Source organism: Coleofasciculus sp. H7-2 (assembly GCF_042747725.1).
Taxonomy (GTDB): domain Bacteria; phylum Cyanobacteriota; class Cyanobacteriia; order Cyanobacteriales; family FACHB-T130; genus FACHB-T130.
In genome coordinates, this window is sequence record NZ_JBHZGO010000101.1 from 114,007 (window position 1) to 171,677 (window position 57,671).

A 57,671-nucleotide genomic window follows, 5' to 3' on the forward strand; every position below is an offset into this window, starting at 1 on the left:
TGGCAATTCATTGGCTAATTGTAGTGGGCTGGCTACTTTTATTGGGAGGATATAAGAAATTGAATCCTTAACATCTTCGTCTTGAACATTTATCAACGACAACATCCAATTTGCAACAAATTTAAAGGCTCCCTTTCTGATTCCCCATTACCCTTACTAGCCCCAAAAAGTATATAAATTAAATGGGCGACAGCTTATGATAATGCTGTTGGTTAATCTTGGGTTAGTTTATTTAATCTTTTAAGATTGTTTGTTCCTAGGGATATCAAAATTATTGTTGCTAGTATCTGGACCTTAACGGAATTTTTATGATATAATGAGTTTGATAAGGAAGAACTAGGTAGTAATAATTTATTGGAAAAATTTGTATTATTTAAGTAAATCCCGAACAGCGCCAACCTTTAGTCACTAAAACCTAATTTAGATAAAAAAATGAGTGTACAACCTTGACATGAGGCTTTTTTTCAGCATGATAGAACAAGTCTCACACCCTGAAGGGTAGGGCTTGCGCGTGCAAAGCCTGCCTACACAGCCTGAAGAATTTTAGCCTGCTTCCGGCGCAAGTTTATGTAGCCCCAAGCTTCAAGAAAGTGCGGGCGTGTATTTGCAATTTCACGGGATGCTTCCGTAAGGAAATCTAGTCTGCCTGCGGTACTCCGGTTAGAGTTGTCGTAACTTAGAAGATGAAAAGAAGCTAAAGGGTGTTCTGCTTGTCACAAAGGTATCGCTAGAAACAGTAGGAGAGATTCGATGAATCTGCAAGACTCCAGTGTAGATAGGCGTACTATTCGCCAGTCAATTGCAAAAAGTCTAGCAAAAGTTATTCAGATGCTGAATAAGCAGACGATTCTGGTTTTGACACTCCTATTGTGTGCTGGAGTAGCGGGAGCTTTGTGGAATATGTCTCATCTCTCGTCAAACCTAATTAAATCACAAGCACTTCAGAATGCAGCCTTGTATGCCCAAGCGATCGCAGAGGCACGCACCCTCTACAGCTCGGAGGTTCTCAATCGTATAGACGCAGTTCCTGAAATTACGATTACCGACAACTACACCGCTAAAGAGAAGGCAATCCCCGTACCAGCGACATTTTTGATAGAACTCAGTCAGCGCCTCGTTCAAAAAAACCCTGGGATGTCAGTCCGACTGTATAGTGAGTATCCCTTTCGCCAGCGGCAAGCTACAGGTGGTCCTAAAGACAATTTTGAGTGGGAAGCGCTTCGCTCATTGAGGCAAAATCCCGATAGACCCTTTGTGCGCTTGGAGAATTTTCAAGGACGCCTGTCATTGCGATATGCACAAGCCGATCTCATGAAAGCTAGCTGCGTTGCTTGTCACAACACTCACGTTGATAGTCCCAAAAAAGACTGGAAAGTGGGGGATGTCCGAGGGGTTTTGGAAATCTCCAGTCCTCTGGATGAGTTCATGGCAAAGACTCATGCAGGACTGCGAGGAACTTTCGTAATGTTAGCGCTACTGTCTCTATTGGGGCTATTAGGAATTGCCCTCGTGATCGGCAGACTGCGCCAAACTTCCAAGGAGCTAGAGTTGCGCGTCATTGAACGCACGGCGCAATTGCGGGAGGCAAATCAGCAACTAATGGTGGAACAGGAAAAGTCTGAAAACCTGTTACTTAATATCTTGCCAGAGCCGATTGCCAGACAACTCAAAGACGGGCAAAGTAACATTGCCGATGGATTTCCTGAAGTGACGATTTTATTTGCCGATTTGGTTAACTTCACTCAGCTTTCAGAAAAGATATCGCCTAAAGAACTTGTCTGGTTGCTTAACGAAATTTTCTCCAGCTTCGATCGCCTCACCGAACAGCATAACTTGGAGAAAATCAAGACAATTGGCGATGCCTATATGGTAGTAGGAGGTCTTCCCAAACCCCAACCCGACCATGCAGAAGCGATCGCCCAAATGGCAATCGATATGCAAAAAGAAATTGCCCAATTCAATACCAAACATCACCAAGCACTCAGCATCCGCATTGGCATTAATACTGGCCCGGTGGTCGCTGGAGTCATCGGCACTAAAAAGTTCATCTATGACCTCTGGGGGGATACGGTGAACATCGCCAGCCGGATGCAATCCCACGGGTTGCCAGGTGAAATTCAAGTAACGGTTACAACTTACGAATGCTTACGTAGTCGATATGCGTTAGAGCCAAGAGGCTCGATTCACGTCAAAGGCAAAGGGGAAATGGTAACTTACCTTCTGAAGGGCAGAAAGCGTGAGGTTTCCCTTACTTAAAAACTTGCCGTTTTTGAATCACCGCTTGCCGAAATCCCAGCACAATCAAAATATTAGAAAGCGTCAGAAAAACCTCTGCGCCACCGTGCAGCCAATCGACATTTGCTAAGGACTCACCATAGGCAACTTTGGCATAAATTCCAGCCGGAATCGTAACGCCGACAAAAACCAAGGTCATGTAAAAACCAATCAAGGCTAAACGCGGCATCTGCCCACTTCGAGTCAGAAACCAGAGAAAGCCTAAATAGGGGAATAGAGAGAGTGCAAAAAGGGTTTCTTTAGAAATCATTACCGTGATTTAGAAGAGACAATTGGCGCATCGTCTTTTTGATCGGCAACGGGCGATGAACGCCAAATCCACCAAGCAGCTGCCAAAAGGGTGAAGTTACCCAGCAAAGTCATCGCCGCCTGAAGCGTAACCAGCCATTCTAAAGATTCTGGGTTGTCAAAATAGTGCCAAGTGCAGGCACACATGGCGCTGACTAATGCCGGTAGCATGGCGAAGGATAACGCCCACCAAGCCCGGTTGCGAGTCACTTCGCCGTAGATCCAGATCAACCAAATGGCGGCAATCCACTCGATGACGCTGGAAACGTGAATAATCCAGGTAGGAATTGAGAGTGCGTGCATAAAGAAGTTTTTGAGGGTTGAAGAATGAAGTTTTGAATTAGAAGTCTTAACTCAACCCTCAAAATTCAAAACTGATCGCTCTTTTTCTTATAGTACCGCTCGGTTTTGCTGGTAAAGTTTGAGCATGGGACAGATTCGAGCAGTTTTGTGCGGATATTATGGGCAAGGCAATGCAGGTGATGAGGCATTGCTAGCATCGCTGCTGCAAATGTTACCGGCTTATGTGACGCCGATTGTGCTTTCTGGGAACCCCAAAAAAACGCGCGATCGCTATGGCGTTGAAAGTTGTTCGCGCAAAGCTTTCTTGCCAGTGCAGCAAGCACTCCGCAAATCGGATGTTTTCATCTGGGGCGGCGGGAGTCTGATGCAAGACGCCACCAGTGCCCTAAGTCCCCTCTATTACGCAGGATTGATGGGATTAGCCCAGCAGCGAGGATTGAAAACTATTGCCTGGGCGCAGGGAATTGGCCCTTTGAACCGCAATTTGACTCGCTGGATAACGCGAAAAGCGATCGCCGGTTGCCATGCCGTCAGCGTCCGCGATCGCGCCTCTGCTGCCCTGCTAATGAAGTGGAAAATCCCCTATATCCAAGCCCCAGACCCGGTTTGGGCGTTAGACTCGAAGCCAGTGAAGGGACTGTGGGATTTACCGGCACCCAGAGTCGCCGTCACCTTGCGATCGCATCCCCAACTGACTCCCGCGCGACTTGCCAACTTAACTCGCGCCTTGATTGACTTTCAAAAAGCCACTCAGACCTGCATTTTACTGGTGCCATTTCAAGCGAGTCAGGATCTAGCGATCGCTCAGTCAATTCAACCGCAATTACCGGGTGCCAGCCATATTTTTTCTCTCAAAGACCCTAGAGAATTGAAAGGATTATTTCAGGGCGTCGAAATGGCAATCGGGATGCGCTACCACAGCTTAATTATGGCGGCGGCTCAAGAATGTCGCTGTTTCGCCCTCAGCTACGACCCCAAAGTTAGCTTGCTGATGGAAGAACTCAATATGCCAGGGTGGGACTTAACTCAATTGCCTGACGACCCCAACTCGATTAGTCAAACTTGGTTAGAACACTACGTCAACGGCGACCCCCTCTCACCCCATCAAATACAGTCTTTAGTTGACCGGGCATTGATGCATCAAGATTTGTTGAGTGACGCTTTAGCGAAGGAATAACCCCTTCAGGCGGACTGTATTTGTGTAGCCCCATTCAGAATTTTGTTAGTGAATTCCACCGAAGCCATTACCGAAGGGAGGTGCGGCAAGAATCAACCAAGGCATATACTTCTTCTGCGTGTCGCACCTCAAGTAATTTGAGTTCGATTTCCTCGTCGATGCGAAATTTGAAAATGGTAGAGTGACTCCGAGAGCGTCGTGGAATAATCTTATTAGAATTATTGCCATCTAGGCGCAAATAAAGCTGTGAATTGATAAAGCTACAGCAAGTCCATTCCAAGCACCCATGACCTTCTCTTAAATCAGAGCAATGAGTGAAGCTGACACCCCCCAAGAAGCTAACCAGTCCCAGTCCTTCCCCGAATCAACCGATCCTCCAATGGACGATCCTTTGCAGGATGAAACAGATTCTGACCTTCATCCTGCACAGGAGGAGCCTCTCGTGCAAGCAGAAGTCGTCAGCTTAGTGCATCGCCCGCCTGCGCTAGTGGGCAATGAGGCTGGTGCAGTAAAGACAACTGATGATGGGGTGCATCGGGAAAAGTCTGAGCCGCTTTCGTCGCCAGCAGAGGCGGGAAATTTGTTTCCACTCATGGCTGAGTTGCGTCAGCGCAATCGGGACTTGCTCAAGCGAGTGAATCACCTAGAGAAAACACTGGGGGATTGTCAGGAGGCGTTGCAATTGCAAAGACAGCGATCGCAAGCTCAAGAAACTATCCTCACCTCTACAACCCAGGAACTCAATGGGACTCAAGAACAAGTTACCCGTCTGTTCCGAGAACTGGAATCGTCTCATCAAGCAGCCCAGCGCCAACAAATCTTAATTGAAACCGTAACAGAACAGCTGGAAAGCAGCCAAGAACGCATCGCCCAGCTTGAACGGGAATGTGCCTTCACCCAGCAACGCTACAACGAACAATCTCATGCTCTGTTGCAAAGCGAAAATACAATCCGCGAACTCCGCACCCGCTTGCAACGCCAGCAGCGCCAAACCCTGCAATTCAAGTCGGCGCTAGAAAAGTGTCTGGAAATGCCTCCCCCCACCCAAATCAATCCAGATACCAGACCTTCCTCTACCTGGGCGCACCGCCATCTCAAAAACGCCCACGATTCCCAATCTCTCCTCCCCAAAGCGCCGCCGATTCAACCTTGGTCAGCGCAACCGGCATTTCTGGAAGACCCTGCCCAGAGTGAGGAAAACTGGGAGATTTCAGTACCGTCTCCTGCTTATTCACCGATTACAGACGCAACCGCCTTCGTTTCGACGGAATGGGAGCCGTTAGAAGAAATACCCGCCTCTGAAAGCCTCGGAGCCACCGATGAAGAGGAGATATGGCAATGGGGAATGCTAGAACCAGACTCCGATCCGGTCATGGATGATTTTCTCATGCCCCCTGAGCTGGAAAGTTCTGGCAATGACGATTTCACCGATGAATTAGCGATCGCTTCTGCCCAGGAAAGTATCGCAATTGAGAACGAATTGGAAGAACTGCTGCTGGCTGTAAGTTTCGATCCAGATGAGAACGATGAACCTGGAACGATGTATGCCCCAGAAGATGCCGAATCAACTTCTCCATCCTCTTTCATCTTTGAGCCTTCTGAACCAGAGTCTCTCTCAGAGGATGCCAGTGCGAACAACGCTGAACAAGAGGAGGTATCCCGCCGAGAATTTCCGGCTGCTGTGCCCGCCCAGCGCCCTGATGCCATCCTCTCTCAACCCAACTGGCCCTCACCCCTGCTTTATCCAATGCGTCCCCCCAAAGGGCGGAAATCGTTGGCGTCGATAGAATTGCCAACGTTTCCTAGAAAAACGGGCGCGTAGAAATTAAAAATTAAAAATGCTTGCATTAAAAAAGAACAATTTTTAATTTTGCATTTTTAATTTTTAATTGAGGACGCCCCATCCCAGCAGTGAGAGCATAGCTCTGAGTCAGCAGCCACAACCACAAAGCGGGATAGCGTTCTTCCAGCGAGGGTTGTAGACGCCGGATAGCACCCGGAAACCAACCCCCCAGCAACCAAACAAATAGGGCATGGCGTGTAAAGTTGAAATAGCTGCCCAGCCAGCGGAGGATATCTTTAGCACCCGCGAGTTCCCAAATCCATAGCAGCAAAGCTGGATTGATCCAAGCGGCTTTCAACGCCAGCCGATTGAAGGTTAGCCAATTCACTCGGTCTTTAATAAACGTGTCTGCCACCTCTGGGGGTTCTGTCGCCAAAAGCCCAAAAAAGGTATTCAGCATTGAGTTAATTCGCTGCGGCGGTAAGTAGGTGCCAGTGGGAACCATCATGCCTTTAGAAAATAGCCAGGTAACGGAGACATTGCTTTGATAAGCGCGAATTTGGTTTAAATGATGGGCTTGGAGCAAGTCATGTTTGAGGGCAGTATCTAGAAGGTTGGTTAAACGGGAGAGATTGCGAACCAGGGAACCAAAGCCGGTAAAGACGAGGGGAGATTGGAGAGAGGCAGCATCGCCAATGCCAATCAGCCGATCGAAGGCGACAGTGCGATCGCGACTTCCAACACTAAAGTGACCCGGAATATACCCAAATGTAGGCTTTTTCCACACCAGCTTCTCCATATCGCAGCGGCGATACTCCGGCAAAATGTTGAAAAAATCTTCATACATTTCTAACAATGAGCCGGGGTTATCGGGATGCACTTGATGATAGTGGAACAAGTAGAAGGTAACTTCTTCACCTTCGGCGGGGAATAACTCCCAAATCAGCTGCCGCCCCCGCGAAATATCGCCGTGACTGTTCAGCACATCCCCGTATTGGGAATCCCACACTCCCGGCTCAAACCCGCTGGCAATCACAGCCCCGACGGTTGGGCAAACACTATCAAAAGTGCGATCCCCATTCAACTGCCATGCAATTGGCGAAGCGGTTCCCATCGCATCTACCAGCAGGCGTCCGCTGGCTTGGCGTTGAGCTTGGCTGGGCAGATGCTTGGCTTGCACGGTAACTTGCTCTTGCCCAATATCAGCCCGGATAAACTCCGTCTCATCCCAAATTTCCCCACCCGCTTTGGTGAGCTTTTCCCCACACAGACGCAGCAGTTTCTCGGCGTCCAATCCCACATTCAGCACCGTTGGCGTATGCAATACCTGTGCTTTTAGCTTGGGCGGATTATTGGCATCGAAGAATTTGTGAAACCCATCTACATACTCCGCTGCAATAATGCTTTCAAACTCCGCTGGGGTAAATAAGCCCAAATCAATCAAGCTTTGAAATTCATCGCGGGAAATATTCCATTCCCGGTTCATGCGCCCGAAAGGTAGCCGTTCCAGCAATAGCACCCGGTAGCCGAGTTGAGCCATGACGGCGGCGTGGATGACGCCCAAGGCACCGCCCACATAGATAAGGTCGTAGGATTGAGGACTGAGGACTGAGGGCTGAGGGCTGAGGGCTGAGGACTGAGGACTGAGGACTGAGGGCTGAGGATTGAGGACTGAGGGCTGAGGATTGAGGACTGAGGACTGAGGGCTGAGGGCTGAGGGCTGAGGGCTGAGGGCTGAGGACTGAGGGCTGAGGGCTGAGGGCTGAGGGCTGAGGGCTGAGGGCTGAGGATTGAGGATTGAGGACTGAGGGCTGAGGACTGTAGGCGCTTCGCCTTCCCGAAGGGTGGATTGAGGACTGTAAGCGTTGCGGTGCGAAGCACGGACTGAGGACTCAGTGAAGGATTCGTCTCCCTTTTTATTACCTATCTCTTTCTCTGCTAGGAACACAACCTGCCTTGGCTGCTTCGGATTGCGGACACTCTCGCGCCAACGTTGCTCCCACCAATAGACGCGATTGAGGTCATATTCCCCGTTTGGCATTTTTTGAAAGAAGCGGACTGTTTCCGGGTAATCGAGAGTCAAAGCTTCAAAGATAGATTGCTTTGACAAATCAATCGCCGGTGGTTCTGGATATTGTTGGGGAAATCGGCTTCTCAGACTGGAGCTGAGTTGTTTGAGGATTTTTCTTTCACCGGGGACAGCCTTCTGTGTCCAACGGAAGACCTTCAGATACGTGGTTCGCTGCACCGACCAAATAAAAATCGAGAGTTCGGGTTGCGGAATCGCGGGATTTTGGGTTGTATCCGTTTTCCTAAGGTTCCCAGGAGCGGGAAATTGCAGCCTGATGCCGTCGGGCGTGAGCATTTTCTCCCCTGAGCCTGGATCGTACTCCTCGTGCAACCAGGCGAGGACGGCGACTATATCCGAGGTAGGAACTTCTAAGTAAAGTATTTCTCTCATATTGGCGATCTGCATTAGGGAACCTATTCCTGACAAAGACAGAGTGAACCGTGGTCAAAGTACGCTAAACTTCCGGATACGAATTGCTTAGAATTGATTAAAAAACTTTACACAATTCTCATTTTCTGAATGTACAGGGGTGCAACTGTTGGACGGGCGGGGAACCGCTCACGACGAAAGCCCTGAGCGATGAATCCTTTAAACCCGCCCATAGGCTATGACCTACGCCATGAATTATCCCATCCCAGCCAGTCCTCAAGAAATTGTCGCCCTGCGGCAAAAGCCCGTTGATGAAGAATTAGTCGCGGCAGCGATCGCTGGAGTCGTTCAAATTGCCCGTCGAGAGGGGCAGTCTTTAGACGAATTAACCGCCCAAGTGCTAGAAGAAGATAGTCTGCTGGATCAGGCACAAAGACACTGGCTTAGCGACATCGTTGCCCAAGCTTGGGCTAGCCTCTAGGAAGTTAGAACCACCAGATCATGCGCGAAATTGCCAAGCGAATTATCTCCGCGTTGCCGCAGTGGTGGCGATCGCACCTGTTGCCCCTGTTATTTACGATTCGAGCGGCGGGTCTATTACTTGCCGCCCTAGGGCTGTGGGGATTTGCCCAAATTGCTGACGAAGTCTTAGAAAAAGAAACCCAAGCCATTGATACGGCAATTTTACTGGGTATCAGAAGCCTGCACGCGCCGCTGCTCGATCGGATAATGCTGGGATTCACATTTGTGGGAGAACCGACGGTGTTGCTGGTCATTTGCTTGGGCTTCGGGTTTTGGCTGTACCAACGCGGTCAGCGATCGCAAGCCATGACACTCGCGATCGCTGGAGTGGGTGCGATGGGCTTAAACTATTTACTCAAAGTGCTATTTGGTCGCGCCCGTCCAGCACTCTGGGATCGGGTCGTTGATGTGGGTCAATACAGCTTCCCCAGCGGTCATGCGATGATTTCGATGGTGGTTTACGGCACGATTGGCTATTTGTTGGTCAAGCACTTGGGTAGATGGCGGATAGCGATCGCCAGCGGGACACTGCTATTGGTTACGGGTATTGGTCTGAGTCGGCTTTATCTCGGCGTCCATTGGCCTACGGATGTCGTCGCTGGATATGCAGCAGGGATTGTGTGGTTGATGACCTGTATCCTCAGCCTGGAAATTTGGCAAGAATATCGCCAGCCAGCCAGTCGAAAAACGCCCATTCCTAACGATGAAAAATCCAATATTACTAACCGCAGGTAAGGGGATAACACACCTAATTCACGCGGTGTAGAACTTTCTGTATTTCTCCCCCAATTCATCGGGCGGTTCATACGGCAAACCTAAATCAGTGTGTGTAGAAATGAAATTAATGAGCAGCACAGTTTCTGACATCGCAGTGAAAACTATCAACGGTGAAGATAAGCAACTTTCCGAGTATGGCGGAAACGTAATTTTAATCATGAATGTGGCTTCCCAGTGCGGCTACACACCTCAATACAAAGGATTGGAGCAGTTAAACCAATAAGTATCGGGATAAGTGATTGCACCTACGGGAAATGTTTCTTGTTTTGAGAAATTCTTAGCCAGCAAGCAAGGTGAAGTAGTGGCTCGATTTAATAGCAGCGTGAAGCCAGATTCACTAGAATTGATTGCAGCTATTGAGCGGGAATTAGCCAAGTAAGGCAAGAAATTTATGTCTATCCAAAATTCGTCAAATTTAACTGTTCAACAAGCGCATAAAATTCTCAAAACTTTCGACTGCCTGAAGATAAATTCAAGTGAGAATGCACCAAATAAAGATTCAATTCGTCAAGCGCTACTTTTGGTAACTGAGCTTTCTGATAACCAAATACTAGGAATTTGTGCCGATACAGCAGAGCAAGGCATTGGAGTTTTAAAAACCTATGCAACTGCTTTGGGTTATGAAGTTAATCAGGATTTAGCTACTATTGATGGCTCTGTTTATATCAAATTTAACCCCAAAACTAACTTGTGTTATCTCGATTCTTACATAGGAGAACATCGCGGAGTTTTGGTGTCCTGCCAGTCTGCGGATGAAGACGGAATTAACGAGATGTACGGTCATTTGCCCCTAGATTTATTTACATCGGAATCTTCATGAACGTTGCAATTATTGGCTGTGGTTATGTGGGTAAGGCAGTTGCCCAATATTGGCGTCAAGAGTTGGGATTTACTGTCGCCGCAACCACAACTTCTCCCGAACGAATTTCAGAATTAGAAGCAGTTGCCCAACGAGTCGTAGTCGTAAAAGGCGACGATTTCGCAAGTCTACAATCGGTGCTGGAAAATCAGGATACTGTACTGCTGAGTATTGGAGCAAAAAATGCCCATGTTTACGAACAAACTTATTTAAAGATTGCCCATAACTTAGTCTCAGTCTTGAAACAAACTCCTTCGGTGCGACAGCTAATCTACACAGGGAGTTATGCTGTCTATGGCGATAAAAATGGGGAGTGGGTGGATGAAGAATCACCCGTTGCACCTGCTAACCAAAATGGTCATATCCTCTGCGATACCGAGCAAGTATTGCTATCAGCATCCACTGAAAAGCTAGGCGTTTGTATCCTCCGTTTAGGCGGGATTCATGGGTCAGGTCGTGAATTATCTAAAATATTTAGTCGAGTTGTCGGTACAACTCGTCCTGGAAACGGCGAGGACACAACAAATTGGATTCACCTGGATGACATTGTTGCTGCTATCGAGTTTGTCCGCAAGCACCAATTGCAAGGCATTTACAACTTAGTGGATGATGCACATTTGACCTATCGGGAACTTCTTGACCGAGTGTGCGAACAACATAAGCTACCCAAAGTTTTTTGGGATGAATCCCAGAAAAGTGTTCGACCTTACAATGCGCGAGTGTCAAATCAGAAGCTAAAAGCAGCCGGGTTTGAATTAAGTCATCCGGAAACGATATGAATGGAAAGTTGGTGATTGATGCTATGTGAAACTTTCCGGGTTCCCTCCTTTTAAACTGGATTAGGTGGATTTAAGTTTGTGTAATTGACATTTTGATCCCTCCAACCCTCCTTTTTAAGAGGGATCAGAAAAACGTAATTATCGAATTTTGAATACTATGCAATATGCACAATAAACCCTAAATGATGAGTTTTTTATGCTTACTGAATCTTCTCGGATGCAGGCGGTACAGTCGCCAATTATTCCCGTTATTGGAGAATTGATTCGTAGCTGTCCGGGAACGATTTCCCTGGGACAAGGCGTTGCTTATTATAGTCCGCCGCCAGAAGCGATCGCGCAACTGTCCCATTTCCTGGCAGATCCGGAGAATCACAAGTACAAACCCGTGCAAGGTATCTCGCCGTTGCTGGAGGCGATCGCTCAAAAATTAAAATTTGAGAACGCTATTGACATAAATGCTGAGAACTGCATTGTGGTCACGGCTGGTAGTAACATGGCGTTCATAAATGTGGTGTTAGCGATCGCAAATCCTGGCGATGAGATTATTCTCCAAACGCCTTATTACTTCAACCAGGAGATGGCAATTACAATGGCGAGTTGTCGTCCGGTTCTTGTAGCGACGGATGAGAATTATCAACTACGTCCGGAGGCGATTCGGCAAGCAATTACCGAAAAAACGCGGGCAGTTGTGACAATTTCACCCAATAATCCCACAGGAGCCGTGTATTCGGAAGCAGCATTGCGGGAAGTGAATCAAATTTGCCGCGATCGCGGCATCTATCACATCAGCGATGAAGCGTATGAATACTTTACTTACAACGGCGTGCAGCATTTTTCGCCAGCAGCAATCCGAGACAGCAACCTCCATACAATTTCCCTCTTCTCGCTGTCTAAAGCTTACGGTTTTGCATCCTGGCGCATCGGGTATATGGTCATCCCAGAACACCTTCTCATCGCCGTCAAGAAGATTCAGGATACGATTTTGATTTGTCCGCCGGTTATTTCCCAGTATGCCGCATTAGGGGCATTGCAGGCGGGAGTGAGCTACTGCAAGGAAAAGTTGGAAGCGATCGCCTCTGTGCGAGAAATTGTCCTCAACGAATGCGATCGCATCCCACATTTATGCACCATTCCCCCAGCAGATGGAGCTTTTTATTTTCTGCTGAGAGTTTATACAAAATTGCCCGCAATGGACTTGGTAGAACGACTCATCCGCGAACATGGCGTCGCTGTCATTCCAGGTACAACCTTTGGCATGGAAGACGGGTGCTATCTGCGCGTTGCCTATGGTGCCCTGCAAAAAGAAACCGCATCCGAGGGAATTGGGCGATTCGTGAGGGGTTTGCAGGCGATTTTAGGCGCATAATCGTCAAGGGGGCATTTAGCGAAGAATTACACCTTGCTCACGGCGGCTGGCAACCTGTCTTAGACAGGACTTACGCAACATCACCAGGTCTGCCACCGCAACCACAGGGGGATTGAACCCGAAAAAACGCTATATGTATAAGCTTTGCGTAAGTCCTGTTAAGAGATGCTAGACACGTTGACCCAAGTAGCGAAATATGAGAAAACAATTTCTCAGGTGGCTTTAAACTGGGTTAAGCAATACCAGGCTGTTGCTGCTGTCATCTCAAGCTTTACTCAAGATCGTCAGCAGATTCAAAAGAACGTAGAAGCTTTAAGTTTCCAACTAGACAAGGAGGATCTGCAACTGCTTTCAGATCGTTCATCTACTCTATTCAAGCAACCTGGAGATATTTATTCTTACGAGCGATAGATGAGCTGAGCTTTGCCAGGAGGCACTGTTAAGTTAACTCAAAATTTAGCTCATCAACCCAAAAAATGAGCAGAGTGCATCCCATTTTTCTAAATATAAGCCTACAAGCTGAAACCGGCTCTCGTCAGGCTTCGTTTGTATAGCCGCAACTTTAGTCGTCAGGCGTTTTTAGTCTCATTGGGATGCTCCTAACCTTAATTTCTTTCTGGATAACTATGCAACCCTTATCTTCAACTCAAAATTCACCAACTTCTGAAACTGAAACCGTAACTACCCCGCAGTTTTACACTTGGAAAAACTATCGCTGCGCCTACGAAGTTCATAGTGCAATTAATCTGAATACAAATGACGGTACTCCCCTATTATTGATTCATCCCATTGGTGTAGGATTATCCCGGAAATTTTGGCAGCGATTCTGTCGAGAATGGTATGAAGCGGGTCGCCGGAATCCAATTTACAATCCAGACTTACTAGGATGTGGTGAGAGTGATATGCCTCATGTAGGTTATACTCCCCTTGATTGGGCACAACAATTGCAACATTTTTTGCAGACTGTAGTACAAAAACCTGTAATTGTAGTAGTGCAAGGTGCTTTGCTGCCGGTAGCAATTGAGTTAGTTCGTCTACAAACTAATTCTAATTTTATTCGAGCCTTGGTGCTGGCTGGTCCTCCCGCTTTGGCGTTGATAAGTAAACCTAGAGCAAATTGGCGGCAAAAATTTACCTGGAATCTGTTAAACTCTCCTTTTGGGAGTGCCTTTTATCGCTATGCGCGGCGCGAACAGTTCTTACGTTCTTTCTCAACTAAACAACTCTTTGAAAAGGCTGATTCAGTCGATCGGGAGTGGCTGAAAACTCTGGAGAAAGGTGCGACAGATCCAGAGACTCGCCATGCTGTTTTTTCTTTTCTAGCGGGGTTTTGGCGGCAAGATTATCAAGACGCGATCGCATCTATCTCTCAACCCACTCTGGTAGTCGTAGGCGAGACGGCATCAAGCATTAGTCAAGCTGGCAAAGGCGAAACTCCCGATGAACGCTTGGCTGACTATCAGAAGTCTTTACCCAATGCTGAGGGAATCAAAATGTTAGGTCGTAATGTTTTACCCTATGAATCAACGGTTGAATTTGTCAATGTAGTTACCAATTTTGTCGCTAAACATTCTTAATTAATTACATCAGAGGATGCTATCTAATGTCCGATGCAATAACGTCTGAAATAAGCGATCGCATTTGCGCTCACATGAACGACGATCATGCTACTGCTGTCGTTCTTTACGCCCAAACTTATGGCAATTCTCCCGATGCAGCAAAGGCAGAAATGGTTTCAGTAGATCCAGAAGGCATGAATCTCATGGCACAAGTCAAAGGTTCGGATGTGCCGATACGCATTCACTTCGATCATATTCTCAAAGATGCCGAAGATGCTCACCATACGCTCATTGCAATGGTGAAACAAGCGCGTTCTAATTCAAAATAAAACCAAAATAGAACATTGAGTAGGGTGGGCATTGTCCACCTTACTTCTATCCCCGTACAATTTAAACTTGTTGATTAATCTGTGACTTATCTAGTCCCTCTTTGATCCAGTTAATACACTCTTGTTCACTTTCAAAGATTTTTGGCGCGGCAACATTATTCAAATTCTCCGGTTTATAATGATCGTAAAAATATTTACTTGCTAATTGATAAACAATAATTAAATTATCTTGATAAATATATCTATTTTTAAAATAATCGTTTTGGCTGACAACATCTGAATTCTCCTCAAGATGTTCTTTTGCAACCTCAATAATCGTCTCAATATAACTTGAATAAATACAAGCCGGATTTTCCAATTTATGAAATTTACCTTTATGTCCTAACTCAGAAAGTAAACTATAAGAGTAAATATTTTGCCCATCCGCCATTCCAAAAATAAATGGGACGATCAGATATCCTTTATATGAAACTGAATTTTCGTAGAGTAACCGACTCATTTTTATCCTCCGTACTGACTATTTCACGCTTCATTTCTTCAAAACGGTGTTTTCCTTCTTAATGGGATTGTATCATTCGGCTTTTTCATATACGTCAGCGCGATCGCACTAAAGACTCTTGTAGTGGCAAGTTTAACCATGCCACCTAAAGACATGGCAAAAAAACCGTCCGTCCGTACCTTTAGCTAAAACTGACTGATTGCTAGTGCCGAAATATTGCAACTTTTAGCACAAAAATTATTCAGACTTAGCTGTATCTGGCTGAAAGTAAAGAGCCGATTTATACAAATCTTGTTCTTGGTGGGTTAGCAGCGTGCAATCCGACAGCGGATAAGCCACACAGGTAACAGTGTATCCAGCCTCTAGTTCTTTTGAACGTAGAAACTTTTGTTCGCCTTGATCGACTTCACCACTCACCAGCTTGGCGATACAAGCCGAACATTCCCCTTGTTTACACCCAGAAGGTAATCGAATGCCCGCGTCTTCAGCCATATCTAGAATATACTGATCGTCTGGCACTGAGATGGTACGGTCAAGCGCGATCGCTGGATTCACCAGCCGGACTTGATAAACTGCCATTAAAACGACTCCTTTAAAATTCGTATCTTCTGCCAAGCCAATAGTCCCAGTCTGCTATTGCTTCCAAGTGTTCTTCGTCGTTATAGGCATCGACGATTATCTCCATTGCAATGCGATTCTCTCGGCTTTCGTCTTCCTCAACATTAGGCATAAGACATTGGCTCAGTATAATTAAACTTTGAATATAATAAATCTTTTGAGCGATCGCGTTCTCAATTCTTCTCAAACATTGTCGTCACGATGCTCTATTTGCTGTCTTACCCAAGCGCGAAAAGACCGAATCATAGGGATTTCCCCAATTCTTAAGCTTTCTTCCAAAAAGTGTGGAATTTCTGTTGTTAAGGGTAGATTTGCAAAAGTATAAGAAACAGCGCCAGGAACATACACTCCATCTCGCAATTGATAAATTTGCATCACTGGTTCGTCATAACGCCAAACCTCCGGAACACCCAAAGCAAGATAAATTGAGAGTCTGTCAACCGAAGCGCTAGTGTAGTCCACCTCTATTGCTAAGTCAGGAGGTGGGTCAATCGTTAAGTCAATATCCCTTTTCTGTCTGATTAGCGGTTCATTCTGGATGTAAAAGCAAGAATCCGGTTCAACACCCCGCTGTAAGTCTGGACGCTTACAAGTGAGAGATCCAGCGCTTCTGAGGTTGAGGTGAAGTTCCTCAGCTAAAGCATCAATCATCTTCTCTACCAATCTTTTATTGCTCTCATGTGGCATTAAAGGGGTCATAATTTCCAGCATTCCGCGATCGTAAGCCAGTCGAGTGTTACGATCTTCCCCCATCTCTGTAAGTATTGTTTCAAAAGTTTGCCAACTGATGTTTCTAAGTACACCCCGCCCTTGAGTAGTTTTCGCTGTCGTCACCATAGAACTTAACCCCGCGTTTTCTACCACGATATCAAGTTGAGTGGGTAATGTGGATGCGTGAAGCGAAGCGGCTGTCTTCAGCGTCGCATTAATGAGGAGAGAGCGATCGCATTTTTTAGCTACAAGCTTGCACCTCTACCATTGATACAGTTGCAGGTTTAATTCCTTGCTTACGTCCCCTTGCTTACGTCCTCAGAATAGAAAAGACTTCTTGCACAAACTGCTTGTATTTTGTTGAGTCTTCGCTCACAATTTCCGTCAAGTTAAAATAGGTAGAGATTGTTGAATCATTCTGAATACGAGTATGCACCTCAGAGGTAATACAGCTAGCAACGAGAATAGTTTTAACTTGACTATTCCTGCGAAAAGCTTCCTCAAAAGATTTTTTTGCCGCACCATAACGCTCAAGTGCGCCAGCGGGGTCAGCACCTCCTTTAACCTCAATTACACCAACTGTTGTACCCTGATTACCCAGCAGTGAAATATCAGGCTCACTGGAAAAGAGCATTGAGGTTTGATTAACTAACATCACACCCCGATAGCGCTCAATATTTCCTAACTGTTCCTCAAGCTTCTCAGGATTGTATAATTCAATTGCCGTACCCACTCGTGGGAGCAGAGCCGCAAGAAAGTTGCGCGCTTTAGCCTCTTTCACGAGAAGACGTTGAACAACTTTTTCTGCTTCTTCCCCAATAGCATTACGCCAGGAGCCGTCAATTTGCGTCCCCGTTGATGCTAGCAATATTCCATATAATTCATCTTCTGTAATACTTTCTATAGAACTGTCAATGATGAGCGAGATGTGTTCATTAAAAAGCTGGGCAAGTCTCTTGGCTTGGTCTTCCTTTAGAGAATAATGATTTTCTTCATTAATTTCAATCTTCTTAACATCTATACCTACTAAATACTTAACCGCTTTCTGGGAAAGCGCAGCAATATTACGATAGTAGCCTATTAGTATAGAGTGTTCGCGAATTAACCTGGGGTGGCAAAATACTTGAATGAGCTGTAAGTTATCATGCCCGTTGATGTAGGCAAAAGCATCCTTGCCAATGCCCCAATCAGCCCAACCTTGCCAACTGTATAGATGCTTTGCGGGTAATATTTCATCAATTTTATTGCGGAAAGATAGCGTCTTGTATTCCTTTAGTTTGCGATAAAAAAACGTTGATCGTAGTCGATAGTTTATACGGTTTGATTCAGCTAAGAGTGAGGCTTCATCTGATGTCATGGAATCGCTTCTTTTTCCCAAATATATACACATTTCCGAAGCTCAGACCGACCTCTATCTCTCATTTGCTGACTACTATTGCCCTTGCCACGATCCAATGTCCAAATGTATCGAGTTGTCAACCCGAAAGACTCTGCCATATCAGATAAAATAAGGTCTACAGGTATCTCCTCACCAACATACTGAACGTTGTCATTTACTATTGCCACTATGCCCCCCGGCTTAAGGCTTCGAGCTAATTCATAAGTGACAAAGCACATTTCGTAAAAGTAATTATACACCATTCTGGCAATGTTGACGTTATTTAATTTTCCTTCTTTTTTAGCAGTTTTCAAAATTGTCAAAACTTCTTGTAACGCTGTCTGTTGTTGGAAAGTGGAATCGATTTTCAAAAAATCCTGAGCGCGTCCTATACTTGTGTAATACTGCTCTAGTTGAGTGCGTTTATCTCGATTCTCTACAGTGCATGAAAGCATTGCCTGACGTAGCTGCTTTACTTTCTCTTCAGTGCATCCCAGAAAGACTAGCTCAAGTGCATACGTGCGAGTGTAATCATATCGGTTCAAATAGGGCGGCGAAGTTATTACAAAATCAATAGTGCTTTCTTGCAGAGTGGGAAGAATTTCGAGGCAAGAGTTTTGGTAAAGTATAGGCTCCGGATTTTCAACATGACCAGGCTTTACGGTTGCCAATCCAGATAATAGACTATCACCAAATAAATCTAGTTGGATTGAGCAGACATCTAAATCTGATGTTATCTGCTTAAGTTTTTGGTAAATTGCATCAGAAAAAGTTAATATTTCTCCTTTATTAAAGGTTTTCTTTCCCTGAGAACGACCAGAACGGCCATCCCAACGCAAATATTGTCCATCTTTCCTGGTATAGCTAATATCCTCAAGTATACAAAAAGCAGCATATAGAAGTAAAGTGCGAATATCGTCATTCGTGACCAACTTGTGACAATAGGAAATATAACCAACCAGTTGTTTTTCTTCTAATGAAGGAAATGCCCCACGAGTAATCGCAATATGATGAATTTGGTAGCAGGGGTTATAGTAATCTGCAAAGTTGATTTTTATTGTTTCAGTAACTACAAAATTAAACTCTTTAATATTGATTTTATTAGCTAAAATTCGAGATTGTATTGCATAAATGCCGACAGGCAAAAGTTCAATCCCTATATTTTGCCACCCCAAGGAACTTGCAGCAAATAAAGCTGCACCACATCCCGCAAATGGATCGAGCAAAATACCCGGTTGTCGCTTGAAGTTTTGCAGGAGATAGGTAACTAATCGTTCTGAAAATCCTTCTTTATATTTAAACCAGCTATAAAATGGAGTTTCCTTATTGGCCTGAAAACTAACCAGCCTTCTGTTCAAACAAGGATTAGGAATGATTTTTGTCTTGAATTTTTCATAGAGAGCCGTTCTTGCTACTGAAGAATGAAGGGCTTGTGCAGAGTTAGTAATAGTGGAATTATTAACCCTATTCCCCTGTATCATCTGTTTCATCACTTATCAAGGCTCTCGCAAGGCGGAATGATAATTGTAATATTGTAGGGCAAAAGCTGCGTATCTCTGGTGAAAAGCGATCGCATTCCCAGCAAAACGCGATCGCGCCCCAAACAGCCTATACTACCTAATAGTATGACTCTGCGTAGGATATGGCTAAAATCTCTATCTCATTGCCAGAGAAATTGCTGACTTACCTTGACCAAAAAGTTGAAAATCGCAGTGCTTTAATTGAATCTCTCTTGCAACAATGGCGACAGCAGCAAGAAGATGCAGCATTGGCTCAGGCTTGTTCCCTGGTAGATGAACTTGAATTAGGTTGGGAGTACGAATGGCAGAAAGCAGCGATTACAGATCGGGAAGCATCTGGATTCAAGCCTTCGATCCATCCGTAGACATTAATCTAAGCACAGCACAATATAACATAGCTAAGGTAGCCAAATATCCGGTAAGAATGTTTTGCCGAAACCGCGTAGTGTTTGGTTAATTGACCGACCAATTTGAATATGCGCCTCATCTGCTTCAACAGGTAGAATCAAAGCTTTACTCCCACGTCCAAAGCGTGAAATCACCAAATTTGCAGTCTCCAAACCTGTCACATAAGCCTTTTCTTGCGACCAGGAACCGTGACGGGTAACAATCCAATCACCGCTCATAAAGACATTCTTGATAGTCGTCTCTCCTGGCAACATATACTGATAGCTACCAGGGAAAAAGTGAGTCACCGCACGCGGTAGGCGGATTACACTACTGTCGATTACTTTCGCATCCCGAAAAGCTGGGATACAAGTTGCTAAATCTTGTTGTACAAGCGGCACAATTTCCTCATTACTTAAAGGAAGAAACTGATTCGCGTGATAAAAATCTGCCTCAATAACTGTCCCTGGTTCATTGCGGTACTCATCATGCAAGGCATTTAAATTGAAAAACGTCCATCCAGTTGTTGCATTAAAACCAAAACAGGCATTAGAAGGACGAGGAATATTAATTTTGCGGTCAAACCACAGGCGAGTTGCTAACACATCAACCGCGCCCAAGTTGTGAATGTCCCGAAATTCCTTACGGTTTTGTAAGCTAGGGCTACCTGACACAATCTTCTTCATGCCGCTAATACCAACGGCAAAAATAACCGCATCTGCCTCAAACACTTCATCTCCACAGACAACCGCTGTCGCTTGATTATTGCTATCAACAATTACGTCACTGACTCGTCGGTTGGCGAGTAATTTTCCCCCAGCTTGTTCAATTCGTTCCACCCAAGGACGAAATATCATTTCTCCGACCGTTCCCCGGCACCAGACGACATCAAAATCCGGTTGGTGAGCCAAAATGAAGTAATAAAGCATACCCAGCGCGGCGGCGGCTGAACACTGCTCTCCTGGTGCAAACAAGCCCACCAACAGCATTGGCTCAAAGGAATCGCGGTAAAGTCGCGCCGAAACCCCAAAATCTTTGAAGAGTTCTCGTGCCGTTACAGAGTCATAGCGTCGCCAAGCTTCGTCGCTATTGTCAAAATCAATAACTGCGTAGAGTAGAGGTAAAGCTGAGAGGCGATCGCTTAATGGCAACCGCTTAAATTGCGTGTAGAGAAAAGTCCCCAGCGGGGTGGGAAGTCGCGGTAAGTCTTGGAAAATGGGCGATTCTACTTCTAAACCAGCTGGAGAATACTGGGAGGAACGAGTCCAAGGCGTGAACGGATTCAGCCCTAATTCTTTTACCAGGGAGAAGATATTTCGGTAAGGATACCAGAAACCATGAATACCCGCTTCTACAGAGCGCCCCGCTGCTGTCTTCCAGCCTGCCACCAAGCCACCCGGATAGGAACCAGCTTCTAGAAGAGTTACGTCGTAGCCTTGACGCGCTAAGTGGTAGGTAGCCCCCAACCCTGCCCAACCAGCACCAACGACTACTATTTTTGGGGTTTGTGTTTCTGTTGGCATCGCGCACATCTCCATTCTTTGTTCAGGATGAAAAGAACCCCACCCCCAAGCCCCTCCCCGCAAGCAAGGAGGGGGCTAAGAGAAGCTTTATCTCGTTACCAGACTCAGCCTGGTAACGAGATAACGATTCTTGCTTTTCTCTAGGGGCGAACCGATTGAGGAGGGTTTTACTCTACACCGAGCTTCTCAGTTCGTTGAGTTTGGCTCTAATGGTTTCGATTCTGTTACGGTTCACCCCCAAATCCGACTGTCCCAAGCGGGAGGCTGAACGAACCTGGATGACTTTTGCGCCTTCATCCAGATAAAATTCCACATCATCGACAAACCCCATAAGCGCACTGGTGAATTCCGCGTAGAGGTAATTTTCAGTTTCGGTGATAATTCTGGTTTTCGGGAGGGACTCGATAACTGTCTTGAGGTTAGCGATCGCTTCCGCTGGAGAAGAGTTGTACGTCAAAGGCTCAATTTTATTCTGGGCATCTTGGCTTTGGCTGCTGACACAGTTGGGCGTACTAGGACAGGGCGCTAGTTGACCTGACTGGACACCGAGATTAGTGGGTGGTTTTCCGGCAAACACGATCGTTCCTCCTGACAAAGCGGTAGTTGCCCCTATCCAACAGATAGCTGCTAAACATAAGGATAGAGAGATTAGAAGCCAACGCGACCGACTGGAAGTGATATTCATGAATGAATTCTCTATTAATTCGTTACTAGAAGACCTAAAAAATCCTGATGAAAACGTCCGCTATGAGGCTACAGCAGAGCTATGGCGCGTCTGGTTTCATCAAAAGGGAGCGGTGGGGTTTGAACTGCTTGGGCGATCGCAGACAATGCTGGAGGCAGGAGAGCTTGCCAAAGCTGAGGAGTTACTGACTGACCTGATCGAGACTCAACCAAATTTCGCGGAAGCCTGGAATAGACGAGCCGTTCTTTACTATATTCTTAGGGAGTACAAAAAGGCGCTCCAAGACTGTCAAATGGCTGTTAAGCTCATCCCGTTCCACTTTGGGGCGCTGCATGGGATGGGGTTGTGCCATGCCGCACTGGGAGAATACAGCGCTGCCATTCAAGCTTTTCGACAAGCGCTGGAAATTCAGCCTTACGCCCTAGAAAATCAAAGATTGATTCTTGAATGTACAGCACAGTTGAGCTGAGGAATTTTCAGCAACAAGCAACAGCACTTGTCACTCAAAAAACCCATACAATAAGAACTTTGGCAGCAAATGGCTACCTGACGGGGAGTAAATCAACTCCAAAAAAAATCGGTCGCCTTTGCTGAGACGACCGAGCCAAGATGCTATGCGTTCAATGAAGCTCGTTTTCAGGCGATCGCTTGTTGCACCGGGAAGCAGCACCGAATCTCTTCTATGACTGGGTCATCAGTCCCCCAAACAGGGACAAGAACTTGCCACGAATTTTATTCACCGCCACTCTTTTGTCTCAAATGGTGAACTAGAGCGTGTAACCCCAAGCGGTAACTCTCTGCACCAAAGCCACTGATTTGCCCAATTGCAACGGGTGCGATATAAGAATGATGTCGGAAAGCTTCTCGTCGGTAAATGTTACTCAGATGCACTTCTACAGTCGGAAGGTTAACAGCCGCGATCGCATCCCGTATCGCTACGCTGGTATGAGTATATGCCCCAGCGTTCATTAAAATTCCTTGGTGCTGCCCAAAGGCATTCTGAATCGCATCCACTAAGACGCCTTCATGATTTGACTGTAAAGTAAATACCTTACAGTCGAGCGTTTGCCCTTCTTGTTCTAACAGGCGATTAATCTCATCCAACGTCACAGATCCATAAATCCCTGGTTCTCGGAGTCCCAATAGATTCAGGTTTGGTCCGTGCAGCACCAAAATAGTAACTGTGCCCAAGGTTTCAGCAGCAACTCAATAGACTAACTACGACGGCGCGACGATCTCTCATTCACTGGAATTGGAATCGGTTCGGGTTCCGGCTCAGCTTCCGGTCCCAGGAGCGTTTCGATGAGCTTGCGTGCCCATTCTTTGAGCTTTTCCAACACATTTTCTATATAGTCCATTGAATTGAAAACTCCTGCAATACAACCAGGATGAGTACTTAACAACAGGGCAAACGTGAGAGTTTATGAATCCTATTGTAGTTAAGATTTATTCTAACCCTAGCACATTGGGAAAGAGGTGAGTAGTCTCACTATGGATGTGTGTGCCTATGCAGCGTCTATCCGTCTTAAGATAGATCCGTAGTTAACTTTCTGGTTAATAATTTTCGCCGCAGTTGGTCAAGGGCAATACAGGCGCTGGCGTACCGAATAGAGTCTCGCTCTCGATTTTGACCCAGATGCTGCCTAAAACTTTCTACCGTGTCATCCGGCCCCGCTAGACCAATATAAACTAATCCCACCGGCTTGGTTTCCGTACCGCCTCCCGGTCCAGCGATGCCTGTGATACTGAGTCCCCAGGTGGTCGAGAGGCGCGTCTTTACGCCCACAGCCATTTGCTTGGCTACCGTGTCACTCACCGCTCCCATTTGGGCTAAGTCTTCTGGATTGACGCCCAAAAGGGAAATTTTCACCGAGTTGTCATAAGAAATGACGCCGCCCAAAAAATAATTGGAACTCCCGGCGACACTGGTTAGCATCTGCCCCAATCCGCCACCCGTACAGGATTCTGCTACCGAAAGCGTTTCACCGGCTTCTTGCAACCAAAAGCCGACAACAGAAGCTAGCGTGTCAGTGTCGGTGCCATAGTAATCCAGCCCTCCTATCTGTCGTAGTTGTTGCGCCACTGGCTCAATCAGTCCTAGCGCTTCCGGTTCTGACACCGCTTTTGCTGAGACTCGCAGCCTCACCTCTCCCTGAAGGGCATAAGGAGCAACTGTGGGGTTGGGTAGGTCGAGAAAGGGCGCGACTTTTTCAGCCAGAGCCGATTCGGCAATTCCCCAAAATTTTAACATCCGGCTGTAGATGATTTCTTTGCCCCAGCCTTGACTCTTGAGATAGGGGATGGCAGTTTCTTGCCACATCCGCTTCATTTCTGAAGGGACGCCGGGAAAGGTGAGAATCGTCAGACCCGTGCGGGGTTGCCAGATGATACCGGGGGCTGTACCGCCTGGATTGGGTAAAATTGAGGCGTCCTTGGGAATTAGCGCTTGTTTTCGATTGCTGGGGGTCATTTGACGCTCGCGCATGGCGTATTTGCGAGTAATGTCTGCGACGATTTCCGGTTGTTCTACCAAGGGAACGCCAAAAAAATCAGCGATCGCTTCCACTGTCAAGTCATCGGGAGTGGGACCCAGACCGCCGGTAAAGATCAGTAGATGGGATCTGCCGCTGGCAATTTCCAACACCTGCTTGAGACGCCCAGGATTATCTCCCACCACCGTTTGATAGTAGTGGGGGATTCCCAGAAAGGCTAGTTGCTGCGCCAAAAATTGGGCGTTGCTATTGAGAATATCGCCGAGTAGCAGTTCCGTACCAACACAAATAATTTCAGCACTCATGCAAAAGTTTTTTATTTTTTAATTTTGTATTTCTCCTCATTCCTCACTCCTCATCCGCGAATTTCGCCAAACTTGCCAGCTGGTATACCCCAGTAATAACGTTGCACCCATCGCATAAGCCACTCCGCTTGGTATTTTAGCCAACGCTAGCGCTAAACTTCCCACCCAGAGAGTCAAAGCGTAGATAAATAAAACTATCAAACGTTGCGGCAGACCCGCTTGCAGCAGCCGATGATGCAGATGGAATTTATCGCCAATAAAAGGCGAATTGCCGCGCCACAGCCGTTGCACAATCACCGCTGACATATCCACAATTGGCACAGCCAGAATCAGGTAAGGCAGCAGCACCGCAGTGACAGCAGTGCTTTTTACTAAGCCAATCACCCCGACACCGGCAAGGGTAAAGCCCATGAAATAGGCTCCGCCATCCCCCATAAAAATCTGAGCGGGGTTGAAATTATATCGAAGAAATCCCAATGCGCCACCGGCAAGCGCTGCGGCAATCAGTGCTGCCGCCGGTTGGTTCATAAACAAACTTACAATCAGCATCACCACGGCAGCGATACCAGAAACACCAGCAGCTAGACCGTCTAGACCATCAATCCAATTGATGGCATTAGTCATACCTACTAGCCAAATGACGGTAATGGGCCAGCTAATTGTGTCTGGCAATGTTACCAATCCAGCGAAGGGAACTGTGAGGAAGTCAATTTGGACGCCGAGGTGCCAAGCCCAGCTGGCAATGATGATTTGCATAAACAGCCGCAAGAAAGGCGACAAACTAAACAAATCATCGGCTAAGCCAACCAGGAAAAAGCCAAGACCACCCACGGTAACGCCCCAAACTTCTAAGGATTTATCTGCGCTTAAAGCGCCAAATCCCCCGGTTCCCCAAACAATCAGTAGGGCAATAATGGTGCCTGCAAAGATAGAGACACCTCCCACCCGCACGATAGGATGCTTATGGACTTTGCGTTCGCTGGGTAAATCAACCAGTCCCTTTTGGAGGCCAATTTTGTTCACAACGGGTGTTGCCCAGAGGACAACACAGGCAGATACGAGAAAGGCAACCAGGTGATACAGCTGGGGGGGCATCTGAAATTAAGTAGGGTACTAGACATCAGAAGGCAGAAATCAAAAAAAAGCTGTTAGCTGATTGCTAATCGCTATTGATCTTTCATCCTTCAAAACCATCGTCAGGCAGAGTCTACTACATTTCAGACGGGAAGAGGCACGTTTGGTGATGGGGAATTGGCAGTGGGGAATGGGTAGTAGGGGCATGGTCGCCCCTACTATTTCTATGCCAAGGCTGGTACGGGAATTGTCAGGTGGGGGTACAGGGGGAAGCGATCGCACAATGCTGCCACTCGCCGCCGACATTCCGCCGCCACTGCTTCATCTTCTGGATTCAGCAGCCGTTCGGCAATAATATCCCCAATTTCTGTAAATTCAGTAGTGGACATCCCGCGCGTCGTCATGGCTGGCGAACCCAGCCGCAAGCCGCTGGTTACAAACGGCGACTCTGGATCGAAGGGTACGGTATTTTTATTAGCGGTAATGTTCACTCCGCTCACTAGCTGATCGGCTCGCTTGCCAGTCATGCTGATAGAGCGCAAGTCTACCAGCATCAAGTGATTGTCAGTCCCGTCAGAAACAATCTTGAAGCCGCGTTTTTGCAGCTGGGTTGCCAAGGCACGAGCATTTTCAATCACTTGCGCCGAATAAGTTTTAAATGCGGGTTGCAATGCTTCCCCAAATGCCACCGCCTTACCGGCAATGACGTGTTCTAAGGGACCCCCTTGAGTACCGGGGAACACGGCTTTATCTAGTTGCTTGCCGAGTTCCGGGTCGCTGGTCATAATTAAGCCACCTCTGGGACCGCGCAGGGTCTTGTGGGTGGTGGTGGTGACGACGTGGCAGTGGGGGAGAGGATTGGGGTGATGACCTGTGACAACTAAACCCGCAATATGGGCGATATCGGCTAATAGATAAGCGCCGACTTCATCAGCGATCGCCCGGAATTTCTCAAAGTCAATAATGCGCGAATAAGCTGAATAGCCGCAAATCAGTAACTTAGGACGGTGTTGTAGCGCCAAATCCCGAATTTGATCGTAGTCTAGCTGCTCGGTTTCCTGACTGACTCCATAGTGACAAACCTTAAACCACTTCCCCGACACATTTACCGGCGAACCGTGAGTTAAATGCCCCCCGTGGGACAAATCCATCCCCATAATCGTGTCTCCCGGCTGCAACAGCGTCAGGAAAACGGCAAAATTTGCCTGTGCCCCCGAATGCGGTTGCACATTCGCGTGAGCCGCCCCAAATAGCTGTTTGGCACGGTCAATCGCCAATTGCTCAATTTTGTCGATAAAGTCACAGCCGCCGTAATAGCGTTTCCCCGGCAACCCTTCGGCATACTTATTCGTTAATACCGAGCCTTGTGCTGCCAGCACCGCTGGGGAGGTGAAGTTTTCACTAGCAATTAGCTCCAAGTGGGCGCGTTGGCGCTGGAGTTCTTCTTGGACAAAGCTGGCAACGGCGGAATCGGTTTCGGCTAGAAAGTCTAAGTTTGTTTTACTCACAAAGTGAACCCCTAGAAATAGTGTCAGTCTTCCTTTCAAACTTTGATTCGGGTGCGCTTTCGGTCAACGCCATGTCCGCGATACTAGCTCATGCCAGTATTTTCTGGAGTCTTCAATCTTAACGCTGTTGGAGTCGTGTCTATCCCAACTTTTCTGCTAACACTTGAAGCTGACAACTTTTGGCAACCTTTAATTCAAACTACCTAACCTGGCGCGGTATGCAACTTTCTGTATTTCTCTCGCCCATTGATGGAGGGCTAGGGGGAGCTAACAAAATTTGCTTGACATTTGATCCCCAACCCCCGATAAATTGGGGCTTAGAAAAAGTTGCACATGACGTTAATCTTACCCACTTGGCAACCGATGCAATTACAAACTGCAAGACTTTAGAGGGATTAGACGCCCATACTGTTCAGATCCCAAACTTAGGTGCCAAATTTATTTCCTTCCCGCCTTTCTTCTAGCACCCGCAAAGCGCTGCTCCGCTAACAATCCTCAGTCCTACTTTTAGCAGAGGACATTAAGCTGTATGTTAATTTACCATATCTCGCCGAAAACCTAACCTAGAATGGATGAGGGCGGATTAAAGCTCTCGCGGAGGTATTAAATGTTAGTCATTCTTACGGATGAGCAGATACTCTCCCCCAAGCAAGTTTGTCAGACCTGTTTACTTGCCGATCAAAGCGGTCAACCGCGCTGGCGTCATGGGCGACTCCGCTGCGCTCAAGCGATTCACAAGCTTACCGAAAATCAACCCGATCAATACGAGTGTCTAATGGGCTTCCGTATTGCCAAGATTGAGTAATCTCGTTTTGCTCAAGTTTCAAGTTTGCTGAGGGGCTATCTGCGATTTGCCGATCAATAGCGATCGCTACTTTCTCTAACGGACAAGGCTACGCTACAGGCTCTATGCATCTGGTGGGACACGCCTGACCCAGGGGTGTCCTGGTTGACATAACATCTGCGTTATCCTGAACTTAGTAATAACTTGCGATAAATACATTATTTCAGGAGAACGCACGATGACTTGGCGTGGTTCAGCGACAACGAAAGACCGGATTTTCGCTTGCCTTCCTTATTTGCTCCCTTTGCTTTCTGTGCTTCCTTTTGGGGCGTATCTGTTTAGACAATTTCCTGTCTTGGCACTAATTTTATTGCCGCTACAACCGTTGCTAGCAATTTACACTATACCGTTTGCAAGTTTAATAATTTTCTTTGTCTTGTTCTTAGGCGTAGTTAGAAACGAAAAGATTAGCCATTTTATTCGTTTCAACACGATGCAGGCACTCCTAATAGACATTGCTCTATTTTTGTGTACTATGGTATTGAGCATTTTGACTCCAGCGCTAGGAACTGGCTTGGTAGGACAAACGCTATTTAATGTTGTTTTTCTGGGCACGCTTGCTGCCTGCGCCTATTCAGTTGTGCAGTCAGTGCTAGGACGTTACGCAGAAATTCCTGGGATTTCGGAGGCAGTTTACAGCCAAGTCCCCTAGTTTCTTTCTTGCCGCAGGCAGGGCTGGGTTAGGGCGCTGCTGGGGTGGGGCGTGCCACAATTGTGTTTTCCATGTGACCGATGCCTTCAATTTCGATGCGAACGCGATCGCCCACCTGCATAGGACCAATGCCTTGGGGCGTTCCAGTCAGCACCACGTCTCCCGGCAACAGCGTCATCACCTGAGAGATGTAAGACACCAGAAAATCGGGCGCAAACACCATCTGATTAATCAGTGCTGACTGCACTGGCTGGGGATCGTCGTTGAGAAAAGTTTGCAAGCGGGCAGCAGGACTCAACTCGCGGACAATCCACGGTCCCAAAGGACAAAAAGTATCAAATCCCTTTGCCCGCGTCCATTGCAGATCCCGCTTTTGCAAATCGCGGGCGGTGACATCATTGGCAATGGTGTAACCCCAAATTTTAGTTTGTGCCTCCTCTGGCGTGCAGGAATGAGCGCGATCGCCAATGATTAAAGCCAATTCGCCCTCGTAGTCTACTCGCTGCGACTGCGGGGGGTAGTGAATTTCTGTTCCCGCTGCGGTGACAGAAGTGGGCGGCTTGAGAAATAGTAGCGGTTCTTTTGGCACATCCGTCCCCATTTCAGCGGCGTGGCTGGCATAATTTTTGCCCACCGCGATAATTTTAGACGGGGCACAAGGAGCCAGAATCTGATAAGTATCTGGTTCTAACTGCAAATCCGTAGGTTGCCCGTGTAACCAGGGAGGCGCATCAAGCACCTGAACACCTCGGCTTAGTTGCAGTAAACCGTAGTAAGTCTGCCCTTTTGCGGTTCGGACTCGGACGTAGCGCTGCGCCATAATGTTGACTGGTGTTTGATTATGCTGATGTGTGGTCTGGACGGTGATGTGAATTTACCCTGGTAACTTTGTACAATTGATGGACTGGTAGTAAGATTTTAATTCCTTGCTTCTTCATCTTTAGACGCTATAGGCTAGCGATTTGAGATTTTCAAGGGGCGACTTCCATGAACCTATCCCAAACTTCCTAGCCCCAGTGCTAGAAGAAGCCGTCTTGTCCATAAGGAGATTAACAGCAATGCAGATCGTTTATGAAACTATGTACATCCTCCGTCCCGATTTGGGCGAGGAACCTGTAAACTTGGCGATCGCCAAGTATCAGAGCATCTTGAGCGACAATGGGGCACACGACATTGAAATCCAGCATCGGGGTCGGCGGCGTCTGGCTCAAGATATCGGCAAGCATCGGGAAGGCATCTATGTTCAGATGAACTACAAATGCAATGGCAGCCAGGTAGCGCCGATGGAACGGGCAATGCGTCTGTCGGAAGAAGTGATCCGCTACCTCACCATCAAGCAGGAAGTGCGCGAACCGAAGCCAGAGCCAGTTGAGGCAGAAGCATAAGCTGTAGGGGTGGGGTCTCTCCGCCCGTGCTGAGTCACAAGGTGGGCGTTCATCCTACCCTACTTTCCCTCCCTCCCAATGGGGATGGAATTTTTTTTATTAGCAATCTTGCAATTAGCCATTGACTACAGATTGTTATACTGGCGTGTGAGACACGGTATTCGACTGAGATTCGTTTTATAAAATGCAGCCTACTGACCCTGCCAAGTTTACCGAGAAAGCCTGGGAAGCCATCATCAAATCTCAAGATGTGGCGCGTCGATTCAAAAATCAGCAGCTAGAGGTAGAGCATTTAACGATCGCGCTTCTGGAAGACCCAGAAGGGCTGACAAATCGGATTTTGAGTCGAGTCAATGTAGACATCCAGGCGTTAAAGTCGCAACTCGAAGCCTTCACCCAACGCCAGCCCAAAGTCGCTGTCGTTGACCAGCTATACCTGGGTAGGGGCTTAGATGTCATGCTAGACCGGGCTGAAGCCTCAAGAACTACCTTGCAGGATGAATTCATCTCGGTAGAACATCTATTAGTCGGCTTCGCCGAAGATGACCGCATCGGACGCCGGTTGCTCAAAAGCTTCAACTTCGATCGCCAAAAGCTAGAAGCAACGATTAAAGAGGTTCGGGGTACCCAGAAAGTAAAAGACCAAAATCCAGAGGCACGCTATGAAGCCTTGGAGAAGTATGGGCGCGACCTGACAGAACGAGCCAAATCCGGTAAGCTTGACCCAGTGATTGGGCGAGATGAGGAAATCCGCCGCGTCGTGCAGGTGCTATCCCGCCGGAGTAAGAACAACCCGGTGCTGATTGGGGAACCCGGTGTCGGGAAGACAGCGATCGCAGAAGGTTTAGCCCAGCGCATCGTCAACGGCGACGTACCCGAATCTTTGAAAAACCGCCGCTTAATTGCCCTAGATATGGGTAGCTTAATTGCGGGAGCAAAATATCGGGGAGAATTTGAAGACCGCCTCAGATCGGTGCTAAAAGAAGTCATCGATTCAGTCGGTCAGATTGTCCTGTTTATTGATGAGCTGCACACGGTGGTTGGTGCTGGTGCCACGCAAGGGGCAATGGATGCCAGTAACTTGCTCAAACCGATGCTGGCGCGGGGAGAACTGCGCTGCATTGGGGCGACGACCCTAGACGAATACCGCAAGCACATTGAAAAAGATGCGGCACTCGAACGCCGGTTTCAACAAGTCTATGTCAAGCAGCCCAGCGTAGAAGACACGGTTTCGATTCTGCGGGGGCTGAAAGAACGCTACGAAGTCCACCACGGCGTGAAAATTACCGATTCTGCCTTAGTTGCCGCCGCCAGCTTGAGCGATCGCTACATCACCGAGCGGTTTTTGCCAGATAAAGCAATTGACTTGGTAGATGAAGCCGCTGCCAAGCTGAAAATGGAGATTACTTCCAAGCCTGTAGAACTAGAGGCAATTGACCGACGGGTGATGCAGCTTGAGATGGAAAAGCTCTCCCTGCAAGGAGAAGGTCAACGGACGGGTTTAGCAGTTGTGGGTGCCTTCCGTTCTTCTCAGGAGCGCTTAGAGCGCATCGAACAAGAGATTGCCTCCCTGAGTGAAAAACAACTTCAACTCAGTTCTCAGTGGCAATCAGAAAAACAGCTGCTGGAAGACATTAACACGGTGAAGGAGGAAGAAGATAAACTCCGGGTGCAAATAGAGCAGGCAGAACGCGCCTACGACCTTAACAAAGCTGCTCAGCTGAAGTATGGACGTTTGGAGGTTTTAGGACGCGACAGGGAAGCCAAAGAAGCCCAACTGTTGGAACTGCAATCTCGCGGTGCTGCCTTGTTGCGCGAAGAGGTACGCGAAGAAGACATCGCCGAAATCGTCGCCAAGTGGACGGGCATCCCGGTTAACCGACTGCTAGAGTCGGAACGGCAAAAGTTACTCCAGCTGGAATCTCATCTCCACGAACGGGTCATCGGTCAGCAAGAAGCCGTTGCTGCCGTTTCCGCCGCCATCCGTCGCACCCGTGCGGGGATGAAAGATCCCGGTCGCCCGATCGGTTCTTTCCTGTTCATGGGACCAACAGGAGTGGGCAAAACAGAGCTAGCCCGCGCCTTAGCTCAGTTCCTGTTTGACAGCGATGACGCCCTGGTGCGAATTGATATGTCCGAGTACATGGAAAAACACGCCGTCTCGCGGCTGATTGGTGCCCCGCCAGGGTACGTCGGCTACGAAGAAGGCGGTCAGCTATCCGAGGCAATTCGCCGTCGCCCCTACTCGGTCGTGCTGCTGGATGAAGTGGAAAAAGCTCACCGCGATGTTTTCAATATCTTGCTGCAAGTGCTGGATGATGGAAGAATTACTGATTCCCAAGGCAGGACGGTGGATTTCCGGAATACGGTGATTGTGATGACGAGCAACATCGGCAGCGAGTATATTCTCGATCTGACAGGCAACGAAGACCAATACGAATTGATGCAAAAGAAGGTGACGGATGCCTTGCGATCGCACTTCCGCCCCGAATTCCTCAACCGCGTGGACGACATTATTCTCTTCCACAGGCTGGAAAGATCCGAACTGCGCCAGATTGTCACCATTCAAATCAAGCAGATTGAGAAGCTGCTAGCCGATCAAAAAATCACCATCGAACTATCAGCATCAGCCCAAGACCACTTGGCGGAAGTCGGCTACGATCCGATCTATGGTGCCCGTCCTCTGAAACGTGCCATTCAGCGTGAATTGCAAAATACACTTGCCACGGCGCTGCTAGAAAACACCTTCGTGAGTGGCGACACCATCTTGGTTGATTGTTTGGACAATACTCTGACTTTCAGTAAAAAACAGCCCGTCAGCCTCCTCGAAGCTCAAATCATTTAAAAATCATCAGTAGAGACGTTGCCTCCACACGTCTCTACTGTTAGTCTGAAAGCAATACAACATCCAAAATTGATGCGACAACGCCAAGAACATATCCGTGGACTTTACTGTAGCAATTTGCACATATAACGGTGCAGAACGTCTGCCCGAAGTTCTAGATCAACTGCTTCATCAAGTTGGGACAGAGGATATTGGATGGGAAGTGCTGGTTGTTGACAACAATAGCAATGACGATACTGCTGCCGTTGTTGCTCGCTATGCGGCAAACTGGCGTCAAAATAGCCAGTTGAGATATGTTTTTGAAGCTAAACAAGGCGCTGCCTATGCGCGATATCGAGCCGTGCAGGAAGCTAGAAGCAGCGACTTGATTGGATTTTTGGATGATGATAATCTACCAGCAGACAACTGGGTAGGTGAAGCTTATCGCTTTGGTTGCGATCGCCCCCAAGTGGGAGCCTACGGTGGAATTATTCATGCCAAACTCGATGAACCACCACCGCCCTACTTTGAGCAAATAAAAGGGTATCTTACTATTTATAACCGAGGTTCAACGGCTTTCCACTACAAGCGTTCGGATAAACCGCGCCGAATTCCTGCTGCACCCGGTTCAGTCATCCGAAAGCAGGCATGGCAAGACGCCATTCCTCCTCCAGAAAAACTTCTAATACCTGGCAGAGACGAGAAAACAATGGCTGCCGGTGAAGATGCAGAAATAATGTTCTATATTCAAAATAGTAAGTGGGAAGTTTGGCACAATCCCAAATTGGAGATTTGGCACCATATTCGCCCAAATCGCTTAGAACAAGCCTATCTACTCAGACTGGCTCGTGGATATGGTCTTTCCAATCATCTAACACGAGTCGCTCGCTTTTATCGCTGGCAGCGCCCCTTCCTACCTTTTTTGATACCATTCTTTACATTACGAGATGGTTTCAAACTATTAACTTACTACCGGCAAAATAAAGATTTTCTCTCTAATGATTTTGTTCAAGCTTGTGAATTTCAGTCCCAATTAGGTCGATTTTATAGTCCTTTTCCAAAATTTTATAAAATATTTGTTAAAAATTAGTCGCTGAAAACTTGATAAGAATAGCACAAGCTACCAACTAGAATATTTTTCATAGTTATATTCGGTCTAGAAAATAATACTTTATTAGGGACAATTACTGGAGAAAAAAGCATTGGGATTTAGGTCTAACCCTTGTAATACATAGGCGTCAAGCTGAAAAAAGCAACAAGTCTATATCAACTGAAAACCAATACTAGAAAACAGGCAATGAAAATAGCATTTGTCACTCAATATGACTTTCTAAAAAAAGGAAACGTTCCTCCTCATCTACTAGGTCACTTTGGAAGTAGCTGTTATATGTCTAAAGCGCTGGAAAATCAATTTGATTTTTTTGAGTGTTTTGATGCTTTAAAAGAAAAACATTCACTACTAGCAAAGTTTAAAAATCGCCTATATAAATATATAACTAAAGCTCCTTATCATTATTGGGCAGAACCATCTGCTAGCAAGAATTACGCTAAGCAAATTTCCCGGAGGTTATTAAATAGCAATCCCGATGTAATTGTGTCTCCAAATATCAACTTGATTGCTTATCTAGAGTCCAAGCAACCTATTGTTCTATGGACAGACTCTCTTTTCTCTGGAATTATGAATTCTTTTCCGGATGGAGTTCCTTGTAGGGAATCAATTAAGAATTTAAATACTATGGATGTATTAGCTTTAAAAAAATGTGAATTAGTTATATTTTCATCAGAATGGTCTGCTCAAGCAGCAATGAAAACTTATAAGGTTAATCCATCAAAAATAAAAGTAGTTCCTAGCGGAGCCAATATAGAATGCAACCGAACGTTAGATGATATTAAAAATATTTTAAAAGAAAAAACTTCAAAGATATGTAAATTACTTTTTTTAGGCATTAATTGGTTTAGAAAAGGCGGTGATATTGCTCTAGAAATTGCTAAAGAGTTAAACAAATCAGGCTTAACTACTGAATTAATTATAGCAGGCTGTCAACCTATCAGTGATGAACCTTTACCAAAATTTGTGCGATCGCTTGGTTTTATAGATAGATCGAAAAAGGATGGTCAGCAAGTACTGGAACAATTATTTGTAGAATCACATTTTCTTATTTTACCTTCAAGAGAAGATTGGACCCCCGCTGTTATTCGAGAAGCAAGTTCATTTGGATTGCCATCCATATCAACAAATGTCGGTGGTATACCAACGATTCTTCGAGACAATTTGAATGGTAAAATATTTGCATTAGATGCTAGTATTGCAGATTATTGTAGTTATATTTTACAAACATTTACTCAAGTTTATGAATATGATAAAATAGCAATTTCTTCATTTAACGAGTATCAGTCTCGGTTAAATTGGAGCGTAGCCGGAAAAACTGTCAAAAGTCTGTTAACAGAATTACTGTAGCTTAAGTGATAAATCAACTTGGTTTCATATAGCATAAAAGTAGGATAGAATCATGAAAGTTGCTTATGTAACAACTTTTGAACTAACCAATTATTCTAAGCCTCCCAAAAATCATGTAGGGATATGGGGAGCAGCTCATTACATTTCAAGAAATTTAGAATCTCAATCTATCATATTAAATCATATTAGTCCCTTGAAGAAAAAGTTTACACTCATAACCAAAATTAAGTGGAGCTTTTATCGATATTTATTTAAGAAAGATTATTATAGCTGGTCAGAACCATTAGTGGTAAGAGATTATGCGAATCAAGTTTCAAAAAAAATATCTGGTTTAAACCCAGATATTGTGTTGTGTACAGAAAATGCACTGCCAATTGCCTATCTTAAATGTGAGCAACCTATTGTGCTGTGGATAGATACAACTTTGGCAGGATTGATTGATTTTTATCCTTATTTGAGTAATTTATGTGATAAAACCAGAAAAAATATATATGATTTAGAAAAATCTGCATTAGATAGATGCAAGCTAGTAATATTTTCATCAAACTGGGCTGCTCAAATAGCTATTAAACTTTATGGTATTAATCCGTCTAAAGTACAAGTAGTTCCTTGGGGAGCTAATATAGAGTGTAATCGAACAAAGGATGATATTCACAAAATAGTGGAATGTAGAATTCCCCGCCCATGTAAATTACTATTTGTGGGTGTTGACTGGCTCCGGAAAGGGGGTAACATTGCCCTAGAGGTAACAAATCAATTAAACCAAATGGGTTTGAATACAATATTAACAGTAGTTGGATGTAAACCGACCCTTAATGAGCCTCTGCCCAATTTTGTTGAAGTTCAAGGATTTATTGATAAATCCACCCAAGAAGGATTAAATAAATTGAATAGACTTATGACTGAATCTCATTTTCTAATTTTACCTACTGTGGCAGATTGTTCCCCCCACGTTTTAATTGAAGCAAATTCTTTTGGAGTACCCTGTTTGGCAAGTGATATAGGCGGTATTACAACTATTATCACAGAAAATGTGAATGGTAAAACTTTTTCAATAGATGCTAGTATCTCAAATTACTGCAACTATATAGTGTCTATTATGGAAAATCATGGAAATTATAAAACACTAGCTATGTCAGCCTTTGATGAGTATCAATCTCGGTTAAATTGGGCTATTGCTAGCCAAATCGTTAAGCAATCATTTATAAACTTAATTTACTAGAGAGGATAAAGTGAAACTTAAATTATATTGAGAGTTAGGCTGCGTTGATGTTCGTCATCAACAGGTCTATGTCTATAATGAACAGCAGTGAATATTTAAAAAGAACAGTTCATCTATCATAGCAAAAAAGCTTTGACGGATGAACAATACTGGCAGATGAAGCTAAAAGTTCACTTGAAAAAATAGGTCTGACATTTGAGAAAAAAATATCGCTCTCTTGAAACTCTATAACTACTTTTTCGTACTGGAAAAGAACACGAACAATTAGCATTCTGAGTGGGGATTGAGCGATCGCGCCCAGTTACAATTTCCCTTACTAAACTAGAAAGTAGGGAAATCCGCATCTCCGGCGGGTGGGAATCCCGTAGGTTTAGACATCCCTTACCCCTACTCAGAACCAACAGCGATCGCTCACAATCAATATTTAAGATACTCGAAGCAAGCGAACTAGAGACTCATAACTATGCTGGAACAAGGCACAATCACGATTCATACCGAGAATATTTTCCCGATTATCAAGAAATCTCTCTACACAGACCACGAAATCTTCTTGCGGGAACTGGTTTCAAACGCCGTGGATGCCATCCAGAAACTCAAGATGGTTTCCTTCGCAGGCGAATTTACCGGCGAACTGGGCGAACCAGAAATTAAAATCGCACTTGACAAAGACAAAAAAACCCTCTCCATCTCGGATAACGGTATCGGCATGACCGCAGAGGAGGTTAAGAAATACATCAACCAAGTTGCCTTCTCTAGCGCCGAAGAATTTATCCAGAAGTATCAAACCAGCGCCGAGCAACAGATTATCGGTCACTTCGGTCTTGGCTTCTACTCCTCCTTCATGGTGGCGCAAAAAGTCGAGATTGATACCCTCTCTTACCAGGCAGGGGCACAAGCAGTTCACTGGTCTTGCGATGGTTCACCCGTATTTCAGTTAGAAAACTCACCGAAAACTGAACACGGCACCACCATCACCCTCACGCTTCAGGATGAGGAGATGGAATATCTGGAACCGATGCGGATTCGGCAGTTAGTGAAAACTTACTGCGACTTCATGCCAGTCGCTATCCAACTGGATGGGGAAGTCATCAACCGGCAAAAGGCACCTTGGAAGGAATCGCCCCAAAACCTGACCAAAGAAGATTATCTAGAATTTTACCGTTACCTCTACCCCTTCCAAGAAGAGCCGCTGCTGTGGGTGCATCTCAACACCGACTATCCCTTCATCCTGAATGGGATTCTCTACTTCCCGAAGCTCAAGCCGGATGTGGATACCACCAAAGGGCAGATTAAGCTGTTCTGCAATCAGGTTTTTGTCAGCGACCACTGCGAAGAAGTGATTCCCAAGTTCCTGCTGCCGCTGCGAGGCGTCATTGATAGCACGGATATCCCCTTAAATGTCTCACGCAGTTCCTTGACCAATGACCGGACGGTGCGGAGAATTGCCGATTACATTGCCAAGAAAGTGGGCGATCGCTTGAAAGAACTTTACCGCGAAAATCGCGACGAGTACATCCGCTGCTGGCAAGACGTGGGCACTTTCGTTAAATTCGGCTCCCTCAACGACGACAAATTCAAAAAGCAAGTCGAAGACATACTGATTTATCGCACCACTGCCAACCTTACACAAGCAACTCCAGAAACTCCCCAAACCGATATCCCAGCCGTTGAAGTGCAATCTCAAGAGGGCGATGTCTGGCAAGAAGTCACCCCAACTCAAACCCCGGCTTCACCACTCAGTCCTCAGTCCACAGTCCTCAGCCCTAACTACACCACCCTCAAAGAATACCTGGAGCGCAACAAAGATCGCCATGAAAATCGAGTCTTTTACTGCACCGATGAAGTCTCCCAGGCGACCTACGTAGAACTACACAAAAAACAGGGGCTGGAAGTCCTGTTCATGGACTCCTTCATAGACTCCCACTTCATCAGCTTCTTAGAGCATGAACATCCGAATGTCAAGTTCTCCCGCGTAGACTCCGACCTCGACAAAACCTTGCTTGACCAGGATAAAGCAGGAGAAATTGTTGACCCCAAGACCAACAAAACTCGCTCAGAACAGATCAAAGAGTTATTCCAGAACGCCCTCAACAAGCCCAAACTGAACATTCGTACCGAATCGCTAAAGTCAGATGACCCGCAAGGAACCCCACCAGCAATGGTACTCTTGCCAGAAGTTCTGCGGCGTCTGCGGGAGATGAACGCGCTGATGCAGCAGCAAAATGTTGAATTTCCGGAAGAACATACCTTAGTTGTGAATACCGCGCATCCACTGATCCAAAATCTGGTTCAGTTGAGCCAAGGCAGTATTATTCAAGGTGAGGGGCGATCGCCTACAGGCGATTTGGCTAATCTGATGTGCCAGCATATCTATGATTTGGCGCTAATGGCTCAGAAAGGATTTGACGCTGAAGGGATGAAATCCTTTGTAGAACGGTCGAATCAGGTGCTAACTCGTCTTACGGAACGCTAGGCGAGTATGGGTGGGCAATTACCCACCCAAGCAATAGCTTAGGTACAATAGACTTCTTGCAATACCAGGGCGACTGAAGTCGCGGCTACACAAACTAAGCCTGCCAGCAGCAGGCTACTACTAATCAGTCCGCGCAGGCGGACTTTGTTTGTGTAGCGCCAGACTTTAGTCTGAGCGTATTAACGAAACCAAAATCTGGAGACTAGACTATGTCGCGCAAATGTCAGCTAACCGGCAAAAAGGCTAATAATGCCTATGCAATTTCTCACTCTCACCGGCGTACCAAAAAGCTACAGGAAGCAAATCTGCAATGGAAGCGGATTTGGTGGCCTCAAGGGAATCGCTGGGTGAAGCTACGGCTTTCCACAAAGGCAATCAAGACCCTAGATTTAAAAGGTCTACAAGTGATGGCTAAAGAAGCGGGAATTAACCTGAATCGTTATTAGTACAGCTTCTAGAGAATCCCTGAGTGCTTATGGCTTCTAGTAGAGACGTTGCCTGCAATGTCTCTACAGTTTGTTATTTATGTGCTGCCTGATACCCCACTTCTGGTACGGGTTGGGCAGTTTCTTTATTTTTTTTACTAGAGGTGATAGGTTTTTCGCAACATCTGGGTATCCTAACTACAGTGAATCTACCCCAAATATTCGTTAAGTTGTGTTAAAGCTAAACGCTATTGCAAAGACAGTTTATAGAGATTCTTAAATCTATCCCTTGAGGGAAGCGCACACCTAGCCTTTGTTTCACAATACGGGACGGACGCCTCTGCTCCGGAAAGGTACTGAAAGATTTAACAAGCGGTTGAACATCTGAGTGCGTAGTTTCCCGGTTGCCTATCAGAACTTGGGTTGTTAAGACAGAGGAGAAGTGCCAAACTATAAATTTTTGATGAAGCTTCCCCTCACCTCATAAAAAGCAAAATTTCAGGCAATCAGCCTTTTCTCAATCCTTTCGACGCCAGTTCTTAATTTTTTAAGTTTTACACTCTTTATTCCACCTATCTCTCACCTTTGCCAGGAAAGCAGCCATGTCATCCCGCAACAAGCTAGTTAAAGCTATCCAGAATCTTTTCCGACAAATGATGCAGCTAGCAAGAGTGATTACCAAAACGCTCATGAATTGGCTCTTGCGGAGCTTGCTGATCATCGGTCGTCGATCAAAGCTTACTACGGCAGGATTTCTGCTGCCAACCGTCACAATGGTGATCTTGGTGGTCATATTGCTCACCACTGCCATGATGTTCCGAGCCTTCGATCGGTCTAAAAACGCCAGCAATATTCGGGTAGATACAGCTGTTCTGGCGGCTGGGACTCCGGCAATTGACCGCGCTAAAGCTAAGATAGCAGCTTTATTTACTGACCCCACCCTGCCGCGCTCAACGCCTGGAGATAGCCCACTATACGAGGCTTTGACCAGCAATATTAAAGCATATACGCTGGGTGATGAGGTTCCGTTGAAGCTGGGTTTTGATATAGATAAAAATGGCGGTGCGTTAAATGAAATAGGTCAGCTGGAAAAGCAAGAAACCTTAAAAACTGCATGGAGATATCCAGTAGATACAGATAACGATGGTAAGTTTGATAGTTTCACACTATACGGCATCTTCTTTCGGAGTCCTACTCGCACCTCTGGGAACTTTGATCGACCCCGAAAGCCTCTAGAAGCCAGAACCCCGCCATTGGATGATAGCTCAAGCAGCGCTCAATGTCCGGCAGCCCAAGGCACTAGCGCTAGTTTAGTAGGGGACACGAACTGGCAAAAACTAGGCTCGAAGCTGAAGAAAAGCTTCTATGTTTTCACTGCTACTGTACCGATTACAGATAAAGCGAAGGTGGTTCTCGGTCCGGATACGGATACGAATAAATATCAAGAAGCAAAAACCAAAGGTTTTTCAGCTCTGGAGTTTCAACAAGATCAAACTCGCATTCCCCTCACTAACAATGCGGTTGTGTATGAAGACGACCTAGAGATTGCACCAGGCGCTGGTTTAAAGCTGAATGGACGTATCGTTGCGAATGCTAACTTGCTAACTGGTAAGGTTTTTGAGGATATCAAGCTGTATCAGGTTAGTAGTCCAGATTCTTGTTTTTTTGAGGAAGAAAATAGCCGAATTGTTGTGGGTGGTAATGTAGGCAATGGTCGTATTACTGGTGAGGGAGAAGGGAATGCGGTTCAGGTAGATTTATTTAACCCAGATGCTAAGGTTGGTGCCACTCCGGTTAAAGTTGATATTAATAGTACTAATAAGTCTGTTACGGAAGCAGCAACTGACATAGCCTATAACAGTCAAGCGTATGCTGAGCGGTTGAACTTATTAGTAGTTGCACAAGTTCCTAAAGCTGATACAACAGATCCATCGGAAGTTAAGAATAATATTAGCAAGCGCCAAACAGCGGCTGGCAACACTTTAGACCCAGTCAACTTACGGCGAGAAGAACTGGAAATCTACTTTGGGAAACGCCTGCGCCGCGTTCCATTTAAGGAAGTTGCTTTTGGTGCCAGTGGGGTAGGTACTGAAACGGCAGGCACTGTGCTGCTAGGTAGCGGCGATTCTTTAAGACCCCTGGATAAGTGGGTATATCCGTTTGATTTCACAAATAATAATACTTCTAATACGGGTTTGACATTGCAGCTTAATAAGCTAGCGGCGACAGAACCGCAAAAACAGCAGGAGGTTTATAAGGGTCGGGAAGATAAGATTGGCGATCGCATTTTGGTCGGTAACAACCTGCCTTTCCTCTGGTATGACACCGCAACAACAAAGTTCATCGGGAAAGACTCGCCTCAAAAAGTTCTACCTACGAACAACTGGGATGACGTGGGTAACAACCCCGCTACTCAGGCTCGTACCCGCACCACCCGCGTCGATAAGCTTACGAATCTAAATGCGGCTGTCACGGAACGGGACGGTTTAATGGAACAAAAAGCCGCTGAGGCAAAGCCGAATCCGCTGGATAATCAGGGTGGGTTGCGTATAGTCACGGGTGCAGGAATTTATGTCGATGATGATGGGGTTGTTTTAAAGGGAGTACCCATTAAACCACGCGTCCCAAACTCCTTTTTGCCGACTCCTGCTCTTAATACAGGTGTGACTCCGCCGCTTAACCTTAATAAATCTCCTGCTTTTCCAAACATCTATGTCTGGCCTGATTCCATGCCCATGACAGTTGGAGCTGTAGGGGCAGTAGGGGTAAAGGGCGACCTGCTCATGAGAGCCACGGCTGTTTATCACTACACGCAGGGAGCGGGAGCTGCTCAGCTACCAATTGCCTGTGTGAGTAGCTACTACAATCCTACAAATGCGATTACTGCCCAAAACGAAAAGGCTCTGTTAGCAAACTGGATAAATCCTTCAGCTGACAAAACCGCAGGCACACTCGCAAGTCCGGGTGGATTGGAGAATGGCAAGTCCAACAACGGCATCGTTTATGCTTTTCCTGGCAGAAATATCGCCGCCAATTTGCCTCAGTTAAACCGGCAGGCACAACTGGTATTTCCTGATGGGCGGATTGCTAATGAACCATTAAGAAATGCTTTGGAAACAAATAGTCTGGGTAAGGCACTGTCGCTAGCTGAAAATTCAGCAATTGATACAGCGATTTGTGCTATAGAGCTTTTAAAGAGTCCTAGCCCCGCGCCGATGGGCGCTCCGCCAGTCCCTCATGGAGCTATCTACGAAACAACATTCCTTGACGCCAGAGAGATAAAATCCATTGGGACTGCCGTAGACCCATTCAGTACAAACTACGATCGCAGCCTTGAATTGCGTCAGCCTCTAGAAGTTCGGGCTACGGTATTAGATGTAAATTTACTGCGGACAAAAACAATTGCAGGTGGCCCTGGTGGTCAAGAGTATCTGATACCCAATAGCGGCATTATTTATGCTACTCGTGATGACGCATTACTAGATAAAAGCGACAACAGCAAGCTAGTAAGCCCAACTGACTATAAGCTCGACCCAACCCGCCGTCCCAATGCGATTGTATTAACAAATGGCAGCAATTTAAGCCGCCAGACGGGTTACAGACCCGAAGAAAAAGGGTTTATCTTGGCTAGTAATTTGCCCGCTTACGTAAAGGGGGACTTTAATTTACATAGCAGCGGCGAAGAGTTTAAAGGTGGCAGCTTGTTGGCAGATACTTGGAGCAATTTCTACGCTCGTACCGCTGCGACTATAAACGACAACTTCGCCTGTCGCACGGGCGATCCTAGGCTTCCTAACGACAAATGCACAACAGGTGATACGTGGCGTTCGGCAACAGTTTTAGCAGATGCTGTCACCCTGCTTTCTAATAATTACAGGTTTGGTTTCCGGAATGAGGGAGACTTTGACCTGAGAAATAATGTAGGCAACGCGCCTGTTGGCTACGACTTTAATGGCAACGGCAGTATCTCCCCAGCAGACCCAGTAAATGAGACTGTCGTTGGCTTTGACCTCAATGGGAACAAGAACAGTACTGACATTAGCGTTCTTGAGACACAAATAACAGCCACAGCAGTTCAGAAACTAAATGGCTTCTTTGACAATAACTTTCTCAGCAGTGCTGATTGGTTTCAGCCAGCAGATGGCTTTCCTAAAGACTTTGATATAGCTGCTACTGCTACTGGAATTCAGGGCAGTTCCTATGTCAACAACTTTGTCACCCCAATTCAGCGACGGGTGGTAGGTTTCCCAGAGTATTTGATGGAAATGTGTACGAAAGTGCCTGTTTCGAGCTGTACACCTGCTGACTGGAGTGTTGATGGTGCAGGAATGAAAGCATCAATTCAAATAAATGCGTCGTACGACGTCATAGGAATGCATAAGGCAGGCACAACAGCGGATCTTGCCTACGACTCAGACTTGGCTGATTCAAATCCAGAATTCCGACGATATGCTCGTCGCGTGGCTTTTCAAAGGACTGGCGGTAACCTAAACCTTGATGCCAATAAGCATCCGATTCCTCTGGGAATTGATGGTGTAGGTAAAATTCAGGCATTTCCCGGTGCTGGTGTCCTACCTCGGATCAAACCTAATGCCCCGACTCTGTGGTATCAAACGACTCCTAAAGCTTCGTACAGTGGTATCCCGCTACCGGCAACAACTAATTACGCTGCAACTAATCCACTGTTTTACAAAACAGCTAATGGACTAAAATTAATCGGAAACGATCCGAAAGAACAGCCACTGTTAGTACCCGTTCTGCAAATACACACACCGACTGGTACCCCCGGTAGCTCTAGCTTCAATCCACTGGGTATATCTACAGATACGGGCAAAAACTGGATGCAGACAGCTACTGAGACAAAATCTAATTTAGTAGCGATCGCTGGCGATACACCTGCACGTCCCACAGAATCAAACGGCGGTTTGGAAAACTTTGTGCGTTTCTTAGAAAACTGGGAAAACGTTAACAGCCGGATTAGTGGTTCATTGATCCAGTACAAACGCAGTGCCTACGCTACAGGTCCTTGGCAAACAATTCAACTAACTGGTTCTACCCCCAAGGGAGAAACAACTTTGTTCGGCACAGACTACCGACAGGTTTATAGAACTAGAAATACCCCACTCTCCGGGAGCAGCACTGAGGGGATGTCGCCCTTCTACTACCCACCTAACCGCCAATGGGGTTATGATGTGGGGCTGCTGTCTCAGTTGCCTGACTTGATTACGCAACAATTCACGCAACCGCCTACCACTCCCCCTAGCGAATACTTTAGGGAAGTAAATCGGGACGATCCGTGGATTGAAACATTATTGTGTGCGGCAACAGCCGATGCTCAGGGTAAAGCTGCGGGAGCAGCCATTAATGCAAACCAGCGTCCCAGTAACTGCCCCACCATTCCATAACAACTGACAGAGCCTTGTCCAGAACCTATGTGGATCTAGCTAACCATGATTAAGCGCAAGCACAAGCAAGTTTCCTCACCGTCAAGCGAGACTGGTTTCACCCTGATTGAGTCGTTACTGGCTATTATCGTGGTTGCGATCTTGATGACAGCGATCGCGCCAGTCATCGTTCTCTCCACAGCAACCAGGCTACAGGCTAAACGGGTGGAATTGGCATCTAAAGCCGCCTCAACCTACATTGATGGTGTCCGTTCTGGAACTGTTAAGGCTCCAACTGTCAGCACAACTATGAAGTTAGAGGCTTTACCTCCTCCCACTTCCGGAACTTTGACCTGCACCAATATCGTAAATGTAGGTTATTGCACTTCACCAGATAACTTATACTGCGTTAATGGTGACAGTGTTGATAAACCTGGCTGTACCACAGATAGCCTTCAAGACATGATAGTTCAGGGATTTGGGTACTCTAATACAAGTGATGCCAGCAAAGGCTACAGCCTTGGTGTGCGAGTTTACAGAGCAGATGCCTTTAAGAGCGGTACGACGTTGGAAAAAGGTCAAACCCAATCTAGTTTTGGTGGGGGAGTCACAGCTACAAAACCACTCGTAGAAACAACCACGGAAATTGCCCCAACAGGTAAATCCTCTTTGAATGATTTGTGCGCTCGCACCAACGGTTGTAAGTAGAGGCTGGTTTGGAGTAAACAAAGCGAATTTCAAATTCTTTGACTGCTCTATATTGGTCAGCAAAAGGGGAAACAGCAGCATGATTAGTCCACTCGAATTTATTCTTAATACTCAGCTAAAACTAAAGCGCTCTTATCTGGGTCGGAAAACAGGCGGCTTTACCCTGATTGAACTGCTGGTAGCTATGATTATGGCAGCTCTAGTAATAACGCCTTTGCTAGGGTTCATGCTCAACATCTTGGAAACAGATCGCAAAGAACAGGCAAAGGCAAACACTGAGCAAGAAATTCAATCAGCGCTTGGCTACATCGCCCAAGATTTGCAAGAGGCAGTTTATATCTACGATGCCGATGGGTTAAATAAAATCAAAGCCCAATTACCACCCGCATCTGGCACCTCCCCTGGTTGTGCTACTGGTAGCAACTGTACCCCTGTCGTCGTATTCTGGAAGCGGGAAGTAAAAAAAGGTGTGATCCCTGTAACGGGGGCAGCTAAAACTCAGAGTGATGATGCTGTAGTCTATTCTTTGGTTGGCTACTATCTAATTAAAACTTCTGACAATACGTGGTCTAATAAGGCTCGGATTGGGCGATTTCAAATTGAGGATAGAATAAAAAATCCCAAAAATACTGTGGCTCTGGCTAGTAATTCCTCAGCGTATCTTGGTACTGAAAAGGCTGAAAATAAGGGTTTTAAGATGTTTGACAGCACCCTGTCGGGTGGCATCACAAGCATCATGACTCAGTGGACAAAAGGCGCTGCTGCGTATGAGGCTCCTACACGCATCCTAGTTGATTATATTGACTCCGATTCAGCTATAGGAATTTGCCAACCTACTACAGGACAGCCGACAGTTAAACCTATTGGAATAAACGGCTTTTATGCTTGTGTCGTAGATCCAGCTCAAGCCCTAGCACAAGTGTTTATCAAAGGAAATGCCACAGCTCGATTTAAACCAGATGCTACTTGCGATACCAGCACGCCTGGTACATCTTGTCCATCTGTAAGTGTCCAGGTAAAAGGTCGAGGTTCGCTGGGTCTTTAATAAGCAAAGAGGAAATTATGAAAAGCTTAGTTATATCAAAGATATTACAGCGATCGCGTCTAGTAGAAGTAGCAAAGAAAGATTGGCGTAGGGACAAGCCAACTGCCTCTAACTCTGGATTCACGATGATCGAGTTACTGGTAGTAATTATAATCATCGGGGTTTTGAGCGCGATCGCAGCTCCTGGCTGGCTTGCTTTTGTGAACCGTCAACGGATGAATGCAGTTAATGATAGTGTCTTGCGAGGGCTTCAAGAAGCGCAACGAGAAGCTAAGAGGACAAAACTCAGCTATAGCATTAGTTTTAAAACCCTGCCCAATCAACTCCCAAAATTTGTCGTTTATCCTGCTGGCACTACCCCCCTTACTGCTAGTACTCCCCCTGCTGACAATGACCCTCGATGGAAGACTTTAGCAGAAAATCAAGACATCAAGCCCGATCAAATTAAAGTTATTGCTAGTCCAAACTCATTCACATTTGACTATCAGGGCAGAGTCAGCGATCTAAACAATCTACCTGCCCCCGAACCAGATCCTCTATTGAAAGTCACTGTATCTGTTGCCAACAGCTCTAGTGTAAAGCGATGCGTCAAAGTGAGGACTCTTGTAGGGACAATTCAAACTGGAAAAGATGCTGCTGAATGTAATTAGTTAAAAAACTAGGGTTATCCCAAAAATCCGTGAAGCTACGGAACTCAAAAGACACACCGAAAGAGGAAACTTGAGAAGTTGGGTGCGTCTTTTTTAGTTCTAGCTAATGCGTAAAAAGTTATCTAATTGCTCCAGCGGTGGGTTCACGCTGATAGAGAGTTTAGTCGTAATTTTAATAATAGGGATCTTGAGCGCGATCGCTGCCCCAAGTTGGCTAGCATTTTTAAATGCTCAACGCCTTAGAGTCGCCCAAAACCAAGTTTACCGCGCGATGCGAGAAGCCCAAAGCAATGCCAAGCGAGACAAAGTTGCTTGGGAAGCCAGCTTTCAACAACAAAATGAAGTCGTTCAGTGGGCAGTTCACCGTGCCGGTATCAACCCTAGCGCCGGACAATGGCAGAATTTTGAGCAAAATATTCAAATAGACGCTCCTAATACCACCTTAGCTTCACAGTCATTAGGTAGTCCGCGCCGAGTCCGGTTTGACTACAGAGGTTGCGTGATTATGAATCCGCAAGAGAACTTATATCTGGCAAGGCTAACACTGAACATTAAGAATGGTGGGGAAGTCAAACGGTGTGTATTTATTTCGACCATTCTGGGAGCGATGCGAACAGCGCAAGATAAAAGTTGTAAAGTGTAATCTGTGCGATCGCGATGATGGCTCAGTAGTAGAGAATGCGATCGCGATGATGGCTCAGTAGTAGAGAATGCGATCGCAATTATGGCTCAGTAGTAGAGAATGCGATCGCGATTATGGCTCAGTAGTAGAGAATGCGATCGCATCCAGATTTTCGTTCCCAGAACAGTTATCTGGGAACGAGAAACCCTATTATGCCTGAGATAGGCGAAGCTGCATCGCTGTTGCGGTCTTTTCTCGGTCGAGCTTCAAAATCAGCACTCCCAGCGGTGGCAAACACAAGTCTAGCGAATAAGGACGATTGTGGAACGACCACTCATCCGTCCACTTACCGCCTAAATTGCCCATGTTACTTCCGCCGTACTCGCGGGCGTCACTGTTAAACAGTTCGGTGTAGAATCCTGGTTCGGGGACGCCTACACGGTAGTGGCTATGCGGCTGAGGAGTAAAATTGCACACAGTGACAATAAACTCTTCCGAATCCTTCGCCCTACGGATAAACGACACCACACTATGGCGGTTGTCGGTGCAATCAATCCACTCAAAGCCTTCTTGAGCGAAATCCTGAGTAAAAAGAGCCGATTCGCTGCGGTAGACATGGTTGAGTTCACTCATAAACCGCTTCAGCTTTTGATGCGACTCATGCTGCAACAAATGCCACTCCAAGTCACCCCAGACATTCCACTCACTCCACTGCCCAAACTCCATGCTCATAAACAGAGTCTTCTTGCCAGGGTGAGTAAACATAAAGGTGAACAGACAGCGAACATTAGCGCACTTCTGCCACTCATCCCCCGGCATCTTGCCAATGATATTACTCTTGCCGTGAACTATCTCATCGTGAGATAGCGCCAGCATGAAATTCTCGCTGTGGTTGTACCACATACTGAAAGTAATATTGTTCTGGTGAAACTGGCGGAACCAGGGGTCCATGTGGAAATAGTCCAGCATATCGTGCATCCAGCCCATGTTCCACTTCAAATTAAAGCCCAGTCCCCCTACGTAGGTAGGCCAAGACACCATAGGCCAGGAAGTTGACTCTTCCGCAATCGACAGGGTGCCAGGGTAATAGTTGAAAATCGTATGATTTGCCTGACGCAGAAAATCAGCCGCCTCAATGTTTTCTCTGCCGCCGTACTGGTTAGGCAACCATTCCCCATGCTCACGGCAATAGTCTAAGTAAAGCATCGACGCCACAGCATCCACACGAATCCCATCAATGTGGTACTTGTCAAACCAGAACAGGGCGTTGGCAACCAGGAAGTTCCGCACTTCATGGCGGTTGTAGTTAAATACTAGAGTGCCCCACTCTTTGTGTTCGCCTTTGCGGGGGTCGGCGTGTTCGTAAAGGTGGGTGCCATCAAAGAAGGCGAGACCGTGACCATCTTTAGGGAAGTGACCCGGAACCCAGTCCACTAGCACCCCAATCTCGTTCTGGTGGCACTGGTCAATAAAATACATTAAGTCCTCAGGTGTCCCATAACGGGAAGTGCAGGCATAGTACCCTGTTACCTGATATCCCCAAGAGCCATCATAAGGATGCTCAGCGACTGGCAATAATTCAATATGAGTAAATCCCAGCTCTTTAACGTAAGGAATCAGCCGTTCTGCCAGTTCCCGGTAGGTGAGGAAACGCGCCCCTGGTTTGTAGTCAGAGACGACTACAACTGGCTCTGTTTCTCCATTTGGCAACCGCGCCGGTTCAGCGGAGGAAGCGTGCAGCCAAGACCCTAGATGCACTTCATACACAGAGATAGGATGGGCTAGCGGGTCGGTGTGGCGGCGCTTTTCCATCCAATCTTGGTCATTCCATTGGTAGGAATCTAAGTCAGTGACAATCGATGCTGTTTTAGGACGCACTTCATGTTGGAAGCCGTAGGGATCGGATTTTTCGTAAATGTGACCGTCGGCGTTTTTGATTTCATATTTATAGTGTTCCCCAATGCCCAAACCGGGGATGAACAGTTCCCAAATGCCGGTGGAACCTTTACGCATTTGATGTTTGCGACCATCCCAGTTGTTAAAATCCCCCAAAACAGAGGCGTTGCGGGCATTGGGTGCCCAAACGGCAAAATAAACTCCTGTCACCCCATTAATTTCCGTCGCATGGGCACCTAGTTTCTCATAGATGCGATGATGATTCCCTTCTACAAACAGGTGCAGGTCAAAGTCTGTCAGGCGGGGAGAACGGAAGGCGTATGGGTCGTAGATAACACGCTCGTGTTCCCCTTCTTGAATCCGCAGCTGATAGTTTGCCAGTTCTGGCGTCTCAATGGTGCATTCAAAAAAATGAGGGTGATGCACTGCTTGCATAGGATATTCTGTCCGTTCTTGGGGGCGAACTACCCACGCGGCGTTGGCATTGGGTAGGTAGGCTCGCACTGCCCAGACGGTTTTGCCATTTTGCTGAATGGGATGGGCACCCAGGATTTCAAATGGATCTTGATGTTGATTCCAAACAATCCGCTCAATCTGTTCGGGGGCGATGGTCATGGACATAAACCTACTTATCCTAAAGGTCTTGAATGAATGGGTTCTCGATAGAGCTTTTTGGACGCGCCAGCGCGATCGCTCGGATCATTGGCAAGTGGGCGCGTAGCGTCTGCCCTGTTCCCGTATGGTAGGGCTATAGCAGCTAGCGGTTGAAGATAGAGCATCTCCCTCTGGTTAACAGCACTTTAATATTTATATACATTTTTTGATTTTTGTATATTTTGTCATCGGTAGCAGGACACAGTTGTTTCTCTTACCTGGGACAATGTAAATAAAAGTGCATCGTCATCTAGCCTGAAACTGACCGCTTTTAGAATTACCGCGATCTACGTCTTCATCAGAGTACTGAGTTAAGAGTAGGAGCAAGCAAGTAGGTATAGCAAACAAAGGCAGATTTTAAGTGGGGTGTACGCAGTTTATAATAGCGACTTACTTAGGCAAACGCTTTTCTCGTTGCTATTACCATCACCAGGAACGCGAATATCTATAGTAGTTGCCGCATTTACTTGGGAGTGGGGATACCAAAGGTACGCAGCAGTCGCCGCACGCGGAGCAGAAAAACTAATTCTCGCAGTTTGGGATTCACCTGGGATGTTGCAGAAGGGCGGGTTTGCAGAGAGTTCTGCAATTGGGCATACTCAGCAGCAGTGAGTCGCTTGCCGTCGATAGGCGATCGCGCCTCGGTAATAATCTCTGTCCGCAATACTTCCTCAGGGATATCCTCCGGTGGTGGCAATCCCCTAGCAGGCATCACCCCCAGCAGTTGAAATGAAAATTGCAAAATCCATAGTGAAAAAATGGGCTTTTTCATTTCTATTTTTAATATTTAGTGTATTTTTAATTTTTAATTTCTAATTTTTAATTTCCCAGTCCGGGGGGTAGCTGTTCCCGGCAAAGAACGTGAATCTGCTCAATGCGCTCAAATAACCAGGGATAATCTTCGCGGTATTGAGGAATCAGCGCCAGAGGACTGAGTAAAGCTGCGGCGGCGATATCTGCAACGCTTAAGCGATCGCCCACCAGGTAGAGGTTATTGAGCCACCGGCTGGACAACACTTCCATTGCCACCTTCAGCCGATTTGCTGCCAGTTCCACTGTTGCCTGGTTAATTCCATATTGCCGCCGCACCACCTGGATCACCAGCTGACTAAACGGTGAAGGGTCGATTTGCTTACCAGCACCGGCACGAAAATCATAGTATACAAAGCGAGTCGCCGTACCGATGCTTTCATCCAGCCAATCTTCCAGCATCAAGGCTTCTACCTGTAACTGGCGCTCCGGTAGTGATAGTGTTGGTTCTGGACGATAGCGATCTAGAAATTGTAAAATCCGCGTCGAGTCAGCGATCGCTTGCAGTTCATGCCGAGTCTCTAACGCCGTAGCTTCGCTGACTGCCTGCATATCTTCTACCTGTGGCAGAAGCACCGGCACTGTCGTGAGTCCGGTGAGTGGCTTGAGTTTGAGGATATGTAGCCCTGGGGTTAAATTTTCAACTTGATAAGCAATTTGCTTGTAACCTAGCCCCAGTCTGGCTTTTCGACAATAGTGAGAAGTACTAAATTGCAGTAGTCGCATTTTATGCCAAAGCCGCCTACCGCAACAACATATAAACATAGTCAGCCATTACCCAGACTCTAGGTAAGCCAACCAATGCTTTTGACGCCAGTTGTCTTCCCCAGTCAGTTGTTGCCAATATAACAGTTGTCTTGGGTGTCAATATTCAGAGATACCGAGTGAATGTGTGAGGAGCAATTACCAGATCGGCGGTTCAGGTGCGTCAGAACCCCATCCCAGCTTTTATTCCCATTCAGGGATGAATTCCCTTAAGGAAAGTCAGGCTGGAAAACTAGATCGCTAAGGGGATGTAGTGGGAGAAGGGCTGGGAGAAGTAGCAGCAGGCGAAGGGCTGGTAGTTGTTCCACCATCGCCCGTTCCTTCCTGACAAGCTCCCAAGGTGGTAGCTAAGCCGAGAACTAAAAGCAGACTCACTATTTTTTTGTTCATACACTCCTCTTTAAGAGATTGCAATCAAAGGAATCGTTTGCTATTTAATCACAATATTGCGGTTTTTGCTTGGACGCTCCCGCCGGTGAAACCTGGGATTCTTGGTTTTACCTGTCCTCTTAGCTAGTTTTGGTTATCCCAAACGACTAGAGGTTCCTTTCTCCCCAAGCCTGAATTCCGTGCGTCCCACCGGATTCTTCAGGTTTCGTACTTAGGAAAGAATACTCTCGCTCTACTGGATTCACACTCACTCCTGAGAGTGATATTGCTTTGGGTTTTTTCAATTTTTTTTTAGCAGAATCCCCAAAGAACCCTTCTGAAAAACTCTACCAGTTAGGGGAGATTCTGTCTATGCGATAATTTTCGATAACTTCCACATTGAGGAGCGAATTCAGTTTTCTCAGTCAAAGCAAGCCAATGAAACTAGAAAATCAACCTTTATGGAGATGTGGAGGCTCAGTATCAGTGATTCTGAATACAATTTATGACCGAAGTGACTGATAAGCTAACAAAGCTTACGAGTTGCTAATGACTTGACAACAGGACGATTGACCGCTGCCTAAAATTTTAAGCAAACTAGACGCGCAAGAAGATTTCAAGGGAGGCGGCGTGTTTCCTCTTGTGGCTTATATCAGCAAATTACTTCCAGCCTGGATTCAGTACCCGCGAAAGCATTGGGCACTGCTACAGAAAATCGTGGATCGCATCCGCAACTCGTTGGAGTTGCAAGTGGTGCTACAAACGGCAGTGGACGAAATTGCCACGTTGCTACACCTAGATAGGTGTTGTTTTTTGTGGTATTTCGAGGATACCAAGCGGGTACAAGTTGTCTGCGAGCGGATCAATGGGCAAAAGAATTCGCAACTGGGATACCATCCATTAGAAACTTTTGGCGCACTGGAGAGTGCGATCGCTGCCGGAAAATTAATCATCAACAGCCAAACAGCGGGTTCTCAGCCAACGACAGTAGGGATGATGAATCGATGGCTTTCCTGGCTAAGGCGGAGCAATCGGCAAATCGAGAGCAGTGGACGCTCCCAAGGTGCGTCCCCTTGGGACATGGCTAACTTATTCGTTCCGGTTAAGCGAAAAGAAGGGTGGGTGGGCTTTATTGTCTGTATTTCAGAGCAACCCCGCACCTGGTCAAACTCCGAAATTGAATTTCTGCAAGCCATTGCCCAGCAGCTAGAAATTGCCATTTGTCAAGCTCAGCTTTACGAGCAAACCCAGAAACAAGCTCAAAGAGAGCAACTGGTGAATCAGATTACCAGTCAAACCCGGCAGAGTTTTAACTTAGAAACAATTCTGAGTGAAGCGATCGCTCATCTGATGCAGGCGCTGTCAGCAGATCGGTGTCTAGTTCATCTGGTGGAACATAGCGACACTTTGGAAGAGGAGTACAGAAGCCGGGAAGCTGGGAAGCAGCTTGTAGAGACAAGAATTATCGCGTCTGGAGCCGGGGAGCAAACGGATAAAACTTCCTTGCTGCACCCCTTGCCCGCTGACGGTGCCGCTTTTAGGCGGAAATACCTCTTTGAGGTGTGTCGGAAGCCTTTTCCCTCTACCATTGATGACTTTGATACTCACGGGCCACTGACCCAATGGGCGATCCAGCATCGTCAACAAGTGAGCATTCCCGACATCAAGCAAGATGCCCGAATTGGGGAAGCAAACGAAGAGTATCAAAAAGCCCAGATAAAATCTTCTCTGGTAGTGCCAGTGCAGGCGAACGGGACACTCAACGCAATTCTTTATCTCAATCAGTGTTCGCAGATCCGGTATTGGTCGAAAAATGACCGGACACTTGCCCAAGCGGTTGCCGATCAACTGGCGATTTCTATTCGACAAGCCAACTTATACGCCAAAACTCAGCAGCAGGCAGTAGAAAGCGCCGCTCAAGCTAAGGAACTCGCCCAAACGCTGATCGAACTGCGGCTAACGCAATCCCAGCTGATTCAAAGTGAAAAAATGTCAAGTCTGGGTCGGATGGTGGCTGGCGTTGCCCACGAAATTAATAATCCAGTGAACTTTATCTACGGCAATATTTTTTATGTAGAAAAGTATGTAGATGACCTGATTCGGTTAGTGCGCGGCTATCAAACGCTTTATCCCAATTCAGATGCTGAATTACAAAAGCTAACTGAGGAAGTAGAGCTAGATTTCCTCCTGAGAGATTTACCACGCATTTTGAATTCGATGCAGACAGGTGCCCAGCGGATTCACGAAATTGTTAAATCATTGCAGAACTTTTCGCGCCACAATCAAGCGTCCCTGAAACCAGTAGATATTCACGTAGGGCTGGAAAATACGCTGTTCTTGCTGCACAGTCAGCTAAGCAATGGGATACAGGTAGTGAAAAACTATAGCGACTTGCCCTTAGTGGAGTGTTACCCGAAGCAACTCAATCAAGTCTTTTTGAGTATTCTGATGAATGCGATAGAAGCGCTCAGTCGGGGGTCATCAGAAGACAAAAAAATCGTCTTGCGTACCGAATTGGTGCCGAACTGCTCTCAGGGAGTCGCTGGCGTGCGGATTGCGATCGCTGACAACGGGCCAGGAATTCCTTCAGAAATTCAGTCGAAAATCTTTGACCCCTTTTTTACGACGAAAGACGTTGGTCAGGGCAGTGGATTGGGTTTAGCAGTGAGTTATCAAATCATCGTTACCCAACACAAAGGCACGCTACAATGCCACTCCCAACTCGGTCAAGGTGCAGAGTTTATCGTTGAAATTCCCCTGATGCCGCCCAAACCCTTGTCACGGGGTGAGGAGAAGGACGCTACCATTCAGGAGTCAGCAGCCAAAAACTCGGAAGAAGAAATTCATCCCTCATCCTATCCTGTAAGTAATGCGAGCTGCTCCCCAGCCGCTTCCCTAAGCATCCCAACGCCCTACATCCTTCATCCCGCTTCACCCGTTCATCTCAAAACAATGGCGACGACTTTACCAAAAGACGCAATGGGAGAGTGATAAGCTGTGGTTGCGTTGAAGGTAGCTTACTAGGTCAACCTTCGCTATCGATGAGCCATCTCGACAAGAATGCTGCATTCGATGCGAGAAAATATGGACTATGGACAGCTCTTGTGTCTAGAGTTTAAATTGATTGGTTTATTGTCCTTTGTCAGTGCAGTGACAGTCAGTGGCAAAGCAAACTGACCTTGAGCGGCGAAAAATCTCGTCTCTAGCAACTGACAACTGATAACTAATAACAAGAACTACTTATGGCTGCTGCCCCTCACTCCCTGACTCCAGATCGTCACCGTCCGGATAGAAGAAGCGCTGTTTCTTCGCGGCAACCCAGAGGGAACGCGATGCCGTCGCGTTCCGCAAGCCGTTCATCGTCTAGAACCCGTAACAGAAGCTCCCAACAGCGGGAATTTCAGGCACAAACACCCGCATGGCTGCGATCGCTGGTGACATTGCAGCGCACCTCCAACCTGGTATGCTTCTTGCTGATTGCCAGCACCCTGGGAGTTTATGCCTGGACGGTCTATACTCAGCAGATGTGGAGCCAGGAGTACCGCAAGTTGGAAACTTTGCAACGCCACGAGCGGCAAATGACGGCGGCAAATGAAGCCCTGAAAAACCAGCTGGCTCAAGAAGCTGAACTTCCGGGTACGGGTCTGGTTGCTCCCAATCCAGCCAACACCATCTTTCTGCCGCCAGCGCCCCAGCGCCAGTCACTGCCCAAACCAGCCGCGACTCCTAACTCAGAAACATCCCCAACTACGCCACTGGGCTATTAACGAGGAATGGAAAAGTCAGGAGTCAGCAATCGTAGGGCGCTGCCTACGCAAAAGGTTTCTGGAACTGCCAAAGGGACGGGCGAGTTGAACCAGAATGGAAGTGGAATGCCAGAGTCAGTGAAAAAACTGCCTCGAAAACCCACTCGGAACGGCAAAAGTCGTCAGTCATCAGAACCAAAGCAAGGCGGCGAAAATTGGCAAGAGGAGAAGACATCGCCACAGAAGTCTTTTGATTGGAGCCTATTGCGCTCTCCATCCTTGCTGCTGGGTACTTCATCCTTGCGGCTGCTGCTTGTTTGGCTAATCATGTCTCTGGGCGGGCTAGGACTGGCGATGAATTTGTATCGCCTACAAGTGGTGCAGGCACCGAGCCTGCTGCAAAAAGCGCGACAGCAGCAGATGGTCTATCTGCGCCCGTTTGTTCCCCGCCGCTCGATTGTGGATCGCAGTGGTAACGTTTTGGCGACTGACCGTCCCGCCTATACGCTGTACGCCCACCCAAAGCTGTTTAAACAATCTAAACAGGCAATTGCGGCGAAATTGGCGGTGATTTTGGGAATTTCTGCCGACGATTTGGTTAAGCAGTTCAACCAGCGGGAAAGTGGAATTCGGGTTGCCTACGCCCTGACGGAAGAAGAAGCTGACGATATTTCCCATTTGCGAACCGATGGCTTAGAGCTGATTCAACATTACGCCCGCCTCTATCCTCAGCAGGATCTGGCAGCAGACGTGGTGGGCTATGTGGATGTCGATCATCGCGGTCAGGCGGGTGTGGAATATAGTCAGGAAAATTTACTCGTCCGCGCTGTCCGCACCGTCCGACTCAGTCGCACTGGGAACGGAACGTTGATGCCGGATCGCGTACCTGCAGGATTGCTGCATTTTGATGAGCTGCAACTCCAGCTGACAATTGATAATCGCCTGCAACGTGCGGCTCGTTCTGCCCTCAAGCAACAGATGGAGTTGTTTAGTGCCAAACGGGGCACTGTTATTGTGATGGATGCGCGGGATGGTGCGGTGCTGGCACTGGTTGCAGAGCCGACGTACAACCCGAATGAGTATTCTAAAGCTGACGTGGGTTTGTTTAAGAACTGGGCGCTGGCAGACCTTTACGAACCGGGTTCGACGTTTAAGCCGCTCAATGTAGCGATCGCGCTGGAAGCTGGAGCCATCAAACCCGACACTGTATTCTATGACCGAGGTCAGATTCAGGTGGCTGGCTGGCAGATCAAAAATGCTGAAGGCGGCGGTCACGGTGCCCTGACGATTTCTCAGATTCTACAACAGTCGAGCAACGTCGGCATGGTACAAGTCATGCAACAACTGAAGCCGAGTATCTACTACGGTTGGCTGGAACGGCTGGGACTTGGGCAAGCGGTTGGCATCGATCTGCCCTTTGAAGCACCCGGACAAATGAAAAGCTCTGAGCAGTTTACGTCATCTCGGATTGAACCAGCTACCACCTCCTTTGGTCAGGGATTTTCCCTCACCCCCATCCATCTCGTTCAGTTGCACGCTGCTCTCGCCAATGGCGGCAAACT

53 protein-coding genes and 1 pseudogene (2 of these 54 only partly in view) are annotated in these 57,671 nt (G+C 46.8%); 33 read left to right on the plus strand and 21 right to left on the minus strand.

The features are described from left to right. Together ACFW2W_RS20685 and ACFW2W_RS20690 are read left to right on the plus strand one after the other, a co-directional pair. Positions 1–71, plus strand: partial view of a type II CAAX prenyl endopeptidase Rce1 family protein gene (locus ACFW2W_RS20685; protein ID WP_378182544.1) — the 3' portion only. The gene continues 535 nt to the left of window position 1, outside the view; the window shows 71 of its 606 coding nt (coding positions 536–606); its start codon lies beyond the left edge, outside the window; its stop codon occupies positions 69–71. A gap of 679 nt (positions 72–750) precedes the next feature. Beyond that, the gene (locus tag ACFW2W_RS20690) at positions 751–2,256 is read left to right on the plus strand and encodes an adenylate/guanylate cyclase domain-containing protein (protein WP_378182547.1); all 1,506 of its coding nucleotides are present in this window, start codon (positions 751–753) and stop codon (positions 2,254–2,256) included. Here the strand turns inward: ACFW2W_RS20690 and ACFW2W_RS20695 are convergent. Together ACFW2W_RS20695 and ACFW2W_RS20700 are read right to left on the minus strand one after the other, a co-directional pair. Further along, entirely contained in the window at positions 2,249–2,545 is a 297-nt protein-coding gene (locus ACFW2W_RS20695) for a DUF3593 domain-containing protein (protein ID WP_378182550.1), read from the minus strand. The two genes, ACFW2W_RS20690 and ACFW2W_RS20695, sit on opposite strands and share 8 nt — an antisense overlap. Then, positions 2,545–2,886: a DUF2499 domain-containing protein gene (locus ACFW2W_RS20700; RefSeq protein ID WP_378182553.1), complete on the minus strand. Its 342-nt coding sequence runs from the start codon at positions 2,884–2,886 to the stop codon at positions 2,545–2,547. Before ACFW2W_RS20700 ends, ACFW2W_RS20695 begins: the two co-directional genes overlap by 1 nt. 124 nt (positions 2,887–3,010) lie before the next feature. On the opposite strand from ACFW2W_RS20700, the gene csaB reads away from it, so the two are divergent. Both csaB and ACFW2W_RS20710 read left to right on the plus strand, forming a co-directional pair. Next, complete coding sequence (csaB, locus tag ACFW2W_RS20705; protein WP_378182556.1) at positions 3,011–4,063, plus strand: polysaccharide pyruvyl transferase CsaB; 1,053 nt, start codon at positions 3,011–3,013, stop codon at positions 4,061–4,063. Positions 4,064–4,373: 310 nt separating this feature from the next. Further along, positions 4,374–5,885, plus strand: a complete 1,512-nt coding sequence (locus ACFW2W_RS20710; protein ID WP_378182559.1) for a hypothetical protein — start codon at positions 4,374–4,376, stop codon at positions 5,883–5,885. A gap of 1,415 nt (positions 5,886–7,300) precedes the next feature. Here the strand turns inward: ACFW2W_RS20710 and ACFW2W_RS20715 are convergent. After that, positions 7,301–7,696, minus strand: a complete 396-nt coding sequence (locus ACFW2W_RS20715) for a hypothetical protein (protein ID WP_378183045.1) — start codon at positions 7,694–7,696, stop codon at positions 7,301–7,303. An 840-nt stretch (positions 7,697–8,536) separates the two neighbouring features. On the opposite strand from ACFW2W_RS20715, the gene ACFW2W_RS20720 reads away from it, so the two are divergent. The 9 genes and pseudogenes from ACFW2W_RS20720 (at position 8,537) to ACFW2W_RS20760 (ending at position 14,477) form a co-directional block, all read left to right on the plus strand. Further along, the gene (locus ACFW2W_RS20720) at positions 8,537–8,767 is read left to right on the plus strand and encodes a hypothetical protein (protein ID WP_190410909.1); all 231 of its coding nucleotides are present in this window, start codon (positions 8,537–8,539) and stop codon (positions 8,765–8,767) included. Positions 8,768–8,787: 20 nt separating this feature from the next. Then, a complete protein-coding gene (locus tag ACFW2W_RS20725; protein WP_378182562.1) occupies positions 8,788–9,543 on the plus strand; it encodes a phosphatase PAP2 family protein in 756 nt (251 codons plus the stop codon). A 109-nt stretch (positions 9,544–9,652) separates the two neighbouring features. After that, a pseudogene (locus ACFW2W_RS20730) lies at positions 9,653–9,964 on the plus strand (hypothetical protein). A 12-nt stretch (positions 9,965–9,976) separates the two neighbouring features. After that, positions 9,977–10,405, plus strand: coding sequence for a DUF1824 family protein (locus ACFW2W_RS20735; RefSeq protein ID WP_378182565.1), 429 nt, complete (start codon positions 9,977–9,979; stop codon positions 10,403–10,405). Continuing rightward, a complete protein-coding gene (locus ACFW2W_RS20740) occupies positions 10,402–11,223 on the plus strand; it encodes an SDR family oxidoreductase (protein WP_378182568.1) in 822 nt (273 codons plus the stop codon). Before ACFW2W_RS20735 ends, ACFW2W_RS20740 begins: the two co-directional genes overlap by 4 nt. Positions 11,224–11,419: 196 nt before the next feature. After that, positions 11,420–12,589 carry a pyridoxal phosphate-dependent aminotransferase gene (locus ACFW2W_RS20745; RefSeq protein WP_378182571.1) on the plus strand — a complete coding sequence of 390 codons (1,170 nt, stop codon included), beginning with the start codon at positions 11,420–11,422 and terminating at the stop codon, positions 12,587–12,589. A gap of 165 nt (positions 12,590–12,754) precedes the next feature. Further along, positions 12,755–13,000, plus strand: coding sequence for an aldo/keto reductase (locus ACFW2W_RS20750; RefSeq protein WP_378182573.1), 246 nt, complete (start codon positions 12,755–12,757; stop codon positions 12,998–13,000). A gap of 215 nt (positions 13,001–13,215) precedes the next feature. After that, a complete protein-coding gene (locus ACFW2W_RS20755) occupies positions 13,216–14,166 on the plus strand; it encodes an alpha/beta fold hydrolase (protein ID WP_378182576.1) in 951 nt (316 codons plus the stop codon). A 26-nt stretch (positions 14,167–14,192) separates the two neighbouring features. After that, complete coding sequence (locus ACFW2W_RS20760) at positions 14,193–14,477, plus strand: DUF2470 domain-containing protein (RefSeq protein WP_378182579.1); 285 nt, start codon at positions 14,193–14,195, stop codon at positions 14,475–14,477. A 61-nt stretch (positions 14,478–14,538) separates the two neighbouring features. On the opposite strand, the gene ACFW2W_RS20765 is transcribed toward ACFW2W_RS20760, so the two are convergent. The 6 genes from ACFW2W_RS20765 to ACFW2W_RS20790 form a co-directional block, all read right to left on the minus strand. Continuing rightward, positions 14,539–14,976 carry a hypothetical protein gene (locus ACFW2W_RS20765; protein ID WP_378182582.1) on the minus strand — a complete coding sequence of 146 codons (438 nt, stop codon included), beginning with the start codon at positions 14,974–14,976 and terminating at the stop codon, positions 14,539–14,541. Positions 14,977–15,213: 237 nt separating this feature from the next. Then, the gene (locus ACFW2W_RS20770) at positions 15,214–15,555 is read right to left on the minus strand and encodes a 2Fe-2S iron-sulfur cluster-binding protein (protein WP_378182585.1); all 342 of its coding nucleotides are present in this window, start codon (positions 15,553–15,555) and stop codon (positions 15,214–15,216) included. 13 nt (positions 15,556–15,568) lie between these two features. Continuing rightward, positions 15,569–15,706, minus strand: coding sequence for a hypothetical protein (locus tag ACFW2W_RS20775; protein WP_378182588.1), 138 nt, complete (start codon positions 15,704–15,706; stop codon positions 15,569–15,571). Positions 15,707–15,777: 71 nt separating this feature from the next. Next, positions 15,778–16,431 (minus strand): Uma2 family endonuclease, encoded by a 654-nt coding sequence (locus tag ACFW2W_RS20780; protein ID WP_378183048.1) that lies wholly within the window; start codon positions 16,429–16,431, stop codon positions 15,778–15,780. 184 nt (positions 16,432–16,615) lie between these two features. Beyond that, on the minus strand, positions 16,616–17,662 hold the full coding sequence (locus ACFW2W_RS20785) for an XcyI family restriction endonuclease (protein WP_378182591.1): 1,047 nt from the start codon (positions 17,660–17,662) through the stop codon (positions 16,616–16,618). Then, positions 17,659–19,173 carry a site-specific DNA-methyltransferase gene (locus ACFW2W_RS20790; RefSeq protein WP_378182594.1) on the minus strand — a complete coding sequence of 505 codons (1,515 nt, stop codon included), beginning with the start codon at positions 19,171–19,173 and terminating at the stop codon, positions 17,659–17,661. Before ACFW2W_RS20790 ends, ACFW2W_RS20785 begins: the two co-directional genes overlap by 4 nt. Positions 19,174–19,325: 152 nt before the next feature. Between ACFW2W_RS20790 and ACFW2W_RS20795 the strand changes: the two genes are divergently transcribed. Next, positions 19,326–19,568: a hypothetical protein gene (locus tag ACFW2W_RS20795; protein WP_378182597.1), complete on the plus strand. Its 243-nt coding sequence runs from the start codon at positions 19,326–19,328 to the stop codon at positions 19,566–19,568. A gap of 33 nt (positions 19,569–19,601) precedes the next feature. Here the strand turns inward: ACFW2W_RS20795 and ACFW2W_RS20800 are convergent, their stop codons facing one another. Together ACFW2W_RS20800 and ACFW2W_RS20805 are read right to left on the minus strand one after the other, a co-directional pair. Continuing rightward, entirely contained in the window at positions 19,602–21,113 is a 1,512-nt protein-coding gene (locus ACFW2W_RS20800; RefSeq protein WP_378182600.1) for an FAD-dependent oxidoreductase, read from the minus strand. 172 nt (positions 21,114–21,285) lie between these two features. After that, complete coding sequence (locus ACFW2W_RS20805; RefSeq protein WP_378182603.1) at positions 21,286–21,798, minus strand: DUF1499 domain-containing protein; 513 nt, start codon at positions 21,796–21,798, stop codon at positions 21,286–21,288. Here ACFW2W_RS20805 and ACFW2W_RS20810 point away from each other — a divergent pair. Then, positions 21,797–22,267, plus strand: coding sequence for a tetratricopeptide repeat protein (locus ACFW2W_RS20810; protein WP_378182606.1), 471 nt, complete (start codon positions 21,797–21,799; stop codon positions 22,265–22,267). The genes ACFW2W_RS20805 and ACFW2W_RS20810 overlap by 2 nt on opposite strands. 263 nt (positions 22,268–22,530) lie before the next feature. On the opposite strand, the gene aroQ is transcribed toward ACFW2W_RS20810, so the two are convergent. From aroQ to glyA, 5 genes are all read right to left on the minus strand, one after another. Next, the gene (gene aroQ / locus ACFW2W_RS20815) at positions 22,531–22,989 is read right to left on the minus strand and encodes a type II 3-dehydroquinate dehydratase (RefSeq protein ID WP_378182609.1); all 459 of its coding nucleotides are present in this window, start codon (positions 22,987–22,989) and stop codon (positions 22,531–22,533) included. A gap of 23 nt (positions 22,990–23,012) precedes the next feature. Next, entirely contained in the window at positions 23,013–23,156 is a 144-nt protein-coding gene (locus ACFW2W_RS20820; RefSeq protein ID WP_378182612.1) for a hypothetical protein, read from the minus strand. A gap of 167 nt (positions 23,157–23,323) precedes the next feature. Then, positions 23,324–24,595, minus strand: coding sequence for a competence/damage-inducible protein A (locus ACFW2W_RS20825; RefSeq protein ID WP_378182615.1), 1,272 nt, complete (start codon positions 24,593–24,595; stop codon positions 23,324–23,326). 36 nt (positions 24,596–24,631) lie between these two features. After that, positions 24,632–25,690, minus strand: a complete 1,059-nt coding sequence (locus ACFW2W_RS20830) for a glycosyltransferase family 4 protein (protein ID WP_378182618.1) — start codon at positions 25,688–25,690, stop codon at positions 24,632–24,634. A gap of 203 nt (positions 25,691–25,893) precedes the next feature. After that, a complete protein-coding gene (gene glyA, locus ACFW2W_RS20835) occupies positions 25,894–27,177 on the minus strand; it encodes a serine hydroxymethyltransferase (RefSeq protein WP_378182621.1) in 1,284 nt (427 codons plus the stop codon). A 607-nt stretch (positions 27,178–27,784) separates the two neighbouring features. Here glyA and ACFW2W_RS20840 point away from each other — a divergent pair. Both ACFW2W_RS20840 and ACFW2W_RS20845 read left to right on the plus strand, forming a co-directional pair. Further along, positions 27,785–27,982, plus strand: a complete 198-nt coding sequence (locus tag ACFW2W_RS20840; protein WP_378182624.1) for a hypothetical protein — start codon at positions 27,785–27,787, stop codon at positions 27,980–27,982. Between the two features lie 217 nt (positions 27,983–28,199). Continuing rightward, positions 28,200–28,673, plus strand: a complete 474-nt coding sequence (locus ACFW2W_RS20845; RefSeq protein WP_378182627.1) for a Tic20 family protein — start codon at positions 28,200–28,202, stop codon at positions 28,671–28,673. A gap of 28 nt (positions 28,674–28,701) precedes the next feature. Here the strand turns inward: ACFW2W_RS20845 and ACFW2W_RS20850 are convergent, their stop codons facing one another. Continuing rightward, a complete protein-coding gene (locus ACFW2W_RS20850) occupies positions 28,702–29,493 on the minus strand; it encodes a fumarylacetoacetate hydrolase family protein (RefSeq protein ID WP_378182630.1) in 792 nt (263 codons plus the stop codon). Positions 29,494–29,731: 238 nt separating this feature from the next. Between ACFW2W_RS20850 and rpsF the strand changes: the two genes are divergently transcribed. The 13 genes from rpsF (at position 29,732) to ACFW2W_RS20915 (ending at position 48,089) form a co-directional block, all read left to right on the plus strand. Continuing rightward, a complete protein-coding gene (rpsF, locus tag ACFW2W_RS20855; RefSeq protein ID WP_378182633.1) occupies positions 29,732–30,058 on the plus strand; it encodes a 30S ribosomal protein S6 in 327 nt (108 codons plus the stop codon). 184 nt (positions 30,059–30,242) lie between these two features. Further along, positions 30,243–32,903, plus strand: a complete 2,661-nt coding sequence (gene clpB / locus ACFW2W_RS20860) for an ATP-dependent chaperone ClpB (protein WP_378182636.1) — start codon at positions 30,243–30,245, stop codon at positions 32,901–32,903. A gap of 97 nt (positions 32,904–33,000) precedes the next feature. Then, complete coding sequence (gene hpsE / locus ACFW2W_RS20865) at positions 33,001–33,972, plus strand: hormogonium polysaccharide biosynthesis glycosyltransferase HpsE (protein WP_378182639.1); 972 nt, start codon at positions 33,001–33,003, stop codon at positions 33,970–33,972. 297 nt (positions 33,973–34,269) lie between these two features. After that, on the plus strand, positions 34,270–35,340 hold the full coding sequence (locus tag ACFW2W_RS20870) for a glycosyltransferase family 4 protein (RefSeq protein WP_378182642.1): 1,071 nt from the start codon (positions 34,270–34,272) through the stop codon (positions 35,338–35,340). 52 nt (positions 35,341–35,392) lie between these two features. Then, positions 35,393–36,562, plus strand: a complete 1,170-nt coding sequence (locus ACFW2W_RS20875; RefSeq protein WP_378182645.1) for a glycosyltransferase family 4 protein — start codon at positions 35,393–35,395, stop codon at positions 36,560–36,562. Between the two features lie 463 nt (positions 36,563–37,025). Beyond that, complete coding sequence (gene htpG, locus ACFW2W_RS20880) at positions 37,026–39,035, plus strand: molecular chaperone HtpG (RefSeq protein WP_378182648.1); 2,010 nt, start codon at positions 37,026–37,028, stop codon at positions 39,033–39,035. A gap of 209 nt (positions 39,036–39,244) precedes the next feature. Continuing rightward, on the plus strand, positions 39,245–39,481 hold the full coding sequence (gene rpmB, locus ACFW2W_RS20885) for a 50S ribosomal protein L28 (protein ID WP_378182651.1): 237 nt from the start codon (positions 39,245–39,247) through the stop codon (positions 39,479–39,481). A 581-nt stretch (positions 39,482–40,062) separates the two neighbouring features. After that, entirely contained in the window at positions 40,063–44,865 is a 4,803-nt protein-coding gene (gene hpsA / locus ACFW2W_RS20890) for a hormogonium polysaccharide biosynthesis protein HpsA (protein WP_378182654.1), read from the plus strand. 45 nt (positions 44,866–44,910) lie between these two features. After that, entirely contained in the window at positions 44,911–45,552 is a 642-nt protein-coding gene (gene hpsB / locus ACFW2W_RS20895) for a hormogonium polysaccharide secretion pseudopilin HpsB (protein WP_378182657.1), read from the plus strand. A gap of 79 nt (positions 45,553–45,631) precedes the next feature. After that, the gene (gene hpsC / locus ACFW2W_RS20900) at positions 45,632–46,597 is read left to right on the plus strand and encodes a hormogonium polysaccharide secretion pseudopilin HpsC (protein ID WP_378182660.1); all 966 of its coding nucleotides are present in this window, start codon (positions 45,632–45,634) and stop codon (positions 46,595–46,597) included. A 17-nt stretch (positions 46,598–46,614) separates the two neighbouring features. Next, positions 46,615–47,247, plus strand: coding sequence for a Tfp pilus assembly protein FimT/FimU (locus ACFW2W_RS20905; RefSeq protein WP_378182663.1), 633 nt, complete (start codon positions 46,615–46,617; stop codon positions 47,245–47,247). 106 nt (positions 47,248–47,353) lie between these two features. Further along, a complete protein-coding gene (locus tag ACFW2W_RS20910; RefSeq protein ID WP_378182666.1) occupies positions 47,354–47,890 on the plus strand; it encodes a Tfp pilus assembly protein FimT/FimU in 537 nt (178 codons plus the stop codon). A gap of 67 nt (positions 47,891–47,957) precedes the next feature. After that, on the plus strand, positions 47,958–48,089 hold the full coding sequence (locus ACFW2W_RS20915) for a hypothetical protein (protein WP_378182668.1): 132 nt from the start codon (positions 47,958–47,960) through the stop codon (positions 48,087–48,089). Here ACFW2W_RS20915 and glgB read toward each other — a convergent pair. The 4 genes from glgB to ACFW2W_RS20935 form a co-directional block, all read right to left on the minus strand. Next, positions 48,080–50,386, minus strand: coding sequence for a 1,4-alpha-glucan branching enzyme (gene glgB, locus ACFW2W_RS20920; protein WP_378182671.1), 2,307 nt, complete (start codon positions 50,384–50,386; stop codon positions 48,080–48,082). The two genes, ACFW2W_RS20915 and glgB, sit on opposite strands and share 10 nt — an antisense overlap. 496 nt (positions 50,387–50,882) lie before the next feature. After that, positions 50,883–51,191, minus strand: a complete 309-nt coding sequence (locus ACFW2W_RS20925) for a hypothetical protein (protein WP_378182674.1) — start codon at positions 51,189–51,191, stop codon at positions 50,883–50,885. 47 nt (positions 51,192–51,238) lie between these two features. Further along, on the minus strand, positions 51,239–51,955 hold the full coding sequence (locus tag ACFW2W_RS20930; protein ID WP_378182677.1) for a glutathione S-transferase family protein: 717 nt from the start codon (positions 51,953–51,955) through the stop codon (positions 51,239–51,241). 279 nt (positions 51,956–52,234) lie between these two features. Next, a complete protein-coding gene (locus tag ACFW2W_RS20935; RefSeq protein WP_378182679.1) occupies positions 52,235–52,384 on the minus strand; it encodes a hypothetical protein in 150 nt (49 codons plus the stop codon). A 609-nt stretch (positions 52,385–52,993) separates the two neighbouring features. On the opposite strand from ACFW2W_RS20935, the gene ACFW2W_RS20940 reads away from it, so the two are divergent. The 3 genes from ACFW2W_RS20940 to ACFW2W_RS20950 all read left to right on the plus strand — a co-directional run. Continuing rightward, entirely contained in the window at positions 52,994–55,354 is a 2,361-nt protein-coding gene (locus ACFW2W_RS20940; protein ID WP_378182682.1) for a GAF domain-containing protein, read from the plus strand. 251 nt (positions 55,355–55,605) lie between these two features. Next, positions 55,606–56,130, plus strand: coding sequence for a hypothetical protein (locus ACFW2W_RS20945; RefSeq protein ID WP_378182685.1), 525 nt, complete (start codon positions 55,606–55,608; stop codon positions 56,128–56,130). Between the two features lie 306 nt (positions 56,131–56,436). Continuing rightward, on the plus strand, positions 56,437–57,671 hold the 5' portion of the coding sequence (locus tag ACFW2W_RS20950) for a peptidoglycan D,D-transpeptidase FtsI family protein (protein ID WP_378183051.1). 421 nt of this gene lie beyond the right edge of the window; 1,235 of the gene's 1,656 nt are visible here — the first part of the coding sequence; its start codon is at positions 56,437–56,439; the stop codon falls past the right edge of the window.

What these genes read in the sequence shown, in the direction of transcription:
- ACFW2W_RS20690 (WP_378182547.1), top strand. Translation starts at nt 751, where the DNA reads ATGAATCTGCAAGACTCCAGTGTAGATAGGCGTACTATTCGCCAGTCA.
- ACFW2W_RS20695 (WP_378182550.1), bottom strand. Translation starts at nt 2,545, where the DNA reads ATGATTTCTAAAGAAACCCTTTTTGCACTCTCTCTATTCCCCTATTTA.
- ACFW2W_RS20700 (WP_378182553.1), bottom strand. Translation starts at nt 2,886, where the DNA reads ATGCACGCACTCTCAATTCCTACCTGGATTATTCACGTTTCCAGCGTC.
- csaB (WP_378182556.1), top strand. Translation starts at nt 3,011, where the DNA reads ATGGGACAGATTCGAGCAGTTTTGTGCGGATATTATGGGCAAGGCAAT.
- ACFW2W_RS20710 (WP_378182559.1), top strand. Translation starts at nt 4,374, where the DNA reads ATGAGTGAAGCTGACACCCCCCAAGAAGCTAACCAGTCCCAGTCCTTC.
- ACFW2W_RS20720 (WP_190410909.1), top strand. Translation starts at nt 8,537, where the DNA reads ATGAATTATCCCATCCCAGCCAGTCCTCAAGAAATTGTCGCCCTGCGG.
- ACFW2W_RS20725 (WP_378182562.1), top strand. Translation starts at nt 8,788, where the DNA reads ATGCGCGAAATTGCCAAGCGAATTATCTCCGCGTTGCCGCAGTGGTGG.
- ACFW2W_RS20735 (WP_378182565.1), top strand. Translation starts at nt 9,977, where the DNA reads ATGTCTATCCAAAATTCGTCAAATTTAACTGTTCAACAAGCGCATAAA.
- ACFW2W_RS20740 (WP_378182568.1), top strand. Translation starts at nt 10,402, where the DNA reads ATGAACGTTGCAATTATTGGCTGTGGTTATGTGGGTAAGGCAGTTGCC.
- ACFW2W_RS20745 (WP_378182571.1), top strand. Translation starts at nt 11,420, where the DNA reads ATGCTTACTGAATCTTCTCGGATGCAGGCGGTACAGTCGCCAATTATT.
- ACFW2W_RS20750 (WP_378182573.1), top strand. Translation starts at nt 12,755, where the DNA reads ATGCTAGACACGTTGACCCAAGTAGCGAAATATGAGAAAACAATTTCT.
- ACFW2W_RS20755 (WP_378182576.1), top strand. Translation starts at nt 13,216, where the DNA reads ATGCAACCCTTATCTTCAACTCAAAATTCACCAACTTCTGAAACTGAA.
- ACFW2W_RS20760 (WP_378182579.1), top strand. Translation starts at nt 14,193, where the DNA reads ATGTCCGATGCAATAACGTCTGAAATAAGCGATCGCATTTGCGCTCAC.
- ACFW2W_RS20765 (WP_378182582.1), bottom strand. Translation starts at nt 14,976, where the DNA reads ATGAGTCGGTTACTCTACGAAAATTCAGTTTCATATAAAGGATATCTG.
- ACFW2W_RS20770 (WP_378182585.1), bottom strand. Translation starts at nt 15,555, where the DNA reads ATGGCAGTTTATCAAGTCCGGCTGGTGAATCCAGCGATCGCGCTTGAC.
- ACFW2W_RS20775 (WP_378182588.1), bottom strand. Translation starts at nt 15,706, where the DNA reads ATGCCTAATGTTGAGGAAGACGAAAGCCGAGAGAATCGCATTGCAATG.
- ACFW2W_RS20780 (WP_378183048.1), bottom strand. Translation starts at nt 16,431, where the DNA reads ATGGTGACGACAGCGAAAACTACTCAAGGGCGGGGTGTACTTAGAAAC.
- ACFW2W_RS20785 (WP_378182591.1), bottom strand. Translation starts at nt 17,662, where the DNA reads ATGACATCAGATGAAGCCTCACTCTTAGCTGAATCAAACCGTATAAAC.
- ACFW2W_RS20790 (WP_378182594.1), bottom strand. Translation starts at nt 19,173, where the DNA reads ATGAAACAGATGATACAGGGGAATAGGGTTAATAATTCCACTATTACT.
- ACFW2W_RS20795 (WP_378182597.1), top strand. Translation starts at nt 19,326, where the DNA reads ATGGCTAAAATCTCTATCTCATTGCCAGAGAAATTGCTGACTTACCTT.
- ACFW2W_RS20800 (WP_378182600.1), bottom strand. Translation starts at nt 21,113, where the DNA reads ATGCCAACAGAAACACAAACCCCAAAAATAGTAGTCGTTGGTGCTGGT.
- ACFW2W_RS20810 (WP_378182606.1), top strand. Translation starts at nt 21,797, where the DNA reads ATGAATGAATTCTCTATTAATTCGTTACTAGAAGACCTAAAAAATCCT.
- ACFW2W_RS20805 (WP_378182603.1), bottom strand. Translation starts at nt 21,798, where the DNA reads ATGAATATCACTTCCAGTCGGTCGCGTTGGCTTCTAATCTCTCTATCC.
- ACFW2W_RS20820 (WP_378182612.1), bottom strand. Translation starts at nt 23,156, where the DNA reads ATGGACTATATAGAAAATGTGTTGGAAAAGCTCAAAGAATGGGCACGC.
- ACFW2W_RS20825 (WP_378182615.1), bottom strand. Translation starts at nt 24,595, where the DNA reads ATGAGTGCTGAAATTATTTGTGTTGGTACGGAACTGCTACTCGGCGAT.
- ACFW2W_RS20830 (WP_378182618.1), bottom strand. Translation starts at nt 25,690, where the DNA reads ATGCCCCCCCAGCTGTATCACCTGGTTGCCTTTCTCGTATCTGCCTGT.
- ACFW2W_RS20840 (WP_378182624.1), top strand. Translation starts at nt 27,785, where the DNA reads ATGTTAGTCATTCTTACGGATGAGCAGATACTCTCCCCCAAGCAAGTT.
- ACFW2W_RS20845 (WP_378182627.1), top strand. Translation starts at nt 28,200, where the DNA reads ATGACTTGGCGTGGTTCAGCGACAACGAAAGACCGGATTTTCGCTTGC.
- ACFW2W_RS20850 (WP_378182630.1), bottom strand. Translation starts at nt 29,493, where the DNA reads ATGGCGCAGCGCTACGTCCGAGTCCGAACCGCAAAAGGGCAGACTTAC.
- rpsF (WP_378182633.1), top strand. Translation starts at nt 29,732, where the DNA reads ATGCAGATCGTTTATGAAACTATGTACATCCTCCGTCCCGATTTGGGC.
- clpB (WP_378182636.1), top strand. Translation starts at nt 30,243, where the DNA reads ATGCAGCCTACTGACCCTGCCAAGTTTACCGAGAAAGCCTGGGAAGCC.
- ACFW2W_RS20870 (WP_378182642.1), top strand. Translation starts at nt 34,270, where the DNA reads ATGTCTAAAGCGCTGGAAAATCAATTTGATTTTTTTGAGTGTTTTGAT.
- ACFW2W_RS20875 (WP_378182645.1), top strand. Translation starts at nt 35,393, where the DNA reads ATGAAAGTTGCTTATGTAACAACTTTTGAACTAACCAATTATTCTAAG.
- htpG (WP_378182648.1), top strand. Translation starts at nt 37,026, where the DNA reads ATGCTGGAACAAGGCACAATCACGATTCATACCGAGAATATTTTCCCG.
- rpmB (WP_378182651.1), top strand. Translation starts at nt 39,245, where the DNA reads ATGTCGCGCAAATGTCAGCTAACCGGCAAAAAGGCTAATAATGCCTAT.
- hpsA (WP_378182654.1), top strand. Translation starts at nt 40,063, where the DNA reads ATGTCATCCCGCAACAAGCTAGTTAAAGCTATCCAGAATCTTTTCCGA.
- hpsB (WP_378182657.1), top strand. Translation starts at nt 44,911, where the DNA reads ATGATTAAGCGCAAGCACAAGCAAGTTTCCTCACCGTCAAGCGAGACT.
- hpsC (WP_378182660.1), top strand. Translation starts at nt 45,632, where the DNA reads ATGATTAGTCCACTCGAATTTATTCTTAATACTCAGCTAAAACTAAAG.
- ACFW2W_RS20905 (WP_378182663.1), top strand. Translation starts at nt 46,615, where the DNA reads ATGAAAAGCTTAGTTATATCAAAGATATTACAGCGATCGCGTCTAGTA.
- ACFW2W_RS20910 (WP_378182666.1), top strand. Translation starts at nt 47,354, where the DNA reads ATGCGTAAAAAGTTATCTAATTGCTCCAGCGGTGGGTTCACGCTGATA.
- ACFW2W_RS20915 (WP_378182668.1), top strand. Translation starts at nt 47,958, where the DNA reads ATGCGATCGCAATTATGGCTCAGTAGTAGAGAATGCGATCGCGATTAT.
- glgB (WP_378182671.1), bottom strand. Translation starts at nt 50,386, where the DNA reads ATGTCCATGACCATCGCCCCCGAACAGATTGAGCGGATTGTTTGGAAT.
- ACFW2W_RS20925 (WP_378182674.1), bottom strand. Translation starts at nt 51,191, where the DNA reads ATGAAAAAGCCCATTTTTTCACTATGGATTTTGCAATTTTCATTTCAA.
- ACFW2W_RS20930 (WP_378182677.1), bottom strand. Translation starts at nt 51,955, where the DNA reads ATGCGACTACTGCAATTTAGTACTTCTCACTATTGTCGAAAAGCCAGA.
- ACFW2W_RS20935 (WP_378182679.1), bottom strand. Translation starts at nt 52,384, where the DNA reads ATGAACAAAAAAATAGTGAGTCTGCTTTTAGTTCTCGGCTTAGCTACC.
- ACFW2W_RS20945 (WP_378182685.1), top strand. Translation starts at nt 55,606, where the DNA reads ATGGCTGCTGCCCCTCACTCCCTGACTCCAGATCGTCACCGTCCGGAT.